The organism is Burkholderia sp. MSMB1498 (assembly GCF_001526245.1).
In the GTDB taxonomy this organism is placed as follows: Bacteria; Pseudomonadota; Gammaproteobacteria; order Burkholderiales; family Burkholderiaceae; genus Burkholderia; species Burkholderia savannae.
Genome location: NZ_LOYJ01000033.1, coordinates 115,344 through 155,913, shown reverse-complemented (window position 1 = coordinate 155,913; position 40,570 = coordinate 115,344). Strand labels below are relative to the sequence as shown.

The 40,570-nt window shown below is 66.7% G+C and carries 41 protein-coding genes and 1 pseudogene (1 of these 42 running past the window's edge); 26 read left to right on the top strand and 16 right to left on the bottom strand.

All coding sequences use genetic code 11. The features are described 5' to 3' along the window. Positions 1–148: 148 nt before the first annotated feature. The 3 genes from WS91_RS06875 to WS91_RS06865 all read right to left on the bottom strand — a co-directional run bounded on the left by WS91_RS06875 (position 149) and on the right by WS91_RS06865 (position 2,375). Positions 149–1,210, bottom strand: coding sequence for an alkene reductase (locus WS91_RS06875; RefSeq protein ID WP_038744052.1), 1,062 nt, complete (start codon positions 1,208–1,210; stop codon positions 149–151). A 49-nt stretch (positions 1,211–1,259) separates the two neighbouring features. After that, a complete protein-coding gene (locus tag WS91_RS06870; RefSeq protein WP_038744054.1) occupies positions 1,260–1,565 on the bottom strand; it encodes an ArsR/SmtB family transcription factor in 306 nt (101 codons plus the stop codon). A gap of 393 nt (positions 1,566–1,958) precedes the next feature. After that, positions 1,959–2,375: a YXWGXW repeat-containing protein gene (locus WS91_RS06865; RefSeq protein WP_059582533.1), complete on the bottom strand. Its 417-nt coding sequence runs from the start codon at positions 2,373–2,375 to the stop codon at positions 1,959–1,961. A gap of 587 nt (positions 2,376–2,962) precedes the next feature. On the opposite strand from WS91_RS06865, the gene omp38 reads away from it, so the two are divergent. After that, entirely contained in the window at positions 2,963–4,087 is a 1,125-nt protein-coding gene (gene omp38, locus WS91_RS06860) for a porin Omp38 (protein ID WP_038744058.1), read from the top strand. Positions 4,088–4,331: 244 nt separating this feature from the next. Here omp38 and WS91_RS06855 read toward each other — a convergent pair whose 3' ends face one another. After that, positions 4,332–4,730: a GreA/GreB family elongation factor gene (locus WS91_RS06855; protein ID WP_038744060.1), complete on the bottom strand. Its 399-nt coding sequence runs from the start codon at positions 4,728–4,730 to the stop codon at positions 4,332–4,334. Between the two features lie 521 nt (positions 4,731–5,251). Here WS91_RS06855 and WS91_RS06850 point away from each other — a divergent pair. Then, positions 5,252–5,593, top strand: a complete 342-nt coding sequence (locus WS91_RS06850; protein ID WP_038744062.1) for a DUF4148 domain-containing protein — start codon at positions 5,252–5,254, stop codon at positions 5,591–5,593. 201 nt (positions 5,594–5,794) lie between these two features. Here WS91_RS06850 and WS91_RS06845 read toward each other — a convergent pair whose 3' ends face one another. Then, positions 5,795–6,259, bottom strand: a complete 465-nt coding sequence (locus WS91_RS06845; RefSeq protein ID WP_038744064.1) for a CBS domain-containing protein — start codon at positions 6,257–6,259, stop codon at positions 5,795–5,797. Positions 6,260–6,435: 176 nt separating this feature from the next. On the opposite strand from WS91_RS06845, the gene ribA reads away from it, so the two are divergent. Continuing rightward, positions 6,436–7,089 carry a GTP cyclohydrolase II gene (gene ribA / locus WS91_RS06840; RefSeq protein WP_038744066.1) on the top strand — a complete coding sequence of 218 codons (654 nt, stop codon included), beginning with the start codon at positions 6,436–6,438 and terminating at the stop codon, positions 7,087–7,089. Here the strand turns inward: ribA and WS91_RS06835 are convergent. The 3 genes from WS91_RS06835 to WS91_RS06825 all read right to left on the bottom strand — a co-directional run bounded on the left by WS91_RS06835 (position 7,052) and on the right by WS91_RS06825 (position 9,223). After that, entirely contained in the window at positions 7,052–7,864 is an 813-nt protein-coding gene (locus WS91_RS06835; protein WP_059669973.1) for a hydroxymethylglutaryl-coenzyme A reductase, read from the bottom strand. The genes ribA and WS91_RS06835 overlap by 38 nt on opposite strands. A gap of 86 nt (positions 7,865–7,950) precedes the next feature. After that, the gene (gene bspI1, locus WS91_RS06830) at positions 7,951–8,562 is read right to left on the bottom strand and encodes an N-acylhomoserine lactone synthase BspI1 (RefSeq protein ID WP_059582528.1); all 612 of its coding nucleotides are present in this window, start codon (positions 8,560–8,562) and stop codon (positions 7,951–7,953) included. 217 nt (positions 8,563–8,779) lie between these two features. Beyond that, a complete protein-coding gene (locus WS91_RS06825; RefSeq protein ID WP_038744070.1) occupies positions 8,780–9,223 on the bottom strand; it encodes a DUF4902 domain-containing protein in 444 nt (147 codons plus the stop codon). 73 nt (positions 9,224–9,296) lie between these two features. Here WS91_RS06825 and bpsR point away from each other — a divergent pair, with 73 nt between their 5' ends. Then, on the top strand, positions 9,297–10,016 hold the full coding sequence (bpsR, locus tag WS91_RS06820) for an autoinducer-binding transcriptional regulator BpsR (RefSeq protein ID WP_038744072.1): 720 nt from the start codon (positions 9,297–9,299) through the stop codon (positions 10,014–10,016). Between the two features lie 20 nt (positions 10,017–10,036). Here the strand turns inward: bpsR and WS91_RS06815 are convergent, their stop codons facing one another. The 3 genes from WS91_RS06815 to WS91_RS06800 form a co-directional block, all read right to left on the bottom strand. Next, positions 10,037–10,753: an MgtC/SapB family protein gene (locus WS91_RS06815; protein ID WP_038744074.1), complete on the bottom strand. Its 717-nt coding sequence runs from the start codon at positions 10,751–10,753 to the stop codon at positions 10,037–10,039. 612 nt (positions 10,754–11,365) lie between these two features. Continuing rightward, complete coding sequence (locus tag WS91_RS06805; protein ID WP_059646727.1) at positions 11,366–12,529, bottom strand: metallophosphoesterase; 1,164 nt, start codon at positions 12,527–12,529, stop codon at positions 11,366–11,368. Positions 12,530–12,589: 60 nt separating this feature from the next. Further along, a complete protein-coding gene (locus WS91_RS06800) occupies positions 12,590–13,174 on the bottom strand; it encodes a malonic semialdehyde reductase (protein ID WP_038744198.1) in 585 nt (194 codons plus the stop codon). A 132-nt stretch (positions 13,175–13,306) separates the two neighbouring features. Between WS91_RS06800 and WS91_RS06795 the strand changes: the two genes are divergently transcribed. Together WS91_RS06795 and WS91_RS06790 are read left to right on the top strand one after the other, a co-directional pair. Then, positions 13,307–13,933 carry an alpha-ketoglutarate-dependent dioxygenase AlkB family protein gene (locus tag WS91_RS06795; RefSeq protein ID WP_038744079.1) on the top strand — a complete coding sequence of 209 codons (627 nt, stop codon included), beginning with the start codon at positions 13,307–13,309 and terminating at the stop codon, positions 13,931–13,933. Positions 13,934–14,011: 78 nt separating this feature from the next. After that, positions 14,012–14,962 carry an IclR family transcriptional regulator gene (locus tag WS91_RS06790; RefSeq protein ID WP_038744080.1) on the top strand — a complete coding sequence of 317 codons (951 nt, stop codon included), beginning with the start codon at positions 14,012–14,014 and terminating at the stop codon, positions 14,960–14,962. A 309-nt stretch (positions 14,963–15,271) separates the two neighbouring features. On the opposite strand, the gene WS91_RS06785 is transcribed toward WS91_RS06790, so the two are convergent. Then, the gene (locus WS91_RS06785; protein WP_038744082.1) at positions 15,272–16,360 is read right to left on the bottom strand and encodes a porin; all 1,089 of its coding nucleotides are present in this window, start codon (positions 16,358–16,360) and stop codon (positions 15,272–15,274) included. Positions 16,361–16,794: 434 nt separating this feature from the next. Between WS91_RS06785 and WS91_RS06780 the strand changes: the two genes are divergently transcribed. The 16 genes from WS91_RS06780 (at position 16,795) to WS91_RS06705 (ending at position 33,991) form a co-directional block, all read left to right on the top strand. Beyond that, a complete protein-coding gene (locus WS91_RS06780; RefSeq protein ID WP_038744084.1) occupies positions 16,795–17,112 on the top strand; it encodes a non-heme iron oxygenase ferredoxin subunit in 318 nt (105 codons plus the stop codon). Between the two features lies 1 nt (position 17,113). Then, complete coding sequence (locus WS91_RS06775; RefSeq protein ID WP_038744087.1) at positions 17,114–17,425, top strand: recombinase-like helix-turn-helix domain-containing protein; 312 nt, start codon at positions 17,114–17,116, stop codon at positions 17,423–17,425. 34 nt (positions 17,426–17,459) lie between these two features. After that, entirely contained in the window at positions 17,460–18,527 is a 1,068-nt protein-coding gene (locus WS91_RS06770; RefSeq protein ID WP_038744090.1) for an aromatic ring-hydroxylating dioxygenase subunit alpha, read from the top strand. Next, complete coding sequence (locus tag WS91_RS06765) at positions 18,524–19,294, top strand: SDR family oxidoreductase (protein ID WP_038744092.1); 771 nt, start codon at positions 18,524–18,526, stop codon at positions 19,292–19,294. The genes WS91_RS06770 and WS91_RS06765 overlap by 4 nt, the downstream gene beginning before the upstream one ends. 31 nt (positions 19,295–19,325) lie before the next feature. After that, positions 19,326–19,853, top strand: coding sequence for a cupin domain-containing protein (locus tag WS91_RS06760; protein WP_038744200.1), 528 nt, complete (start codon positions 19,326–19,328; stop codon positions 19,851–19,853). 16 nt (positions 19,854–19,869) lie between these two features. Next, on the top strand, positions 19,870–20,766 hold the full coding sequence (locus WS91_RS06755; RefSeq protein WP_059646723.1) for an alpha/beta fold hydrolase: 897 nt from the start codon (positions 19,870–19,872) through the stop codon (positions 20,764–20,766). After that, positions 20,763–21,617, top strand: a complete 855-nt coding sequence (locus tag WS91_RS06750; protein ID WP_038744096.1) for an IclR family transcriptional regulator — start codon at positions 20,763–20,765, stop codon at positions 21,615–21,617. Before WS91_RS06755 ends, WS91_RS06750 begins: the two co-directional genes overlap by 4 nt. Then, positions 21,614–22,411 (top strand): SDR family oxidoreductase, encoded by a 798-nt coding sequence (locus WS91_RS06745; RefSeq protein WP_059646721.1) that lies wholly within the window; start codon positions 21,614–21,616, stop codon positions 22,409–22,411. Before WS91_RS06750 ends, WS91_RS06745 begins: the two co-directional genes overlap by 4 nt. Next, entirely contained in the window at positions 22,404–24,077 is a 1,674-nt protein-coding gene (locus WS91_RS06740) for a thiamine pyrophosphate-binding protein (RefSeq protein ID WP_059582509.1), read from the top strand. Before WS91_RS06745 ends, WS91_RS06740 begins: the two co-directional genes overlap by 8 nt. Beyond that, a complete protein-coding gene (locus WS91_RS06735) occupies positions 24,070–24,885 on the top strand; it encodes an aspartate dehydrogenase (RefSeq protein ID WP_038744102.1) in 816 nt (271 codons plus the stop codon). The genes WS91_RS06740 and WS91_RS06735 overlap by 8 nt, the downstream gene beginning before the upstream one ends. 21 nt (positions 24,886–24,906) lie before the next feature. Continuing rightward, a complete protein-coding gene (locus WS91_RS06730; RefSeq protein ID WP_059582508.1) occupies positions 24,907–26,397 on the top strand; it encodes an aldehyde dehydrogenase in 1,491 nt (496 codons plus the stop codon). Positions 26,398–26,413: 16 nt separating this feature from the next. Beyond that, the gene (locus WS91_RS06725) at positions 26,414–27,379 is read left to right on the top strand and encodes a VOC family protein (RefSeq protein WP_038744106.1); all 966 of its coding nucleotides are present in this window, start codon (positions 26,414–26,416) and stop codon (positions 27,377–27,379) included. Beyond that, positions 27,372–28,619, top strand: a complete 1,248-nt coding sequence (locus WS91_RS06720) for an NAD(P)/FAD-dependent oxidoreductase (RefSeq protein ID WP_038744108.1) — start codon at positions 27,372–27,374, stop codon at positions 28,617–28,619. The genes WS91_RS06725 and WS91_RS06720 overlap by 8 nt, the downstream gene beginning before the upstream one ends. A 35-nt stretch (positions 28,620–28,654) precedes the next feature. Continuing rightward, positions 28,655–30,058, top strand: coding sequence for an MFS transporter (locus tag WS91_RS06715; RefSeq protein WP_038744203.1), 1,404 nt, complete (start codon positions 28,655–28,657; stop codon positions 30,056–30,058). Between the two features lie 569 nt (positions 30,059–30,627). Continuing rightward, the gene (locus WS91_RS06710) at positions 30,628–33,093 is read left to right on the top strand and encodes a YadA family autotransporter adhesin (protein WP_059669971.1); all 2,466 of its coding nucleotides are present in this window, start codon (positions 30,628–30,630) and stop codon (positions 33,091–33,093) included. 67 nt (positions 33,094–33,160) lie between these two features. Continuing rightward, positions 33,161–33,991: an OmpA family protein gene (locus tag WS91_RS06705; RefSeq protein ID WP_059669970.1), complete on the top strand. Its 831-nt coding sequence runs from the start codon at positions 33,161–33,163 to the stop codon at positions 33,989–33,991. Between the two features lie 198 nt (positions 33,992–34,189). Here WS91_RS06705 and WS91_RS06700 read toward each other — a convergent pair whose 3' ends face one another. Further along, the gene (locus WS91_RS06700) at positions 34,190–34,624 is read right to left on the bottom strand and encodes a universal stress protein (RefSeq protein ID WP_038744113.1); all 435 of its coding nucleotides are present in this window, start codon (positions 34,622–34,624) and stop codon (positions 34,190–34,192) included. Positions 34,625–35,124: 500 nt separating this feature from the next. Between WS91_RS06700 and WS91_RS06695 the strand changes: the two genes are divergently transcribed. Further along, positions 35,125–36,609 carry an amidase gene (locus tag WS91_RS06695; RefSeq protein ID WP_038744115.1) on the top strand — a complete coding sequence of 495 codons (1,485 nt, stop codon included), beginning with the start codon at positions 35,125–35,127 and terminating at the stop codon, positions 36,607–36,609. Between the two features lie 210 nt (positions 36,610–36,819). Here WS91_RS06695 and WS91_RS06690 read toward each other — a convergent pair whose 3' ends face one another. Together WS91_RS06690 and WS91_RS37880 are read right to left on the bottom strand one after the other, a co-directional pair. Beyond that, positions 36,820–37,299 carry an Lrp/AsnC family transcriptional regulator gene (locus tag WS91_RS06690; RefSeq protein ID WP_038744207.1) on the bottom strand — a complete coding sequence of 160 codons (480 nt, stop codon included), beginning with the start codon at positions 37,297–37,299 and terminating at the stop codon, positions 36,820–36,822. Between the two features lie 16 nt (positions 37,300–37,315). Beyond that, positions 37,316–37,512: pseudogene (locus tag WS91_RS37880) on the bottom strand (hypothetical protein). On the opposite strand from WS91_RS37880, the gene WS91_RS06685 reads away from it, so the two are divergent. Further along, positions 37,492–38,793 (top strand): cystathionine gamma-synthase family protein, encoded by a 1,302-nt coding sequence (locus tag WS91_RS06685; RefSeq protein ID WP_059669969.1) that lies wholly within the window; start codon positions 37,492–37,494, stop codon positions 38,791–38,793. The pseudogene WS91_RS37880 and the gene WS91_RS06685 overlap by 21 nt on opposite strands. A 197-nt stretch (positions 38,794–38,990) precedes the next feature. Here the strand turns inward: WS91_RS06685 and WS91_RS06680 are convergent, their stop codons facing one another. Further along, positions 38,991–39,215, bottom strand: coding sequence for a hypothetical protein (locus WS91_RS06680; RefSeq protein ID WP_038744118.1), 225 nt, complete (start codon positions 39,213–39,215; stop codon positions 38,991–38,993). Positions 39,216–39,696: 481 nt separating this feature from the next. Here WS91_RS06680 and WS91_RS06675 point away from each other — a divergent pair, with 481 nt between their 5' ends. Together WS91_RS06675 and WS91_RS06670 are read left to right on the top strand one after the other, a co-directional pair. Continuing rightward, a complete protein-coding gene (locus tag WS91_RS06675; protein ID WP_038744120.1) occupies positions 39,697–40,410 on the top strand; it encodes a hypothetical protein in 714 nt (237 codons plus the stop codon). A gap of 116 nt (positions 40,411–40,526) precedes the next feature. Then, on the top strand, positions 40,527–40,570 hold the 5' end (the start) of the coding sequence (locus tag WS91_RS06670) for an arylamine N-acetyltransferase family protein (RefSeq protein WP_059646713.1). 811 nt of this gene lie beyond the right edge of the window; the window shows 44 of its 855 coding nt (coding positions 1–44); it begins with the start codon at positions 40,527–40,529; its stop codon lies off the right edge, out of view.

Below are 40,570 nucleotides of genomic sequence, written 5' to 3'. Positions count from 1 at the left end.
CACCGACCACCGACCACCGACCACCGACCACCGACCACCGACCACCGACCACCGACCACCGGCCGCCGGCCGCCACGCCGAATTCCGAAAACCGGAAGAGCCGACGCTCAACCACCCGCGATCGGCCCGCCCCGGTCCACAAACGTCCTCACGCCGCGCTTTCGAGCGTCGGGTAATCCGTATACCCCGTTTCGCCTTCCGAATAGAACGTCGCGGAATTCGGCTGATTGAGCGGCGCATTCAGCTCGAATCGACGCGGCAGGTCCGGATTCGCGATGAAGAGCTGGCCCCACGCGACCGCGTCCGCCTGCCCGGCTTCGAGCGCCGCTTGCGCGCTTTCGAGCGTGAATTTCTCGTTCGAGATGAACGGGCCGCCGAACGCTTCCTTCAATTGCGGGCCGATGGCGTCGCCGCCGAGCGATTCGCGCGCGAACAGGAATGCGATGTTGCGTCGGCCGAGTTCGCGCGCGACGTAGCCGAACGTCGCGGCCGGGTTCGAATCGCCCATCGTGTGCGAATCGCCGCGCGGCGCGAGGTGCACGCCGACGCGCGCCGCGCCCCAGACGTCGATCGCCGCGTCGACCACCTCGAGCAAGAGGCGCGCGCGATTCTCGATCGAGCCGCCGTACGCGTCGGTGCGGCGGTTCGAGCCGTCCTGCAGGAACTGATCGAGCAGATAGCCGTTCGCGCCGTGCACCTCGACGCCGTCGAAGCCGGCCGCGCGCGCGTTCTCCGCGCCGCGGCGGAATGCGGCGACGACGCCCGGGATCTCGTCGAGCTCGATCGCGCGAGGCGTCACATAGGGCCGCTGCGGGCGCACGAGGCTCACGTGGCCGCCGGGCGCGATCGCGCTCGGCGCGACGGGCAGCGCGCCGTCGAGAAAGACCGGGTCGGATACGCGGCCGACGTGCCAGAGCTGCAGGAAGATACGGCCGCCGGCCGCATGAACGGCGTCCGTCACTTGCCGCCAGCCCTCGACCTGCTCGGGTGACCAGATGCCGGGCGTGTTCGCGTAGCCGACGCCCTGCGGCGTGACCGATGTCGCCTCGCTGATGATGAGCCCCGCGGACGCGCGCTCGGCGTAGTACCGCGCCATCAGCGCGTTGGGAACGCGCGAATCGCCGGCGCGGGCGCGAGTCAGCGGCGCCATGATGATGCGGTTCGGCAGCGTCAGGTCGCCGATGGTCAGCGGATCGAACAGAGAAGGCATGAGGGACCTCATCGAGTGTGGCTAAGCCCTTGCGGCGAACGGGCGGGTGTCAAAGGCCGCGATGCAGCGAATCGAGAAACGCTTGAATCACCGCGTCGTTGCGCTTGAAGAACGCCCATTGGCCGACGCGGGTCGACGTGACGAGCCCGGCGCGCTCGAGCGCGGCGAGATGCGCGGACACGGTCGATTGCGACAGTCCGCACAGCGCATCGATCTGGCCTGCGCAGACCCCGTGCGGAAACGGTCCTGCGTGCGAGGCCGGGAAGTGCTTGTCCGGCTCCTTGAGCCACGCGAGGATCGCGCGGCGCACGGGGCTCGCGAGCGCTTTGTGAATGGCGTCGGCGTCGAGATTCATCGGCAGGGCGGTGCAATCGTGCGGATCGTCGGTCCCCGAAGCTTAGATCGGTCAATGACGATATAAACAGCAACACTCTATTGACTAGGGGCGATTGATGTCCGCAATCGGCGCGATAGCGTCCGTGGTGCCCGCCTCGGCGGGAGGCGGGCGGACGATTGCCTGCGTTGCGCTTCCTGCAATCGCGCCCGCACCATCGCACGGCGATCCGCATCGCCGTATCGGTCGACGAACCGCTCCGACGAACCGCTCCGACGAACTGCTCCGACGAACCGCTCCGACGAACCGCTGCGCCGGCCGCGAGTTCGCTTGCCGTTCATCGAACGCGCCGAATAGCCGCGCTCCTCGAGCGATCCGCGTCGCGGCCGGCATTCGCGCGCCCGCGAGACGCGCTCAATTCCATCGCCCTTCGATGTAGATCCAGGCGCCCGAGCGTTGCTGCCAATGGCCGGGCACCCAGCGGTGGCCGGGGCGCGCCGCGATCCAGCGGCCCGGAATCCATACATACCGGCCGCCGCGCCAGCCCCAATAGCCGGTCGTCCATACATAACCGCGCGGGCGCGGCGGCGCGGGGCGGCGCTCGTGCCGAAGCGGCGGCGGCGGACGGTCCGGGCGACCATGGTACGGCGGCCTGGCGGGCTGAGGCTGCATCGGCGGGCGGTAGTCGGGCGGCCGATAGCCGGGCGGCGACTGTGGCGATTGCGGCGGCCCGGGCGGCTGCTGGGCGGTTGCGGCGGTGCCGAATCCGAGGCCGCCGGCAAGTGCGATGCCGCCGAGCGAAAGCGTGTGGAGAAATTGACGTCGATTCATGGTTGCTCCATGGAGTGAACCGGAAGCGGCGCAAGCCGAAGCGCCGCCGCAGGTTCGACCCTAACGCGTTGCAAGCAGGCTATCGTTACGAACCCTGTAACGGCTGTTACGGCGCCCAACCGTGGTGCGGACTGGTGGAGCGAACGAGATCTATCGAAAGTATGCTGGCGATAGTCTTTCGTTTTGGCGACGCCGAGTGCGCTTAAATGAGTAAAAAATACCGAATCCGCCGGTTTTACTGGAAGGCGTTTGTTGTTTATACGCAACCGTCAAGACGCTGACACAGAGGAATGATCTTGGCGAGACCGCCAAAAAGGAGGTGTCAAGAGGTCAAAAACTTGCGACAAAACAAATACTTATAAGAGGTCGGCATTTCTATTATTTCTAGTTCTGGAAAAGCTTATTTCTTTATTCGCGAATGGCGCCCCTAGGGTACACCCCTAAACTCACGGTTCCCAGAACGGGCAACCATCCGGGCGCGGCCATGCAGGAAGTTTCGCAAGCCGATATGGCGCTTCCGGGCGGTTGCAGACCGTTTATCGAAACGAGGTCGCAAGGCCTACCTTTTTTAAAAGGGAGCTCCACGCATGAACAAGACTCTGATTGTTGCAGCAGTTGCTGCATCGTTCGCCACCGTCGCACACGCGCAAAGCAGCGTCACGCTGTACGGCGTGCTCGACGCAGGCATCACGTACCAAAGCAACGTCGCGACGCCGTCGGGCTCGGGCAAGTCGCTGTGGTCGGTCGGCTCGGGCGTCGATCAAAGCCGTTTCGGTCTGCGCGGCTCGGAAGACCTGGGTGGCGGCCTGAAGGCAATCTTCACGTTGGAAAGCGGCTTCAACATCGGTAACGGCCGCTTCAACAACGGTGGCGGCATGTTCAACCGTCAAGCGTTCGTCGGCCTGTCGAGCAACTACGGCACCGTCACGCTGGGCCGTCAGTACGACGCAACCCAAGACTACCTGTCGCCGCTGTCGGCAACGGGCACCTGGGGCGGCACGTACTTCGCTCACCCGCTCAACAACGACCGCCTGAACACGAACGGCGACGTCGCGGTGAACAACACGGTCAAGTTCACGAGCGCGAACTACGCCGGCCTGCAATTCGGCGGCACGTACTCGTTCTCGAACAACTCGCAATTCGCGAACAACCGTGCATACAGCGCGGGCGCTTCGTACCAGTTCCAAGGCCTGAAGGTCGGTGCTGCGTACTCGCAAGCTAACAACGCTGGCGCGAACACCACGGGCGCAACGGATCCGTTGACCGGCTTCAACATCGGCGGCACGAACGCGGCGAACATCCAAGGCCGTTCGCGCGTGTACGGCGCTGGCGCAAGCTACGCGTACGGCCCGCTGCAAGGCGGCGTGCTGTGGACGCAATCGCGCCTCGACAACCTGGCAAACGGCACGCCGACCATCCGTGCCGACAACTACGAAGCCAACGTGAAGTACAACCTGACGCCGGCACTGGGTCTGGGCGTTGCTTACACGTACACGAACGCGAAGGCAAACGGCGAAAGCCAGCACTGGAACCAAGTTGGCGTCCAGGCCGACTACGCTCTGTCGAAGCGCACCGACGTGTATGCACAAGCTGTGTACCAACGTTCGTCGAAGAACGCGAACGCGTCGATCTACAACGGCGACCTCAGCACGCCGTTCAGCACGTCGATCAACCAAACCGCGGCAACGGTTGGTCTGCGTCACCGCTTCTAAGCTTGACGGCTGGCTTGTCCAGTCTCGAAAAGGCGCCTTCGGGCGCCTTTTTTTATGCGCGACGCCGATGCGATGCGCGTCGAGGTGAAAGAAAAAAGCGAGGGTTGCACATGCATCCTCGCTTTTCTCTTGGTGGGTCGACGTCGACGGGCGGCGCGCCCGTTCTTCGGCATTCGTGCTGTGCGGCTGGCTAGCCGGCCGTGCTTGCCCGGCTACCGTGCCGCATCCGGCGATTCGCCGCCGTTCAGTAGGTGTAATCGCCGCTCGCTTCCGGCTGGTACACGATCTCGGCGATTTTCAGCGTCGCGTCCGCGCCGCCCGGCAGCGTGACTTTCACTTTTTCGCCGCAGCGTGCGCCGAGCAGCGCCATGCCGACCGGAGAAAACACGTTCAGCCGGCCCTGTTCGAAGTTGACCGCATCCGGATAGACGATGGTCCAGGTCATGTCCTGGCCGGCCGTTTCGTCGATCAGCTTGATCTGCGAGTTCATCGTGACGACGTTTGCCCGAATCTTGTCGGGCTCGACGATATCCGCACGCTCTAGCAGCGTGTCGAGCATTTCCTGGTAGCGAGGGTTGCGTTCCGCGTGCTTTTCGAGGCGCGCGACGTCGAGTTCGGTGAGCTGATAAATCCTGTTCTTCATGACAGTCTCCAAATGATCGGCTTGGGTGGCGTGGCCAACCTGCGGGATCGCCCGGAGCCTGGCTGACGCGGCTCCGGGATGGAGGCTGCTGTCAGGTCAAGCGCCGGGCCGCGGCGAGCGGCGCTGCAAGCGTGCTTCGAAGGAGGGGAGGCGTCGCGACGGCGACCACGGCCGCGCGCGCACCGCGCGGGCGGTGCGCAAAAGTGGCGTGGAAGGTCTGCGTGCGCATGATCGAGGCAATGAAACGAAAGACGAAAGACGGGACAAACTTTACAAATATACAACAAAACGACGAACCGGACAGCAGGCGAGCGAGCCTGTGGCGTCGCTTCCCATTGTTGCCGTCGTGATGCTTTTGACTGGCTTTCGGCTGCAATACAGCCTGAAATTATTGCTATTGATGCAACGCTGTATGTTTAAACTAGGGGTTTCCCCTTGTAATGCCGGTGACTAGACTGGAATCAATCGCTTCGGACAACGGTGCCTGGAGCGACGCCAATACAACATTCCGGAGGTCCATCATGAAATCGTTCGTCTATGCAGCCGTTGCCGCGTCGATGCTCGTCGCGCCGCTCGCTTCTTTCGCGCAAGCCGACCAGCAGCAGCCGCTGACCCGCGAGCAAGTGAAGTCCGAGCTCGTCCAGCTCGAGCAGAACGGCTACAAGCCCGAATCCGGCGAGACCCAGTATCCGGCGAATGTCCAGGCTGCTTCGCAACGCATGCGCCCCGCGCAGCAAACGCTCACGCACGCCGACACGAGCGGCTATGGCGTGCAGCCGGCCGGCGCATCGGAATCCGGTAGCCGCGCGAGCATGTCGCCGACTTCGCCTTCGTTTGGCCATTCGGTCTACTTCGGCAACTGACTGGATCGGCACGTCGTACTGAATGCACCCGGCAGCGCCGAGCGCCGCCGGCAACCCTGAAGAGGTCGATTCCATAAACCGCGAGCCCGTGCGATGCGCGAGGCTCGCGAGTGCAGAGCCGAACCTCCGTCGCCGCACTTCGGCGGCTTTGCCCAGACGCGATGCGTTTGGGCATTTTTTGATAGGCGCCGTGGCGCGTGTCTACTGCGGGTGCACGGCAGCCGGAATTCCGTGGATGTAATGCTCCAGCTGATCGATCGTAAACTGCTGATCGGCGATCACGTTTTTCACAAGGTCGCCGATCGACACGAGCCCGATGAGCCTGCCGTCGTCGAGCACGGGCAAGTGGCGCATCCGGTGTTCCGTCATCAGCGCCATGCACTCGTCGCTCGTCTGCGTCGGTTCGACGTAGCGCACCTTCGACGTCATGATTTCCTCGACGCGCGTCGCCTTCGACGAACGGTCGAGGAGCACCACCTTGCGCGCGTAGTCGCGCTCCGTCACGATGCCGGCAATGTCCGCGCCGTCCATCACGAGCAGCGCGCCGATGCTCTTTTCGGCCATCAGCTTGATCGCGTTGTAGACGGAATCGGACTTCTCGATCGTGTGAATCGTGCGTCCCGAATCAGGCTTGGACCTGAGAATCTGTGCGACGGTGAGGCTCATACGCTGTCTCCCTTGGCTGGGCGATTCACGGAAGGCGGCGCGCGGCCGCCGCGTCGGGTGAAGAATCCAGTATAGATCGGCGTCCGCGGGCGGGTGCGTCCAGTTCGCAGATTAGCGGTAAACTCCGTCCACTCGCCATCCAGAACATTCCTTAATTCTTTCGTTTGATGCATTCCATGAAGTCTTCGCATCCTGAATCGCCGCAGCCCGACGACGGCGCCGTGCCCGAGTGCGTGACGCTCGTCGCCACGGCAACGCTTCCCACCCGCTACGGCACCTTCACGTCGTATGCGTTTCGCGTCGCGGGCGGCGATGCCGAGCACCTCGCGCTGGTGATGGGCGATGTCGCCGAGCAGCCGTCGGTGCTGACGCGGCTTCATTCCGAATGCCTGACGGGCGACGTGTTCGGCTCGTATCGATGCGATTGCGGCGAGCAACTCGATCTCGCCTTGCGCTACATCGCGGCCGAGGGGCGCGGCGTGCTGCTGTATCTACGCGGACACGAAGGCCGCGGGATCGGCCTGAGCAACAAGATCCGCGCGTATGCGCTGCAGGAGCAGGGGCGCGACACCGTCGAGGCGAACCTCGACCTCGGCCTGCCGGACGATGCGCGCGAGTATGATTCCGCCGCCGCGATCTTGCGGATACTGAAGGTCACGTCGGTCCGACTGATGAGCAACAACCCGAAGAAGTTCGACACGCTCGTGCGGCACGGCATCCCGGTCTGCGAGCGTGTCGCGCTCGCGGTGCCGGTGCGCGAGGAGAACGAGCGCTATATCCGGACGAAGCAGCTCAAGTTCGGCCACTATTATTTCGACGAAAACGAGTAGAGTGCGTTGCGCGGCGCGGCTTGCGCGCGCCGAAGCGCTGCTCGGCAATCGGTAGATCGAAGCGGCGGCGCATCTCGGCCGCGATCCACTCGCATGCCTGCCGCGCGCAATCGGTGAGCATTCTACGGTCCGCGTGGCCGTCGATGTCGTAGACGAAGCGCACGTCGACCTCGTCGCCCGTCAGGTGCCGCTCGAGCTCGTTCAGGTGCAGCCGCGGCGACAGGCCTTGCGCGAGCGCGCGTAATTCGTCGAAGTGGTATTCGAGCCAATCGGCGAAAAAGAGGGCGTCGCCGCGGTCCGCGAGCCGGAACGCCGCGCTGCGCGTCACGCGCATGCCGGCCCCGGCCGCTTGCGAGCCGCACGGTTCGTCGCGCGTCGACGCGTCGCGCTGGCGCGACGCCGCCGGCGCGTTGGCCGCCGACGGCGCTTGGCCGCCCGGTGCGCGTTGCGCGAGCGGCGCCCGCGCATGCCGGCAACGCGTGCGCAGCGCATGCCAGAGGAGCGCGTCGCCGTTCGCGGCCGACGGCTGCATCGTCAGGTCGTGCGCGCCGTCGTCGCACGAGTCGACTTCGCGGATCACGAGGCGCAGCGTGCAGAGCGGCTCGTCGTCGAGATACAGCGTCGCGGAGCGGGGCAGTCCGCAGACGGGCGGCATCGCGCCGCGCGCGCGAAAGACGAGCCCCTGCCTGCCGAGCCGCACGAGCGGCAGGCGCCCGGCGAACGACGGGAAGGCGACGGCGATGCGGGTTTCGCCGGCATCGAACGTGGGCAGCATCGCGCGAAATACCGATGAATGGTCCACGGTGTATATATCTCCTTGAATGGCGAACGGCACGGTTCCGAGGGCCGACAATCGCGCGCTCAGGCCGCTTCGGCGCGCGGCGCGCACAGCAGCGGATCGAGGCCGAGTGCGGCGAGCGTCTGTGCATCGAGATCGATCCAGCACGCGACCACCATGCGCCCGTCGATCTGTTGCGCGGGCCCGGCCCGGTGCGCGTGCACGCCGATCCGGCGAAACAGCCGCTCCATGCTGAGGAAGGTCACGCCGATCAACTGCTTCGCGCCGCGCCGCACCGCGCACTCGACGACGGCGGCGAGCATCGGCCGCACTGCCCACGCCGGATTGCCGCTTCCGGCCGGATCTTCCGCGTTCGCGGCGAAGCGCGACAGCTCCCAGACGGCCGCGGCCTGCGGCAGCGGCATGTCGTTCGCGACGAGGCTCGGGAACAGTTCCTGCAGAAGATACGGGCGGGTGGTCGGCAGCAGCCGCGCGCAACCGCAAATTTCGCCGTCGTCGTCGCGGGCGAACACGTAGACGGTGTCGTCACGGTCGTACTGGTCCCGCTCGAACCCTTCGCTTGCCGACGGTAGCTTCCAGCCGAGCTGCTCGACGAAAACGCGGTGCCGATAAAGGCCCAGATCAGCCGCCAAGTCGCTCGGCAGGCGCCCGTCGCCATGAACGAAAGTTCGCATGGTGTCGTCCTCGTGCGTGTACTTTGGAATGGGCGCATTACATCGCGCGCTCCGAGGACAAGTAACTGTTAACCCTTACAGGGTCGGGATGGCGAGGCGGGTGGGGGAGCTTTGGCGGATTTCGTCAGTGCCGGGTTGCAAAGATTGGATAATTTGCTTGTCAATCCGCAACGTTCGAGGAAAATTGGACAATATGCACTAATTGCACCAATGCGCATCATTGCAGAGTGGGGCCCGCGTGCGAAAAATCGCCGCGACGAAACATCGCGGCGGCGACTGCGGACGGCCAGTTCAACTGGGCGAGCCGGCGTGACAGCGCGGCCGACGTCGGGTCCATCCCGATGTCGAGACCGTTGCCGTCCACGCCCATCACGTTGCTGCGCACGTCGCCCCATGCTATGACGAATGCGCCCGTGGAGCCGTCGACGTACCAGTCCCAGCCGACGGTGACGTGCGCGGCGCACGTGCTCGACGGCCGCTCCCATTCGGTGTAGCCGGCGAGACGGGCGTCGATTTCGCTCGCGCGCAGCTCGACGAGCAATCCGGAATCGATTCCGGACGACACGTGCACGAGCTGCAGCTCCGCGAGCGCGTGCACGGGAAGGCGCACGTAGCCGTCGGTGGATGGGCCGCAAAAGCGGTGGAGCAATGGTGAATTCATGCCGCGGAATGTATCAGTCCGCGCGCGTGCTGAAACCTAGCAAGTATGACAGCGTGAAGCTGCTGGAGAACGAATGGAACTGCGCTGGCAAGATGCCTATCTTCAATTTAGCGCCGCGGAAAACGAGCAGCAGCTCTTTCAACAGATCGCCGCGTACTCGAAGCGGCTCGGCTTCGAATATTGCTGCTATGGCATACGCGTGCCGCTGCCGATCTCGAAGCCGGCGGTGGCGATCTTCGACACCTATCCGAACGGCTGGATGGAGCGCTATCAGGAGATGAACTACCTGGAGGTCGATCCGACCGTGCGCGACGGCGCGCTCTGCTCGAACATGATCGTCTGGCCCGAGGCGAGCAGCGTCGACGAGACGACGCTATGGCGCGACGCGCGCGATCACGGGCTGGCCGTCGGCGTCGCGCAGTCGAGCTGGGCGCCGCGCGGGGTGTTCGGGCTCCTGACGATCGCGCGGCACACGGATCGCTTGACGCCCGCCGAGATCAATCAGTTGACGCTGCAGGCGAACTGGCTCGCGAACATGTCGCACTCGCTGATGAGCCGCTTCCTCGTGCCGAAGCTCGCGCCCGAATCGGGCGTGTCGCTCACGCATCGCGAGCGCGAAGTGCTGTGCTGGACGGGCGAGGGCAAGACGGCGTGCGAGATCGGCCAGATCCTCAACATCTCCGAGCGCACCGTGAACTTCCACGTGAACAACATCCTCGACAAGCTCGGCGCGACGAACAAGGTGCAGGCCGTCGTGAAGGCGATCGCGATGGGGCTCATCGAGGCGCCGTGAGCGGCGCGGGCGCGCCCGCGTCACTCCATCATCGGCTCGGCCTCCTTCGCCGTCCAGCTCACGCTCGAGATGCTCTTTTCCATGCTCATGCGGCTCGCGATCTGCTCGAGCTTCTGCTGATCCTTCGGGTGCAGCTTGAGCGTCGCCGTCACCTTGATGCGCTCGGGCGCGTCGGGCTCGCGCGGCACGTCCTCGCTCGTCAGGCTCTGGAACGACAGCGGCTTCGCATACATCGAATTCGACAGCAGCGTCCGGATGTGCACTTCGTCCGACGCGAGGCAGATCACGATGATCTGATATTCGCGCACGAGATCGGCGTTCGAGACGGGCGTCGCGTTGATCGCCTGGCTCACGCCGCGCAGCAGCGTGTTCGTCAGCAGTACGACGCCCGTGCCCGCGAGCGCGGGCATGTAGTGGCCGGCGCCGGACAGCACGCCGACCGCGGCCGAGCACCAGAGGGTCGCCGCGGTGTTGATGCCCTGGATCGAGCCTTTGTCGCGCATGATGACGCCGCCGCCGAGAAAGCCGACGCCGGACACGACGTAAGCGGCGATCTGCGTGACGCCGGGAATCCCGTTGCCCGTCAGCACGCCGAGCGTGACGAAGAGGCACGCGCCGCTCGCGACGAGCGTGATCGTGCGCAGGCCGGCCGTGCGCTGGCGGATTTGCCGCTCGAGGCCGATGGCGACCCCGCAGGCGAATGCGGTGAAGAGGCGAAGTGCGAATTCGAAAGTCATTGGTGTTCTGCCATGCCGAGTGCGCGGCGCGCGACGGAGCGCGGCGGCGCGAGCGTCCCGAGCGGGCGCGCATGCATCGTGCGCCGCACGCCACTTTAGCGCGCGAATCGATGCGTTTGTGTGAATCGGGAAATCGCACGCGTTCCGATGAACGCGCGCGGCGGCGACTGGGCCGGCAGGCGGGCGTTCAGGCGAAGCGGCGTGCGGACGTTGCGCTGCTACTGTCCACGACGGTTCCTGAAAGGATGGATGGCCGGCATTCTAGGCGGGACCCGTCGCGCGAGTCAACCCGCAAGAGCGGCTGCGCGGGCGCTCGGGTGGGCGACGTCCGGCGACATTCCGTGACGGCCGCGGCGATGCGCGAACGCGGGCGGGGCGCAGACGTTGCGGAGTGGATATCGTCGGGATTCCGCATGAATCGATCCGGCAGGCGACGGCGAGCGTGGGCGTTTGCCTCGACATTCGTCTCTTCTATGGTCCGTCGAATCGCGTTCTGCCTTCGGCATTCGGCCTTCGGCCTTCGGCCTTCGGCATTCGGCATTCGGCATTCGGCATTCGGCATTCGGCATTCGGCATTCGGCATTCGGCATTCGGCATCGACGGCGCGCACGCTTAGTTCCCGTCGTCGCGCACGAGACGCAATCGCGTGATTTCCGACGGCGCGCCGAGCCGCTTCGGCGGCCCCCAGTAGCCGGTGCCGCGGCTCGTATAGACCCACAGCCCGCCGAGCCGCGCGAGCCCCGCGGTAAACGGCTGCTGGAGGCGCACGAAGAAATTCCACGGGAAGAACTGGCCGCCGTGCGTGTGGCCCGACAATTGCAGCGTGAAGCCCGCATCGGCCGCCGCGGTCGCGCTGCGCGGCTGGTGCGCGAGCAGCACGCGGATGCGCACGTCGACGGGCGCGCCCGCGAGCGCCGCGTCCGGATCGCTGCGATGCGCGGGATCGAAGTGGCCCGCCGAGTAGTCGGTGACGCCCGCGATCACGAGCCTGCCGTCGCCGTGGTCGAGCGTGCGGTGCTCGTTGAGGAGCACGTCGAGGCCGATGCGACGGAACTCGGCGATCCATTCGTCGGCGCCCGAGTAGTACTCGTGATTGCCCGTCACGACGTACGCGCCGTGCCGCGCGCGCAGCCCGCCGAGCGGCGCCGCGTGGCCCGCGAGCTGCGCGACCGTGCCGTCGACGACGTCGCCCGTCACCGCGACGAGGTCCGGCTCGAGCCGGTTGACCGCGTCGACGATCGCCTCGACGTAGCCGCGCTTGATCGTCGGGCCGACGTGGATGTCGGTGATCTGCACGATCGTGAAGCCGTCGAGCGCGGCGGGCAGGTCGTCGATCGGCACGTCGACGTCGACGACGCGCGCGCGGCGTCGCGCATTGACGAAGCCGACGACGCTGACCGCGAGCGCCGCGAGCGGCACGCCTGCCGCCGTCTGCGTGCGCCAGTGCGCGAGCGACACCGCGCCGGGCGCGAGCGCGTCGATGGTGACGAGCGACGCGAGCAGCACGTCTCGCGCAAGCGTGAGCACGAGCAGCGACGAGAAGAAGCCCATCGCGACGAGCCCGACCCATGCGATGCGATCGCCGAGCGGCTGCCGCTCGAACACGCGCGAGAGCATCCCGAGCGGAATCAGGAAGCACGACGCGACGAGCCACAGCGCGCCCGCGTAGCGGGCGGCGGGCGACGCGAGGTCGGGAAGGAGGCGAAAGCCGACGTACACGTGCAGCAGCACGCCGATGATCGTGAGGCGCAGCAGAAACGATGAAACGCGTCGCATGGGCGGGAACGGGAGGAACTGGGGAGAAGGCGGCGCGCGCACGCGCCGCCCGTTGCACGATTATGCGATGCGCGCGATTTCGTCGAACGAGAAGCGGGGGCTGCGCGGGAACAGGCCGGCGGGGTCGCCGTAGCCGAGGTTCACGAGGAAGTTCGATTTGATCGACGTGCCGGCGAAGAACGCGGCGTCGACGGCCGCCTGATCGAAGCCGGACATCGGGCCCGCGTCGAGGCCGAGCGCGCGCGCGGCGACGATCAGGTACGCGCCTTGCAACGACGAATTGCGGAACGCCGTGGCTTCGATCAGCGCGTCGTTGCCCGCGAACCAGCTGCGCGCGTCCGCGTGCGGAAAGAGTTTCGGCAGATGATCGTAGAACGCGAGATCCATCCCGACGATCACCGTGACGGGCGCGGCCATCGTCTTCGCGCGATTGCCCTCGGACAGCGCGGGCTCGAGCTTCGCCTTCGCTTGCGGCGACTTCACGAACACGAAGCGCGCGGGGCTCGAGTTCGCCGACGTCGGGCCGTATTTGACGAGGTCGATCAACTGGTGGAGCAGCGCGTCGTCGACGGGCCTCGGCTGCCACGCGTTGTGCGTGCGCGCGGTGCGGAAAATTTGATCGAGGGCGGAATCGGAAAGAGTCATGTCGAGATCCGGATGAGCGCGCAAACGGCTTTGCGTTTGCGCGGCTAGAATTTGAACAGGGCGGCGCGGCGCCGCACGATGCGATGCGCGCCATTCCGCGATGATAGCCGGATGCGGAGATTTTGACCGACGATGTTCGATTTGTTCGACGACCTGCCGAAACCCGATGTGGACTGGCATCCGGACTGGCTCGCGCCCGCCGACGCAGACCGTTTCCATGCGCGCCTCGTCGACGAGGTCGCGTGGCGGCAGGACACGATGCGCACGCCGCGCGGCCTGCTGCCGCTGCCGCGCCTGACCGCGTGGCAGGGCGAACCGCAGGCGATCTACGTGTACTCGGGCATCCGCAACGAACCGGCGCCCTGGACGCCCGCCGTGCTCGAGCTGAAGCGGATGGTCGAGGCGGCGAGCCGCGCGCGCTTCAACAGCGTGCTTTTGAACCGCTATCGCAACGGTTTCGACAGCATGGGCTGGCACGCGGACGACGAACCGGAGCTCGGCGCCGAGCCGGTGATCGCGTCGCTGAGCCTCGGCGCGACGCGCATTTTCGATTTGCGGCACAACGGGACGGGCGTCGCGCATGCATATCGTCTGACGAACGGCAGCCTGCTCGTGATGCGCGGGCGTACCCAGCAGGAATGGCGGCACCGCGTGCCGAAGGAGCCCGCCGTGCAGGGCGAGCGGATCAACCTGACGTTTCGCTGGGTGAGCGCGCCGCCCGCCGCCGCGCGGCGCGTCCGGCCGCTGGCGGGCGGATGACGGCGGGCGCTGCCCGCGCGTCAAAACCGGGCAGCCTTCGCGTTATGATTCGGTTTCTTTCCGTCCACTGCAGCCGACATGGCCAAAACCACCACGACAGCCGCGGCGAAGCGTGCCGCCGACGCCGCAACGGGCAATCCGCGCCATGCCACGGCCGCTGCGGCCGCAGCGCCTGACGCGGCCGACGACGAAGCCGCGGGCGGCGCGTCGTCCTATCTCGTTCCGGGGCTCGAACGCGGGCTGCGCATCCTGGCCGAGTTTTCCGCGCGCGAGCCGGTGCTGAGCGCGCCGGAGCTGTCGAAGCGAATCGGCATTCCGCGCACGACGACGTTCCGTCTGCTGCAGACGCTCGAGGCGCTCGGCTTCATCGAGCGCGCGAACGGCGACCGTCATTTTCGGCTCGGCGTCGGCGTGCTGCGACTCGGCTTCGAATATCTGAACTCGCTCGAACTGACCGACCTCGGCACGCCGGTGCTCGAGCGCCTGCGCGATGCGACCGGCCTGTCGGCGCATCTGCTGATCCGCGACCGGCGCGACGTCGTGTTCGTCGCGAAGGCGCAGAGCAACGCGCCGATGTTCGGCTCGGTGAAGGTGCACGTCGGCACGCGGCTGCCCGCGCACGCGACCGTGCACGGCCATGTGCTGATGGGCGACCTGACGCGCGACGCGATGCGCCAGCTCTATCCGGAAAAGCGGCTCGAAGCGTTCACAGAGCATACGCCCGCGACCGTCGACGAGCTTTACGAGCGCGTGCGCCATTACGCGCGCCTCGGTTATGCGGTAAGCGAGGGCGCGTTCGAGAGCGGAATCTCGGCGGTGACGGCGCCCGTGCGCGATCACTCGGGCTCGATCGTCGCCGCGATCACGGCGACGGTGCCGCGCTCGGAGATCGGCTCGGCCGATGAAAAGGAGCGGCTCGTCGAAGTGGTGTGCGGCGCGGCCGTCGATCTGTCGCAGCGCCTGAACTATCGGCCGCTCGACAGCGATCCGACCGTCGCGCACGCGCGGCACAAGGTCGCGTTGTTCTGATCGCTTCGTTCGTCTCGGGCGGCGCGGGGCGCGTGGGATGTGCGGGCAGCGCGGGCGGCGCACGATGCGGCGCGAGGCGAATCGGGCTGCGGCGGTGGCGGTTCGAACTGGCTGATCGGTCTTTGAGGTTCTTCTCGACGACGCTTCAAAAGACAAAGCCCTCGCACGAAGCGAGGGCTTTTTTGCATCCGCGCGCTGCCGCTGCGGCGTGCTGGGCCGCCGCGGCGAAGCCGCGTTGCGCGCCGCCCGCCCGTCACGCGACGGGTGCTCGGCGCGCCCGCGCGGCGTCACGCCGCGATCGGAGCAACGTCAGAACGAGTGATGAATCCCCGCCAGAAGGATCACCTGGTTCGCCGTGCTCGACACGCCCGCCGTGAAGAACGCCGCCTTCGCATTGCCGCTCGCGTGCTCGTAGAGCACGTTCGCATAGAGCTGGGTGCGCTTGGACAGCGAATACGTATCGCCGAGCTCGAACTGCGTCCAGCGGCGGCCGGCGAGCGTCGATGTCGCCGCGCCGCCCGCAATCACGTTGAACGGCGACGTCTGATAGTTCGCGCCGGTGTCGTAGCTCTGGAACGTGTCCGAGTGGCCGTTCGCCTGCAGCTTCACGCGCGTGTAGAGGCCGTGCACGAGCAGCGGCCCGAACTGGTACGACAGCCCCGCGCCCATGTTCTCGGCCTTCTTTGCGACGTAATTCGCGACGGGCATGCCCTGGAACGTGCCGCCCGGCCCGGCGATGCCGCCGACGGTCGCCATCGAGAACGCCTGGTCGTGCTCGTTCGAATAGACTGCGGCCGCCTTGAACGGGCCGTTCGCGTAGTTGACGCCGAAGCTCATTGTCCGGCCGGTCGAGAAGTTCGTCGTGTTGCCGAAGCCGAGCATCGCGCCCGCGGTGAAGCCCGCGTAGGTGGGCGACCGGTACTTGACCGAGTTGTTGAACGGCACCGTGCTCGTGTCCGCGAGCTGGTCGAGGTTGCCCGGATGGAACGCGTACCAGCTCTGCGCGAGGAACGCGGTCGACAGCGGGTCGAGCCAGTCGAAGTTGAACGGCGTCTGATGGCCGAGCGTCAGCGTGCCGAGCTTGTCCGAATTCAGGCCGACGAACGCCTGGCGGTTCCACATCGTGCCCGCCGCCGCCATCTGGCCGCTGTTCGTATAGAAGCCGTTTTCGAGCTGGAAAATCGCCTTCAGGCCGCCGCCCAGATCCTCGACGCCTTTCAGGCCCCATCGGTCGGGCTGCGTGTTGCCCTGAATCATCGACCACTTCGCGCCGCCGCCGGCGTTGTTCACGTACGCGACGCCGGCGTCGAGGCTGCCATACAGCGTGACGCTGCTCTGCGCCCACGCGCCGGCGGCGACGCCCGCCCCGAGTAATGCTGCTACCGCATGCTTGACCATCTGATCTCCTGACCTTCGCTTCGAATGACGCGGGCGGTGGCCGCGCGCGAAAGAGTCGGCCACGCGCGTTCCCACGGCTGAGTATTTGGCCTTCTTGTGTTCCATATATGGAACTTTGTGCCTTTGGTGGAATGGAGTATAGGGGCGGAAATTGACAGGAACAAAATAAATTTTCGAATCGGAACGGCGCGCGCGATTCGTCCGACGACTCGCCCGTAACATCATGAAAAATCGAGGGAAAACCCGAAATTCCCATCTCGTGCCCGGCTGGCCTGGGTTGCGGCGCATCGCACGGAATCCACACCTCGGTGTTTTCCCTAGGAGCCGCAGCTTTTTATTTTGATCTTCGAGACGCACTCCTATAATCACCATCCATAAACTGATGTTCCGCATGTGGAACAAACGGACAGGCCGACTTGAAGGAAGGGTGTGAGATGTCTGAACAATGGGTTTGCGCCGGACACGCCGGCGCGTTGTCCGAGGATTCGCCGATCGAGTTCAAGCGCACCGACGGCGTCGAGATCGGGATCTATCGCGTCGGCGACGAGGTGTACGCGCTCGAGAACGTCTGCCCGCACGCGTATGCGCTTCTTACGCAAGGCTTCGTCGACGAAGGCACGGTCGAGTGCCCGCTGCACGAGGCCGTGTTCGACATCAAGTCCGGCCAGTGCCTGAAGGGGCCGGGCGGCCGCGCGCTGAAGACATACGCGGTGCGGCTCGCCGGCGAAGAAATCCAGATCAAGGTGGAATGACATGAACGAGACGACCGTGAACTTCAACCCGTTCCTCATGCCGTGGCGCGCGCCGCAGCCGAACAACGTCGCGGGCAAGGGGCAGATCGAGACCCCCGGGCAAATGCCGAATCTCGTGTGGCAGACGCGCAAGGCCGAGCCGACGCAGTACGAGAACGATCTGGGCGACGCGCTCGAGCGCGTGTTCGAAGGCGGCGCGACCGAGCTGGCGGACGTCGTCGCGGGCCTGAACCGCATCGGCTTTCGCGCGCCCGACGGCGCCGAGTGGACCGCCGAGCGCTTCTGCGCGGAACTCGCCGCGCTCGCCGAATGACGCAGCCGCCCTCAAACGCTTCCGGAGCAAACAGATGACGTCTTCCGCCCAAACGAACGCCGGCGCCGATCCGATCCGCGAGTATCTCGACCGCGGCATCCGTAACTACTGGTACCCCGTCGCGCCGAGCTGGCAAGTGTCGAGCGCGCCCGTCGGCATTACTCGGTTATCCGAACAGATCGTGCTGTGGCGCGATCAGCAGGGCAAGGTGCAGGCGCTCGAGGATCGTTGCCCGCACCGCGGCGCGAGGCTGTCGCTCGGCTGGAACCTCGGCGATCGCGTCGCGTGCTGGTATCACGGCGTCGAAGTGAACGGCGGCGGCACCGTGACGAAGGTGCCGGCCGTGTCGAACTGTCCGCTCGAAGGGCAGGCATGCGTGAAATCGTATCCGGTCGAGGAGCGCGCGGGCGCGATCTTCCTGTGGTTTGGCGACGACGCGCATCGCGAGCCCGCGCCGCTCGTGCTGCCCGACGAGCTCGTCGGGCCCGAGTATGCGCAGTTCGTGTGCGTGTCGAACTGGACCTGCAATTACCAGTACGCGATCGACAACGTGATGGACCCGATGCACGGCGCGTACTTGCACGCGACGTCGCATTCGATGGCTGAAGGCGACAAGCAGGCCGACATGCGCGTGCGCAAGACCGAGACCGGCCTGATGTTCGAGAAGGTCAACCAGCGTGACGTGAACTTCGACTGGGTCGAGCTCGGCGAGACGGGCTGCATCTGGCTGCGCCTCGCGATTCCGTACCAGCGCAAGTTCGGCCCGGGCGGCAGCTTCGGGATCGTCGGCTTCGCGACGCCGATCGACGACGACCACTGCCAGGTCTATTTCTGGCGCACCCGCAAGGTCGATGGCTGGCAGCGCGACGTGTGGCGCTTCCTGTATCGCAATCGCCTCGAAGGGCTGCACTGGGCGGTGCTTGAACAGGACCGCTACGTGCTCGAGAGCATGGCGCCGAACGCGCGCGATCACGAATACCTGTATCAGCACGACGTCGGCATCACGCGCGCGCGGCGGATGCTGCGCCAGCGCGCGCAGGAGCATCTCGCGGCGCTCGACGCGCATCGCGCGGCCCAGGCCGAAGCGGCGGAGCGCGCATGAGCGCGCCCGTGCAAGCGGTCGCGCTCGCCGGCCGCCGCGTGCTCGTCACGGGCGGCGCGCGCGGGCTCGGCGCGGCGTTCGTCGAGGCGCTCGTCGCGGCGGGCGCGAAGGTCGCATTCGGTGACGTGCTCGACGTGGAAGGGCGCGCGCTCGAGCAGCGTTTGCGCGGCGCGGGCCACGACGCGCGCTTCATTGCGCTCGATCTGGCGGACCCGGCGAGCGTCGCCGCGTTCGTCGACGAAGGCGCGCACGTGCTCGGCGGCGTCGACGGCCTCGTCAACAACGCGGCGATCACGAACTCGGGCGGCAAGCTCGCGGCCGAGCTTTCGATCGACACGTGGGACGCGGTGATGAATGTCAACGCGCGCGGTGTCTGGCTCGCGTGCAACGCGGTGCTGCCGCATCTCGCGCGCTCGGGGCGCGGCGCGATCGTGAATCTCGCGTCCGATACCGCGTTGTGGGGCGCGCCGAAACTGCTTGCGTACGTCGCGAGCAAGGGCGCGGTGATCGCGATGACGCATGCGCTCGCACGGGAGTTCGGCGAGCACGGCGTGACGGTCAACGCGATCGCGCCGGGCCTGACCGAAGTCGAGGCGACGGCCTACGTACCCGCCGAGCGCCACCAGTATTACCTGCAGGGCCGCGCGCTGCCGCGCGCGCAGGCGCCGGCCGACGTGACGGGGCCGGTGCTGTTCCTTCTGTCCGACGCCGCGCGCTTCGTGACGGGCCAGCTGCTGCCCGTGAACGGCGGCTTTGTGATGCATTGACCGATTGTTAGAACTCTTGAAGGAGATGACGATGGCGGACGCCGATATCGAGCGTAAATCGTGGGACCAGCCGGCGAGCGCGAGCTTCGCCGAGTGGATGGACGGGCGCGTCGCGCGCTTCGCGACGCGCCGCTACGACTGGGACGCGCTGAAGTTCCAGGCCGATTTCGATCCGAAGTACCGCCGCGCGCAGATGCGTTACGTGGGCACGGGCGGCACGGGCGTCGCGAAGGATACGAACACGGTGCCGGCGGGCGGCTTCACGTTTTCGACGATGGTGATTCCGGCCGGCAACGTCGGCCCGAGCCACATCCACGTCGACGTCGAGGAAATTTTCTTCGTGCTGCGCGGCAAGATGAAGGTGATCTGCGAGCGCGACGGCGAGATCTGGGAAGCCGTGCTCGGCGAGCGCGATCTGATCTCGGTGCCGCCGGGCGTCTATCGGACCGAAATCAACGTCGGCGAGGAGGACGCGCTGATGTGCGTGATGCTCGGCTCGCCGAAGCCGATCACGCCGACGTATCCGCCGGATTCGCCGCTTGCGAAGATCAAGCGCTGAGGCACGGACGACGACGATGAGCGCAATTTCCAGGCCGGCTGGCGACGCCAGCGCGAAACCGTTCGCGGAGCTGCTCGGCTGCTTTGCCGAGCGCCGCGCGGACGCGGGCGCCGCGGGCACGATCGGCTACCGCGAGGCGGGCGACGCGCACGGCGAGCGCTGTCCCGTCGTGTTGCTGCACGGGATCGGATCGGGCGCGGCGTCGTGGGTGCGTCAACTCGATGCGCTCGGCGCGACGCGCCGCGTGCTCGCGTGGGATGCGCCCGGCTATGGTGCTTCGTCGCGCGTCGCGGCCGATTCGCCCGTCGCGGCCGATTACGCGGCGGCGCTCGGCGCATGGCTCGATGCGTTGCGGATCGGGCGCTGCGTGCTTGTCGGCCATTCGCTCGGCGCGATCGTCGCGGGCGCGTTCGCGCGGCGCGCGGGCGAGCGTCTGTCAGGATTGCTGCTGATTTCACCCGCGGGCGGCTACGGCAGCGCGCCCGCCGACGTGCGCGCCGAGCGGCGCGACAGCCGGCTCGCGCTGCTCGCGGCGCTCGGCCCGCAAGGGCTCGCCGACGAGCGCAGCGCGAACATGCTGTCCGCGTACGCGAGCGACGCGGCGCGCGCGTGGGTGCGCTGGAACATGGCGCGCATCGTGCCCGCGGGCTATGCGCAGGCGACGCACCTGCTCGCGAACGCGGACCTCGCGTCCGATCTTTCGCATTATCACGGCCGCATCGCGGTCGCGGCCGGCGCGAACGACGCGATCACGCCGCCCGCCGCATGCGAGCGGATCGCACAGGCGGCGGGCGTCGGGTTGCAGGTGATTCCGCGCGTGGGCCACGCGGGCTATGTCGAAGCGCCCGATGCGTACAGCGCGTTGATCGACGCATTTTGCCGTCAATGCGACGGATCGCGAGGTGCGCCATGAGCGAGCCGCTGCTGAAAGACGCCGACGACGCGAAGAATGATTCGAACTACGTAGTACCTGGGCTCGAGCGCGGGCTGCGGATTCTCGCCGAATTCTCGCCGCGCGAGCCGGTGCTCGGTGCGCCCGAGCTGTCGAAGCGGCTCGGCATCCCGCGCACGACGGTGTTCCGCTTGCTGCAGACGCTCGAATCGCTCGGCTTTCTCGAGCGCGCGGACAAGGATCGCAACTATCGCCTCGGGGTTGCGGTGCTGCGCCTCGGCTTCGAGTATCTGAGCTCGCTCGAGCTGACCGATCTCGGCTTGCCGGTGATCGAAGGGCTGCGCGACGCGACGGGCTTCACGACGCACATCGTGATCCGCGACGGCCGCGACGTCGTGTTCGTCGCGAAGGCGCAGAACGCGGGGCATGCGTTCGGCTCGGTGCGGGTGAACGTCGGCACGCGCCTGCCCGCGCATGCGACGACGCACGGTCACGTGCTGATGGGCGACCTGTCGCTCGCCGAGTTGCGCGCGCTGTACCCCGAACGGGAGCTCGAGCGCGTGACGAAGGCGACGCCGGAAACCCTCGACGCGCTCTTCGACGTGATTCGCGACGACGCGCGCCGCGGCTACGGGATCGGCAATTCGGCGTTCGAGCGCGACATCTCGGTCGTCACCGCGCCCGTGCGCAACGACGCGAGGAAGATCGTCGCGGTCGTCACGGTGACGGTGCCGAGGCCCGAGATCGACGCATCGCTCGTCGCCGACGGGCTGATCGACAAGGTGCTGCGCGCGGCGGCGGAGTTGTCGCGGCGGCTCAACTACCGTTCCGACGACGAAAACACCTATTTGAAGGCTTTGGGATTGCGATGATCCAGATCGATTTGAGCGGGCAGGTGGCGGTGGTGACGGGCGGCTCGTCCGGCATCGGCTACGCGAGCGCCGAGCTGTTTCTGCGCGCGGGCGCGTCGGTCGCGATATGCGGCCGCAGCGACGAGCGGCTCGCGAGCGCGCATGCGCGGCTCGTGCAGCAATTCCCGCGCGAGCGCGTGCTCGCCGCGCGCTGCGACGTGCTCGACGAGGCCGACGTGAACGCATTCGAGCAGGCCGTCGCCGAGCGCTTCGGCGGCGCCGACATGCTCGTCAACAACGCGGGCCAGGGCCGCGTGTCGACGTTCGCGGACACGACGGACGACGCATGGCGCGACGAGCTCGAACTGAAGTACTTCAGCATCATCCGCCCGACGCGCGCGTTCCTGCCGCTGCTGCGCGCATCGGCCGCGCCGACGATCACCTGCGTGAATTCGCTGCTCGCGCTGCAGCCGGAGCCGCATATGGTCGCGACGTCGTCGGCGCGCGCGGGCGTGCTGAGCCTCGTGAAGTCGCTCGCGACCGAACTCGCGCCCGAGCGCATCCGCGTCAACTCGATCCTGATCGGCATCGTCGAATCGGGGCAGTGGCGGCGGCGCCACGAGGCGCAGGCGCGGCCGGGCGAATCGTGGGAAGCGTGGACGGCCGCGCTCGCCGCGAAGAAGAACATTCCGCTTGCGCGTTTCGGCCGGCCCGACGAGGCCGCCTGGGCGCTCTTTTATCTCGCAACGAATCTGTCGTCGTACACGACGGGCAGCCATATCGACGTATCAGGAGGCTTTGCACGCCATGTCTAACAAAACCACGACCACGGTGGGCGAGCTGATCGCCGCCTTCCTCGAACAATGCGGCGTGAAGACCGCCTTCGGCGTGATCTCGATTCACAACATGCCGATCCTCGACGCGATCCATACGCGCGGCAAGATCCGCTACGTCGGCGCGCGCGGCGAAGCCGGCGCCGTCAACATGGCGGACGGCCTCGCGCGCGTGTCGGGCGGCCTCGGCGTCGCGTTCACGAGCACGGGCACCGCCGCCGGCAACGCGGCGGGCGCGATGGTCGAAGCGCTGACGGCGGGCACCGCGCTCTTGCATATCACCGGGCAGATCGAGACGCCTTACCTCGATCAGGATCTCGCGTACATCCACGAAGCGCCGGATCAATTGTCGATGCTCAACGCGATCTCGAAGGCCGCGTATCGCGTGCGCACGGTCGAGACCGTGCTGCCGACGATCCGCGAAGCCGTGCGCGTCGCGATGACCGCGCCGAGCGGCCCCGTGTCGGTCGAGATTCCGATCGACATTCAGGCGGCCGAGATCGAATGGCCGGACGATCTCGCGCCGCCGCACGTCGCGGTGCGCGAGCACGACAGCGCGCGCGTCGCGAAGCTCGCCGACGCGCTTGCGAACAAGCGCCGGCCGCTTCTGTGGCTCGGCGGCGGCGCGCGGCATGCGCGCGCGGAGGTCGAGCGGCTCGTCGCGCTCGGCTTCGGCGTCGTCACGAGCGTGCAGGGGCGCGGCGTGCTGCCCGAAGACCATCCGGCGACGCTCGGCGCGTTCAACGTGCACGCGGCCGTCGAGAGCTTCTACAGGACCTGCGACGCGATCGTCGTCGTCGGCTCGCGGCTGCGCGGCAACGAGACGCTAAAGTACAAGCTCGCGCTGCCGCGTCCGCTCTTCCGCGTGGATGCCGATGCGCTCGCCGACAACCGCGGCTATCGCAACGATCTGTTCGTGCACGGCGACGCGAAGCGCGTGCTCGCCGAGCTCGCCGACCGGCTCGAAGGCAAGCTCGCCGTCGATCCGCGCTTCGTCGACGATCTCGCGGCCGCGCGCGAGGCGGCGGCGGCCGACGTGGGCAAGGGGCTCGGCCCGTACAAGCGTCTCGTCGACACGCTGCAGCAGGCGGTCGGCCGCGACTACAACTGGGTGCGCGACGTGACGATCTCGAACAGCACGTGGGGCAACCGCCTGTTGCAGATCTTCGAGCCGCGCGCGGGCGTGCACGCGTTGGGCGGCGGCATCGGCCAGGGCATGCAGATGGCGATCGGCGCGGCGCTCTCGGGCGCGGCGGCGAAGACCGTGTGCCTCGTCGGCGACGGCGGCTTGATGGTGAACGTCGGCGAGCTCGCGACCGCCGTGCAGGAAAACGCGAACGTGATGATCGTGTTGATGAACGACCAGTGCTACGGCGTGATCCGCAACATCCAGGACGCGCAGTACGGCGGCCGCCGCTGCTACGTCGATCTGCATCAGCCGGATTTCGCGCAGTTCTGCGCGAGCCTGAACCTCGCGCATCACCGGATCACGTCGCTCGACGACGCGGAGCGCATCGTTCGCGAAGGGCTCGCGCACGAAGGCCCGGTGCTCGTCGAAGTCGACATGCTGTCGATCGGCTCGTTCGCGACCGCGTTCGCGGGCCCGCCCGTGAAGAAGGACACGCCCGCGGAGCGCCAATATGCGTAACGCGCACGCTCCCGTCGACGTCGCGATGATCGGCTTCGGCGCGATCGGCGCGGCCGTCTATCGCGCGGTGGAGCACGACGCCGGGCTGCGCGTCGCGCACGTGATCGTGCCCGAGCATCAATGCGACGCGGTGCGCGGCGCGCTCGGCGAGCGCGTCGACGTCGTGTCGTCGGTCGAAGCCCTCGCGTACCGTCCGCAGTTCGCGCTCGAATGCGCGGGGCACGGCGCGCTCGTCGACCACGTCGTGCCGCTCTTGAAGGCGGGCACCGATTGCGCGGTCGCGTCGATCGGCGCGCTGTCCGATCTCGCGCTGCTCGACGCGCTGTCGGAGGCGGCCGATGAAGGCGGCGCGACGCTCACGCTGCTGTCGGGCGCGATCGGCGGCGTCGACGCGCTCGCGTCCGCGAAGCAGGGCGGCCTCGACGAAGTGCTGTACATCGGCCGCAAGCCGCCGCTCGGCTGGCTCGGCACGCCGGCCGAGGCGCTCTGCGACCTGCGCGCGATGACGTCCGAGCAGACGATCTTCGAAGGCAGCGCACGCGACGCGGCGCGGCTCTATCCGAAAAACGCGAACGTCGCGGCGACGGTCGCGCTCGCGGGCGTCGGGCTAGACGCGACGAAGGTGCGCCTGATCGCCGATCCGGCGCTCACGCGCAACGTGCACAGGATCGTCGCGCGCGGCGCGTTCGGCGAGATGTCGATCGAGATGAGCGGCAAGCCGCTGCCGGACAACCCGAAGACGTCCGCGCTGACGGCGTTCAGCGCGATTCGCGCGCTGCGCAACCGCGCGTCGCACTGCGTGATCTGAACGGTTAGGACACCCATCATCATGACTGCATTCGACTCTTCCCTCGTGCCGACGGGCGAGATCCTGATCGGCGGCGAATGGCGCCGAGGCCGCGGCGCGACGACGCCGAATTTCTATCCGGCCGACGGCTCGCTCAACACCGAGATCCACATGGCCGGCGCGGCCGACGCGCACGAAGCGGTCGAGGCCGCCGACGCCGCATGGCGCCGCGCGAACTGGTCGGGCCTGAAGCCGCATCAGCGCGCCGGCGTGCTGTACCGGATCGCCGATCTGATCCACGCGAATCACGAGGCGCTCGCGCAACTGCAGCGGCGCGACAACGGCAAGCCGATCAGCGAGACGCGCGCGCTCGTCGCGAGCGCGGCGAACACGTTTCGCTACTTCGCCGCATCCGCCGAGACGCTCGACGAGGCGCTCACGCCGTCGCGCGGTGACTATCTGTCGATGAGCGTGCACGAGCCGCTCGGCGTCGTCGCGGCGATCACGCCGTGGAATTCGCCGATCGCCTCCGACGCGCAGAAGCTCGGCCCGGCACTCGCGGCGGGCAACGCGGTCGTGCTGAAGCCGGCCGAGGTGACGCCGCTTGCGTCGCTCGCGCTCGCGCGTCTCTGCGGGCAGGCGGGCGTGCCGCCCGGCGTGATCTCGGTGCTGCCTGGCAAGGGCTCGGTGATCGGCGACGCGCTCGTGCGCCATCCGCTCGTGAAGAAGGTGTCGTTTACGGGCGGCACCGAAGTCGGCCGAGGGATCGCACGGCTCGCGGCCGAGAAGCTGATGCCGCTGTCGCTCGAGCTGGGCGGCAAGTCGCCGACGATCGTGTTCGACGACGCCGATCTCGATCACGCGGTGAACGGCGTGCTGTTCGGGATCTTCAGCTCGTCGGGCGAATCGTGCATCGCGGGCTCGCGCCTGTTCGTGCAGCGCGCGATCTACGACGCGTTCGTCGCACGGCTCGTCGACGCGGCGCGCAAGCTGCGCGTCGGCGATCCGGCGAGCGAGCGCACGCAGATGGGGCCGCTCGTCACCGCGCAGCATCGCGACACGATCGAGCGTTACGTCGCGCTCGGCCGCGACGAAGGCGGCCGCGTGCTGTGCGGCGGCGAGCGGCCGACGGGCGAAGGCCGCGACGCGGGCTTCTTCTATCTGCCGACGATCCTCGACGGCTTGTCGAACCACGCGCGAATCTGCCAGGAAGAGATTTTCGGGCCGGTGCTCGTCGCACTGCCGTTCGACGACGAGGCGTCGCTCGTCGCCGAAGCGAACGACAGCGTGTTCGGCCTCGCGGCCGGCATCTGGACGCGCGACTACAAGCGCGCATGGCGCATCGCGCGCGCGCTCGACGCGGGCACCGTGTGGATCAACACGTACAAGCAGTTCTCGATCTCGACGCCGTTTTCCGGCTGGAAGGAAAGCGGAATGGGCCGCGAGAAGGGCAGCCTCGGGATTCGCGAGTACATGCAGCAAAAGAGCCTCTACTGGGGCTTGAACGAATCGCCGCTGCCGTGGGCGAACTGACGCAAAGGATCATCGAATGAGCATTCTCGGCATCGAACAGATTACCTACGGCGTGACCGATCTCGCGACGTGCCGCCGCTTCTTCGCGGACTGGGGGTTGAAGGAGATTGCGTGCGACGACGCGCACGCGCGCTTCGAAACGATGAACGGCTGCACGGTGCTCGCCGTCGACGCGCGGGAGCCGTCGCTGCCGCCCGCGTTCGAAGCCGGCCCGACGCTGCGCGAGGTGACGTGGGGCGTCGGCACGCGGGCGGAGCTCGACGCATTGCGCGGCAGGCTCGCGGGCCAGCCGGGCCACTACGAGACCGACGACGCGATCGGCTGCATCGATCCGAACGGCATGGCGATCCGCATCGAGGTGACGCGCAAGCGCGCGATCGACGTGAAGGGCTCGCTGCCGAACGTGTGGGGCGAGACGCTGCGCGTCGATCAGCCGGCCGCGATCTACGAGCGTGCGGAGCCGATCGAAGTCGGGCACGTCGTGTTCTTCACGAACCGGCTCGCGGAGCAGGAGGCGTTCTATCACGAGCTGCTCGGCTTCGAGACGTCGGACCGCTATCCGGGCCGCGGCGCGTTCATGCGCTGCGCGCCGCACGGCGGCCACCACGACCTGTTCCTGCTTGCGCTGCCTACGGCCAAGCGCGGCCTGAATCACGTCGCGTTCACGGTGCGCGACATTCACGAAGTGTTCGGCGGCGGCATGCACGTGAGCCGCTGCGGCTGGGAGACGCAGCTCGGGCCGGGGCGGCATCCGGTGTCGTCCGCGTATTTCTGGTACTTCCGCAATCCGGCGGGCGGTCTCATCGAATACTACGCGGACGAGGACATGCTGACGCCCGCGTGGCAGCCGCGCGAGTTCGAGCCGGGCCCGACCGTGTTCGCAGAGTGGGCGATCGACGGCGGCCTCGACGGCAACACGCGCCGGCAGAAGAACGCGAAGGCGCCGGAGGGCAAGTTCATGACGGAGCGTAAGGATGACTGAGCAAGCGAATGCCGAAGCGCTCGCCGCGCCGCGTACCGTCGTCGTGATCGGCGGCGGGCAGGCGGCGGGCTGGGTGGTGAAGACGCTGCGCGGCGAAGGTTTCGCCGGCCGCATCGTGATGATCGCCGACGAAACGCATCTGCCTTACGAGCGGCCGCCGCTGTCGAAGGCGGTGCTGGCGGGCGATGCGGACCTCTCGACCGTGCGCGTCGTGCAGCCCGACGAATTCGGCGCGCTCGGCGTCGAAGCATGGCAGCCTGAGCGCGCGGCGTCGATCGATCGCGTGCGGCGCGTCGTGCGCGCGGCGTCGGGCCGCGAGGTCGAATACGATCGGCTCGTGATCGCGACGGGCGGCGCGCCGCGCCGTCTGCCGGAATCGATTGTCAAGACGCCTAACCTTCATTATCTACGCACGCTCGACGAGGCCGTGGCGCTCGGCGAGAAGCTGCGCGCGAGCCGTCGCGTGCTCGTGATCGGGGGCGGCTGGATCGGGCTCGAGGTCGCGGCGACCGCGCGCAAGCTAGGCGTCGACGCGGTCGTCGTCGAAGGCGCGCCGCGCCTTTGCGCGCGCTCCGTGCCGGACGCCGTGTCCGACTTTCTCCTCGAATTGCATCGTGCGAACGGCGCCGACGTGCGGTTGAACGCGTCGCTCGCGTCGCTCGGCGCGCATCCGGACGACGCCGGCCGCGTGCGCGCGGCGCTCGCCGACGGCACGACCGTTGATGCGGATTTCGCGGTCGCGGGAATCGGCCTCGCGCTCAACACGTCGCTCGCGGCCGAGGCGGGCCTGCACGTCGAAGACGGCATCGTCGTCGACGAATACGGAACGACGAGCGATCCGGCGATCTTCGCGTGCGGCGACGTCGCGAATCATCCGAACGCGTGGCTCAAGCGCCGCGTGCGGCTCGAATCGTGGGCGAACGCGCAGAACCAGGCGATCGCGGCCGCGAAGGCGGTGCTTGGCGTGCGCGCGCCGTATGCGGAGATTCCGTGGTTCTGGTCCGATCAATATGACGTGAACCTGCAGATTCTCGGCGACCTGCCGGCCGATGCGCAGCTCGTCGTGCGCGGCGACGTCGCCGCAAAGCGCGCGACGCTGTTCTTCCTGACGGACGGCGCGCTGCGCGGCGTGATCGCGATCAACTCGGCGCGCGAGCTGAAGCTCGCGCGCAAATGGATGAACCAGGGGCGCGCGATCGACGTCGCCGCGCTGGCGGACACGACAAAGGCGCTTGCCTGACCGACGAGAACGACGACATGGAGGAGAACACACGCATGAGCACACTGGAAAGCGTCGTCGCGGGCGGGGCCGCGGCGCAGGCGGCGACCGCCGCGACCCCGGGCGCGATCATCGCCCGCCTCGAGCGGTTGCCCGCGAACGCGATGCAGATCCGCGCGCGCGTGTTGATCGGCACCGCCACCTTCTTCGACGGCTTCGACGTGATCACGATCGCCGCGACGCTGCCGCTGCTGATCCACAAATGGGGGCTGTCGCCGAATCAGGTCGGGATGCTGATCGCGTCCGGCGCGATCGGCCAGTTGCTCGGTGCGTTCCTGTTTCCGGCGCTCGCGGAGAAGCACGGCCGCGTGCGCGCGATCGCGTGGAGTTCGGCCGTGATCGGCGTGACGAGCATCGCCTGCGGATTCGCTTCGACATTCGAAGCATTCGTACTGCTGCGCATCCTGCAGGGCCTCGGCCTGGGCGGAGAGCTGCCGGTCGCCGCGACCTACATCAACGAGATCACGCGCGCGCACGGCCGCGGCCGCTTCGTGCTGCTGTACGAGATCGTGTTTCCGATCGGCCTGCTCGCGTCGATGGCGCTCGGCGCGTGGCTCGTGCCGCGCTTCGGCTGGGAAGTGATGTATTTCATCGGAGGAATGCCGCTTGCGCTCGCGTTCGTGCTGACGCGGCTCGTGCCGGAGTCGCCGCGCTGGCTCGCGTCGCGGGGGCGGCTCGACGAGGCGGGGCGCGCGCTGCACGTGTTCGAATCGGCGGTGAAAGGGCCGCTGCCGCCCGTCGCGCATGCGAGCGAGTTCGACGCGCTCGTGCGCAGTCATCCGAAGCGCCGGATGGTCGATCTGTTCGGGCCGGCCTACCTGAAGCGCACGCTCGCGATCGCGACGCTGTGGGCGACGTGCGGCTTCATCCAATACGGGCTGTCGACGTGGCTGCCGACGATCTACAAGAACTTCTACCACGCGCCGCTGCAGCTCGCGCTGAACCTGGCGGTGATCGGCTCGGTGATGGGCGTGGTCGGCTCGCTCGTGTCGGCGCTCGCCGTCGACGTGGTCGGCCGCAAGCCGGTGATCGTCTGGTCGTTCGTGCTGTGCGCGCTGTCGCTCGCGTTCGCGGGGATCTATCACGCGTCGTCGGTGTACGTCGTCGCGACGTTCTGCTCGCTCGCGCTCGGGCTGATGGCATCGGGCTTCATCACGTCCTACGTATACACGCCCGAGCAGTATCCGACGAGCATCCGAGCGGCCGGTTGCGGGCTCGGCAGCGCGTGGCTGAAGATTGCGTCGTTCGTCGCGCCGATGGTGGTGCCGCGCGCCATCGTCGGAGGCGATCTGAGCCCGGCGTTCTACCTGCTCGCGGCGGTGCCGCTCGTCGCCGCGCTGACCGTGCATTTCGTCGGCATCGAAACGAAAGGGCAGGTGCTCGAGAAACTCGAGGCATAGCGCGGCATTTTCGCGACGTTTGGCAATGCAACATAAACGGCCCGGACATTCCGGGCCGTTTTTCTTTGGCGCGCATCGGCTCGAAAGCGGCAAAAGGGATGCATCGATTGCGGCGATCGGCGCATCCGGCGATTCCGCGCGGACCGGCCAAGGGCGGACCGCTGCGCGCATTCGATAAGTGACATTCCAGGGATTTATTAATGGCGAGTTTAAAACATTTATTAGTGAATATAAATTTGACGACGTGGGATTTATGGAAATGTTAGGTGGATTACATTTCTCACATTCTTTCGCTAGTGTTCGATGGATTACTGTTTTTGATTATTTGAAGTTTGGTCGGGTGGAAAGTTATTAATATCCCTGCCTGCGAGGCGTGATCGGGGTTCGCGATTGATATGCGGGAAATCATATATATGGTTTTTACATTTTAATCGCAATGCGTGATTTCGTATTCGGCGGCAACGTCGTGCGAACCGCGCGCTCGGAATTCAACCCTGCTGACGACCCGTGCGAATTAAATTCACAGGGGATATTGAGTGAACAAAATCTACAATGTTGTCTGGAGTCGGGTGCGAGGCCAGTTGATTGCGGTTTCTGAATTTGCCGGGTCGAATGGAAGCAAGGGATCGACGACGCGCGTCGTCACGGCGGCGCCTCGCATCGGCGCAAGTGCCGCGGCCTCGCGGGCGTCGCGTCTGTCGTGGGCGAAGCTCGGGCTGATGTCGCTGTCGGTGAGCGCGGCGATGGGTTGGATGGCCGCTGACGCCGCCGCGCAGGTCAGCTATGCGGCGGGCTATAACGCCTACGCCGGCCCCGGCAGCAATACGGGCCCGTGGGCGTTCTACAACCCGGCCTTCAGCCCGGGCGCGCTGCTGTACGGCACGGCGGTCGGCAATTACGCGCACGCGAACGGCGAAGGCAGCTCGGCCTACGGCGATCACGCGACGGCGACGGGGCGCATCGGCACCGCGATCGGCGTCTATTCGGAAGCGGCCGGCGACGGCGGCACCGCGATCGGCGCCAGCGCACGGGCGCTGCCGGACTTCAGCCTCGCGATCGGCGCGAACGCGCAGGCGCTGAAGGACACGGGGCAATCGATTCCGGGCCGCGAAGACATCGGCACCATCGCGATCGGCGCGGGCGCGCTCGCGCAGGGCGACAACAGCGATCCGCTGCACGTCGCCGCGCCGAATGCGTTCGGCGGCTACACCACTGCGACGGCGAGCGGCGCGGTGGCGCTCGGCGAGGGCGCCGCGTCGACCGCCTATTACGCGAACGCGCTCGGCTCGTATTCGAAGGCGTCGGGCGCCGGCGCGGTCGCGGTCGGCGGCGGCGCGCAAGCGACGGCTCAAGGCGCGGTCGCGATCGGCGGCGCGACCGGCGTCAACAACGCGACCGCACTGTCCGGCTTTGCTAGCGCGAGCGGCGTCAATGCGATCGCGATCGGTTCCGGCGCGCAGGCGACGGGCAGCCAGTCGATCAGCATCGGCACGGGCAACGTCGTGTCGGGGGCGAACGCCGGCGCGTTCGGCGATCCGTCGACGGTCACGGGCACGGGCTCGTACTCGTTCGGCAACAACAACACGATCAACTCGAACAACGCGTTCGTGCTCGGCAACAACGTGACGATCGGCTCGGGGCTCGACGGCTCCGTCGCGCTCGGCAACGGCACGACGGTGGCGGCGGCCAACCCGACCAGCAGCGCGACGATCACGACGACGTCCGGCGGCCAGCTGACGCTATCCGGTTTCGCCGGCGCGAATCCGACGAGCGTCGTGAGCGTCGGCGCGCCCGGCGCCGAGCGCCAGATCACGAACGTCGCGGCGGGACGCATCACGGCGACGTCGACGGACGCCGTCAACGGCAGCCAGCTGTATGCGGTCGCGAGCACCATCGACAACGCGGTGAACGGCGGCGGGATCAAGTATTTCCACGCGAATTCGACCGCGCCGGATTCGACGGCGGCGGGCACGGACAGCGTCGCGATCGGGCCTGCTGCCGTCGCGTACGGCCAGGACTCGATCGCCGAGGGCAACAACGCGACGGCGGGCGTGAGCGGCAATCCCGCGATTGCGGGCGACGTCGCGTTCGGCAGCGGCGCACAGGCCACGGGCGGACGCTCGCTCGCGCTCGGCGCGAACGCGACCGTCAACACGGCGGGCGGCGTCGCGCTCGGCGCGGGTTCGGTCGCGAATCGCGCGGCCGGCACGTACACCGATCCGATCACGGGCAGCAGCTTCACGACGGCGTTCGGCGCGGTGTCGGTCGGCCTCGAAGGTTCGCTGCGGCAGATCACCAACGTCGCGGCAGGCACGCAGGCGACGGACGCGGTGAACGTCGGGCAGCTGCAAGGCGCGATTGCGCAGCTCAATCAAACGATCCAGAACATCACGAACGGGTCGAACTCGGGCAACAACGGGAACAACGGCAATAACACCGGGCAGACCGTGTCGGGCCAGTGGATCACCGGCAATCCGTCGACCTATACGCCGCCGGTGGCGAGCGGTGTCGGCTCGACAGCCGCGGGCAGCAGCAGCGTCGCATCCGGCGCGAACAGCGTGGCGATCGGCGACGGCGCGACGGCTTCCGGCAACAACTCGGTCGCGCTCGGCGCGCATTCGGTCGCGACTGCGCCGAACACGGTGTCGGTCGGCTCGGCCGGCAACGAGCGGACGATCTCGAATCTCGCGCCGGGCGTCAACGGCACCGATGCGGTGAACGTGAACCAGTTGAACAGCGGCATCGGCAATGCAGTGGGGCAGGCCAATCAGTACACGGATCAGAAGGTCGACCACCTGCGGCGCGAGATGAACGGCGGCGTGGCGGCGGCGATGGCCGTGGCCGGATTGCCGCAGCCGACCGCGCCGGGCAAGAGCATGGTGGCGGTCGCGGGCTCGACGTGGCAGGGCCAGCAAGGTTTCGCGCTCGGCGTGTCGACGATTTCCGAGAACGGCAAGTGGTTGTACAAGGGGTCGCTCACGACCAGCACGCGCGGCGGCACGGGCGCGGTGCTCGGGGCAGGCTATCAGTGGTGATGGGGTGAGGTGAGTCGCGCATGACGGCCGGTTTCGCGCCGGCTGTCCAAACGATAAGGAATCCAATATGAAAATGAACAGGATATCGAAATATGTGGCGGCTGCCGGGTTTTGCGGGGCGCTGCTGGCGGGATGCGGAATGGCGCCGACCACCGCGCCGGACGGCTCGGTCGGGTTCCCGGCGCGCAACAGCGCGTGGCTGAAGGAAGGTACGTTCGTGAACGCCGAGAATCTGCGGCAGATCGGGCCCGGCCTCGACAAGAACCAGGTTTATGCGCTGATCGGCGAGCCGCATTTCAGCGAAGGCATCGTCGGCGTGCACGTGTGGAACTACGTGTTCAATTTCCGCACGGGTCAAGGGCCGGGGGACGTCGTGACCTGTCAGTACCAGATCCAGTATGACGATCACTATCGCGTGAAAGCGACGTACTGGAAGGACCCGGCATGCAAGGCGCTGGCCGACGGCCCGAAGCCGCCGCCGGTGGCGCAGACGGCGCCGAGCGATGAAGTGAAGCAATTCACGCTCGATTACCACCTGCTGTTTCCGTTCGACAAATCGGCGCTGCGCGATCTGCTGCCGAGCGGGCGCGCGGAACTGGACCGGATCGCGACCACGCTGCAGCAGCAATACCAGCACATCCGTTCGGTACGGGTCACGGGCTATACCGATCGGCTCGGCACGGACGAATACAACCGCCAGTTGTCGCATGCGCGGGCCGAAACGATTCGCTCGTACCTGACGACGCGCGGGCTGCCGGGCGATCTGATCGTCGCGCAAGGTTTCGGCAAGGCCGATCCGGTGAGCGCCGGCTGTCCTGCCGGACGTTCGGCCGAGGCGATCGCCTGTCTCGCGCCGGATCGGCGCGTGAGGATCGACGTCGCCGGAGAGCTGCGCTAGTTTCGCGGCGAATCGCTTGCGTCGGCATGCATCGGCGGCCATGACGGCGCCGGCGCATGCCGCGTTTGCGCGTCTATGCGATGGTGCGGTGGTTCGATGGTGCGGTGGTTCGGCCGTGCGCAGGCGCGACGTCCGGCAGTCGCTGAAGGCGGATCAAGCGCGAATTATCGCAAGCATCGCCTCGACCCGGCGCGCGACTCAGCGCACGGCGGTGACGGGCACGCTCGCGATGCGCACGAGGCGGTCGAGGATGCTTTGGTGGAAGAAGTGGGTGATCGCGTGGAGCGGATCGCGGCGCGGGGCGACGACGACGATTTCGTCACAGCCGTTTTCCGTTGCGCACGCGGCGATCGTGTCGGCGATCGGGCCGACTTTCATCGCAACCGAATATTTGACGTTGGCGTCCTTGAGGATGCCGATGGCTTGGGCGAGTTCGCCCTCGGAGAAATCATGCTCGATCTGGCGGAGCTTCGCGAGCGAGTGGAAGGCTTCGAGGCGGGTGGATTCGAGAGGGGGCTGCACGTTGACCAGCACGACTTCGGACGCACATCGCTCGTGATACAGAAACGCGGCGTGCCGTACGGCCTGCAGCGAACGCTGCGAGTGACCGACGGGAACCAGGAGTTTGAGCATGAGAAAACCTGTTCGGTGATGCGATGACGATAGGCTAGTCCTGTCCTCGTCGGCATGGCCTAAAGAATTTTGGGGACGGCGTAAAAATGTCGTAAACGCCCGGTGCGCATTCGCTTAATAAAAAATATAAGAAAAATAAGTTTATGCGCATAAAGGGGCGGGTTCAGCCGGTGACGGATTCGGATCTTCTGCGCCCGGCGCGCATCGAGGCGCGCCGTTGCGCGGTGAGTGCGGCAACGTTAGCGCGTGACCATGGGCAACGCGCTTGTGCGCCGCCGCAAGGCGCTGCGGGTTCGATGCGTCGATTGGATCGTAATCCGAATCGTCTGTCGGACGTCTCAGGGGATGTTGCGGTGCAGCGGGCTATGCGCGGTTCACGGCCGTAGCGCAGTGCGATCCCATGCGTTTATATAATCGTCTGCAATCGTTCGACGCGACGCCGCCGAGCATGGTCGCCCGCGTTGCCGCCGATCGCCCCATCGACCCGCACGGAGTTCCGCATGTCAGCAGGCATTCCCCCGTCTCCCGCCGCATCTCCCGCGCCGTTCGATCCGCTCGTCGAAATGCCCGCTCATGCGCTTGCCGCAGCGATCCGGCGCAAGGACGTTTCGTGCGTCGAGACGATGCGCGCGTATCTCGCCCACATCGAGCGCGTGAACGGCGACGTCAATGCGATCGTCGCGCTGCGCGAGCCCGACGTGCTGCTTGCCGAGGCCGCGCAAAAAGATGCGGCGCTTGCGCGCGGCGAATACGCGGGCTGGTTGCACGGCATGCCGCAGGCGCCGAAAGATCTCGCGATGACGAAGGACATCGTGACGACGCTCGGCTCGCCGATCTTCCGCGCGATGAAGCCGTCGGCCGACGCGATCGTCGTCGAGCGGATGCGCGCGGCGGGCGCCGTGTTCATCGGCAAGACGAACACGCCGGAGTTCGGGCTGGGCTCGCACACGTTCAACGAGGTTTATGGTGCGACGCGCAATCCGTACGATCTGTCGAAGAGCGCGGGCGGCAGCAGCGGCGGCGCGGCGGCCGCGCTCGCCGCGCGGATGCTGCCCGTCGCCGACGGCAGCGACTTCGGCGGCTCGCTGCGCAATCCGGCCGCGTTCTGCAACGTGTACGGCTTTCGCCCGTCGCAAGGGCGCGTGCCGCGCTGGCCGAGCGTCGACGTATTCATCCAGCAGCTCGGCACGGAAGGGCCGATGGGGCGCACGGTCGTCGACGTCGCGCAGCTGCTTGCGATCCAGGCGGGTTACGATCGGCGCGATCCGCTGTCGCTCGCCGAGGAGCCGCGGCGCTTCGCGCAAGCGCTCGATGCCGACTTGCGCGGCAAGCGGATCGCATGGGTCGGCGACTGGAACGGCTATCTCGCAACGGAGCCGGGCGTGCTCGAACTGTGCGAGGCGAGCTTCGACGCGCTGCGCGCGATCGGCTGCGACGTCGACGCGGCGCTGCCGTCGTTCTCGCCGCAGCGGATCTGGCAGACGTGGCTCGTGCACAGGCATCTGCTGTCGGGCGGGAATCTGCTGACGCATTACCGCGAGCCGTCGCGGCGGGCGCTGCTGAAGCAGGAGGCGATCTACGAAGTGGAAGGCCTGTTCGAGCTTGGCGCGTCCGACGTATACGACGCGAGCGCCGCGCGCAGCGCATGGTATCAGGCGCTGATGACGTTCTTCGAACGGTATGACTACATCGCCGCGCCGACCGCGCAGGTCTTTCCGTTCGACGTGGATCTGCGCTGGCCGCGGACGATCGCCGGCCGCTCGATGGATACCTATCACCGCTGGATGGAGACGGTCGTGCCGTGGACCCTCGCAGGCTGCCCGGCGATCAGCGTGCCGGTCGGATTCAACGCGGCGGGATTGCCGATGGGCATGCAACTGATCGGCCGGCCCCGCGGCGATTTCGCGGTGCTTCAGCTCGCGCGCGCATACGAAAAGGAGCGTGATTGGGTGAATGCGCGCCGGCCCGTGTTATCCGGCGCTTGAATCAAAAGAATGCGGCGCAGCCGCTCGCCCGATGCGGTCGACGGGCGGCACGCAGAGTCGCTCAGCGCAAGTGGCGAGATCTATTCTGGCCGCAGCCGGGTGATGACTGTCCCGACTGACGGCTGTTGGTGACGGGCGCGGAACGATACCCGAAGTTATTTTGTCATGCTGAATTGTTTGGGGCGGTTAGGCCGCGCCAATTAAACCGATTCACTTCGTCATCCTCAATTCGTTCGCCGGCAGCCGGCTCGTCGATTTCAATTCGCGCATCGAAATGGTGCTGAGCAGTTCCTTGACGCCCGGCAACGACCGGAGCCGATTCAACACGAAACTCGAGAACGTATCGAAATTCTTCGCCACGATCTGCACGAGATAGTCGTGCTGGCCGGTCGTGTTGTGGCACGCGACGACTTCCGGCATCGCCATCACGCCCGCCTCGAACGCGCGGCAGGTTTTTTCGGTGTGGCTGTCGAGCGAAATGTTGACGAACGCGACGATCTCGTAGCCGAGTGCGCGCCGATCGAGGATCGCCTGATAGCCCGAGATGAAGCCGTCGGCTTCGAGCCGACGCAAGCGCTTCCAGCACGGCGCCGCCGACAGCGCGACGCGATCGGCCAGCTCCGCGTTGCTGAGGCGTCCGTTCTCCTGCAGGATCTTCAGGATCTTCAGATCTGTCTCGTCCAGCTTCATGCCGATCGCCATTTTTTTATGAGGAAAATGAAAGAAGAAAGATTCTTTTGATTATAGGGGTGAGCGGGAATGAAATGGAAAGCATATTTCCTGCTAGCTTTTTTACACTAATTCGATTGGCGATCGGCGCCGCGCGCGGCCTGCCGCCTGCCGGCAACCCGCTTCGCATTCATCGTAAAAAGGAGCCACCGCATGACGTATTCGAGCTATCACAAGAAGGACATCGACGGTCGTCCGTTGCATCCGGAAACGCAGATGATGTCGTACGGATTCGACCCGTTTTTGTCCGAAGGTGCGGTGAAGCCGCCGGTGTTTCTGACGTCGACGTTCGCGTTCCGCTCGGCGGAGGACGGCGCCGATTTCTTCGACGTCGTGTCCGGCCGCAAGCCGCTGCCGCAGGGCGAGGCGGCGGGCCTCGTCTACAGCCGCTTCAATCACCCGAACCTAGAGATCGTCGAGGATCGCCTCGCGCTGCTCGACGGCTCCGAGGCGGCCGTCGTCACGTCGAGCGGGATGTCGGCGATCAGCTCGATTTTTCTCGCGTTCCTGCGCCCGGGCGATCAACTGGTTCAGTCGGTGCCGCTGTACGGCGGCACGGAAACGCTGATCGCGAAGTACTTTCGCGAATGGGGCGTCGCTGCGCACCCGATCCAGGACGGCCTGTCGCCGCAGTCGATCGGCGCGGCGCTCGAGGCCGCCGCGCAGCAGGGCCCCGTGCGGCTTTGCTACGTCGAGACGCCGGCGAACCCGACCAACGCGCTGATCGATCTCGACGGCATGCGTCGCGAGCTCGACGCGTTCGAAGCGCGTCACGGCTATCGCCCGATTTCGGTGTGCGACAACACGTTGCTCGGGCCGATCTTCCAGAAGCCGAGCGAGCACGGCGTCGACATGTCGGTGTATTCGCTGACGAAGTACGTCGGCGGCCATAGCGATCTCGTCGCGGGCGGCGTGACGGGACGCCGGGATCTCGTCGCGAAGGTTCGAGCGGTGCGCAGCGCGTTCGGCTCGCAACTCGATCCTCACTCGTCGTGGATGCTGATCCGTTCGATGGAAACGGTCGTGCTGCGGATGAAGCAGGCGGCGCGCACGGCGTCGGCGGTTGCGAAGTGGCTCGCGACGAATCCGTATCAGAAGGTCGACGTCTATCATCCGGAGCTGATCGTCGACGATGCTTATCAGGTTGTGTACAAGCGGCAATGCGAGGGCGCCGGCTCGACGTTCGCCTTCGTGCTGAACGGCGGCCGCGCCGAAGCGTTCCGGTTCATCAACGCGCTGCATCTGTTCAAGTCGGCGGTGAGTCTCGGCGGCACCGAGTCGCTGATCTGCCATCCGGCGTCGACAACGCATTCGGGCGTTCCGGAGGTGGCGCGCAAGGCAGCGGGTGTGTCGGAAGGGTTGATTCGCGTGTCGATCGGGCTCGAGCACGAAGAGGATCTGATCGCCGATCTCGACAACGCGTTTCGCCGGTCCGGCCTCGCGGCGGGCGGCTGACGCGCCTGCGGCGAGTGTGTGGGGGATGAATCGGCGTCGTCAGTGATCCTGAGCGATCGACGCGCCGGGCTCGTTTGCGTTCGTCGATAACGTCGCGCGATATCCGAAGAATGCCGGAATTTGGCTTCGACGGATGGCGGCGCGCCATTGATCGGAGTCGATCGATTTTTATCGATCGGCTCCGGTTTCCATTCCAGTCAATTGGAATGGGACTGGTACGTCGACAGTGCCGCGATGATCGCGTTTCTCGATTCGATGAAGTCTTTTTGCACTCGCTTGATTTCCTCTCCCGTTTTGGCGAAGCCGATCTTCGGCACGAGCGTCGCTGCGTACAGATCGACGATCCATTGAGGCGGGTGTGGCGATATCTCTCTGACGAGCTTTGCAGCGATGATTTCCGCGTCGATTGTTGAGGTATCCATAATGAAGTTTTCAAGTAATCGATGTGGTTAACCTAGGTAATTTTTGGCGATTGGTCAATTCGTCGGCCGATGTTTTTTTTGAGTGCTCGATTAATCGATTTTTTAAAATGGGGCGGTGTCGAATTCAATAAGGCATTCGAAAGAAATCAGATGTTGAATTTTGCTGCGGGAGCGCGCGATGCCGTGCGCATGGAACAGTTGCCGTCACCGCAAGCACGGCATCGGTTTCGGCCGCCGACCGCCGACCGCCGACCGCGGACCGCAGGTCATCGATCACGCCACATCCGTTCAATCGCGGTTCAACTGCGCGAGCCGGCGAACGTCGATTCGCCGCGCGTGTGCCGTGCAACAGATCCGGCGGCGCCGCCGCATGCATGTCCCCGCAACATGGCCCGTCAATACGTTTCGATATGTATCCGTGATTGCATTCGCCGCATGCTCGCCTCGACAATTCTGCTGGCAGGATTCACAGGGAGATTCGATGAAATCAATCAATCGCTTCGCGAAGCGCGCGGCGCTCGTCTGCTGCGCAAGCGGCGCGTTCGCGAGCGGCGCTGCGTTCGCACAGGTCGATCTGCAAAGCCTCGGCGCATCGCTGCTCGGCGGCGGCGGTGCGACGCAGCAGGCGAGCACGTCCGGCGCATCCGGCATGTCGCAGCTGCTGCAGTCGTACGTCGGCGCAAATCAGCAGGTGCTTGCCGGCCAAGCGAGTCTCGCGTCGGCGATGGGGCTCTCGGGCGCGGCCGGGCAGGCGCAGCACGCTGCGGGCCTGTTGACCAACGGCGGCGCGAACGCGCTGACGCCAGGCGCGCTGTCGCAGGTCGGCGGCGCGCAGCAGTCGGTCGCGCAGGCGCTGACGCAAGCGTTCGCATCGGGCGGCGCGAACGGCGCCGCGCCGGGCGCGGGCGTCGACAAGGCGGCGTTCACCCGCGGCCTCACGTCGCTCGGCGAAGGCGTCACCCAGTATTCGCAGCTTCAATCCGGGCTCGGGAATCTCGGCGCGTCGAACCCGGCGTCGCTGCTGCAGGCCGGGCTGGACCCGAACAACCTGCAAGCCGCGTCGTACATCGCGCAGAATGCGCCGAACCAGTTGCAGGCGATCGGCGGCACGCTCGGCGCGGCCGTGCAGTTCGCGGCGAGCCACGGCATTTCTGTGCCGTCCGTCGCATCCGCGGCGCTCAAGCTGCTGCCGTAACGCGTGTTGTCGATGCGCGCGCCGCCGCGACGGCCGGCGCGCGCTTTTCCCCGCGTCGGATGGGGTTATCCGCGTAATGCTATGGTGACGCGATTCGTCATCCTCGGATTGCCTACATGCGCGACGCAGTCGATCTTTCCCGTTATTTCGCCCGCATCGG

Coding starts and splice junctions, on each gene's coding strand:
- bpsR (WP_038744072.1), top strand. CDS start 9,297: ATGGAACTGCGCTGGCAAGATGCCTATCTTCAATTTAGCGCCGCGGAA.
- omp38 (WP_038744058.1), top strand. CDS start 2,963: ATGAACAAGACTCTGATTGTTGCAGCAGTTGCTGCATCGTTCGCCACC.
- WS91_RS06805 (WP_059646727.1), bottom strand. CDS start 12,529: ATGCGACGCGTTTCATCGTTTCTGCTGCGCCTCACGATCATCGGCGTG.
- WS91_RS06685 (WP_059669969.1), top strand. CDS start 37,492: ATGACGTATTCGAGCTATCACAAGAAGGACATCGACGGTCGTCCGTTG.
- WS91_RS06725 (WP_038744106.1), top strand. CDS start 26,414: ATGAGCATTCTCGGCATCGAACAGATTACCTACGGCGTGACCGATCTC.
- WS91_RS06835 (WP_059669973.1), bottom strand. CDS start 7,864: ATGCTGCCCACGTTCGATGCCGGCGAAACCCGCATCGCCGTCGCCTTC.
- WS91_RS06720 (WP_038744108.1), top strand. CDS start 27,372: ATGACTGAGCAAGCGAATGCCGAAGCGCTCGCCGCGCCGCGTACCGTC.
- WS91_RS06825 (WP_038744070.1), bottom strand. CDS start 9,223: ATGAATTCACCATTGCTCCACCGCTTTTGCGGCCCATCCACCGACGGC.
- WS91_RS06845 (WP_038744064.1), bottom strand. CDS start 6,259: ATGAGCCTCACCGTCGCACAGATTCTCAGGTCCAAGCCTGATTCGGGA.
- WS91_RS06875 (WP_038744052.1), bottom strand. CDS start 1,210: ATGCCTTCTCTGTTCGATCCGCTGACCATCGGCGACCTGACGCTGCCG.
- WS91_RS06695 (WP_038744115.1), top strand. CDS start 35,125: ATGTCAGCAGGCATTCCCCCGTCTCCCGCCGCATCTCCCGCGCCGTTC.
- WS91_RS06865 (WP_059582533.1), bottom strand. CDS start 2,375: ATGAATCGACGTCAATTTCTCCACACGCTTTCGCTCGGCGGCATCGCA.
- WS91_RS06870 (WP_038744054.1), bottom strand. CDS start 1,565: ATGAATCTCGACGCCGACGCCATTCACAAAGCGCTCGCGAGCCCCGTG.
- WS91_RS06680 (WP_038744118.1), bottom strand. CDS start 39,215: ATGGATACCTCAACAATCGACGCGGAAATCATCGCTGCAAAGCTCGTC.
- WS91_RS06735 (WP_038744102.1), top strand. CDS start 24,070: ATGCGTAACGCGCACGCTCCCGTCGACGTCGCGATGATCGGCTTCGGC.
- WS91_RS06730 (WP_059582508.1), top strand. CDS start 24,907: ATGACTGCATTCGACTCTTCCCTCGTGCCGACGGGCGAGATCCTGATC.
- WS91_RS06780 (WP_038744084.1), top strand. CDS start 16,795: ATGTCTGAACAATGGGTTTGCGCCGGACACGCCGGCGCGTTGTCCGAG.
- WS91_RS06850 (WP_038744062.1), top strand. CDS start 5,252: ATGAAATCGTTCGTCTATGCAGCCGTTGCCGCGTCGATGCTCGTCGCG.
- WS91_RS06750 (WP_038744096.1), top strand. CDS start 20,763: ATGAGCGAGCCGCTGCTGAAAGACGCCGACGACGCGAAGAATGATTCG.
- WS91_RS06705 (WP_059669970.1), top strand. CDS start 33,161: ATGAAAATGAACAGGATATCGAAATATGTGGCGGCTGCCGGGTTTTGC.
- WS91_RS06715 (WP_038744203.1), top strand. CDS start 28,655: ATGAGCACACTGGAAAGCGTCGTCGCGGGCGGGGCCGCGGCGCAGGCG.
- WS91_RS06760 (WP_038744200.1), top strand. CDS start 19,326: ATGGCGGACGCCGATATCGAGCGTAAATCGTGGGACCAGCCGGCGAGC.
- WS91_RS06765 (WP_038744092.1), top strand. CDS start 18,524: ATGAGCGCGCCCGTGCAAGCGGTCGCGCTCGCCGGCCGCCGCGTGCTC.
- WS91_RS06790 (WP_038744080.1), top strand. CDS start 14,012: ATGGCCAAAACCACCACGACAGCCGCGGCGAAGCGTGCCGCCGACGCC.
- WS91_RS06800 (WP_038744198.1), bottom strand. CDS start 13,174: ATGACTCTTTCCGATTCCGCCCTCGATCAAATTTTCCGCACCGCGCGC.
- WS91_RS06785 (WP_038744082.1), bottom strand. CDS start 16,360: ATGGTCAAGCATGCGGTAGCAGCATTACTCGGGGCGGGCGTCGCCGCC.
- WS91_RS06690 (WP_038744207.1), bottom strand. CDS start 37,299: ATGAAGCTGGACGAGACAGATCTGAAGATCCTGAAGATCCTGCAGGAG.
- WS91_RS06815 (WP_038744074.1), bottom strand. CDS start 10,753: ATGACTTTCGAATTCGCACTTCGCCTCTTCACCGCATTCGCCTGCGGG.
- WS91_RS06855 (WP_038744060.1), bottom strand. CDS start 4,730: ATGAAGAACAGGATTTATCAGCTCACCGAACTCGACGTCGCGCGCCTC.
- WS91_RS06740 (WP_059582509.1), top strand. CDS start 22,404: ATGTCTAACAAAACCACGACCACGGTGGGCGAGCTGATCGCCGCCTTC.
- bspI1 (WP_059582528.1), bottom strand. CDS start 8,562: ATGCGAACTTTCGTTCATGGCGACGGGCGCCTGCCGAGCGACTTGGCG.
- WS91_RS06755 (WP_059646723.1), top strand. CDS start 19,870: ATGAGCGCAATTTCCAGGCCGGCTGGCGACGCCAGCGCGAAACCGTTC.
- WS91_RS06675 (WP_038744120.1), top strand. CDS start 39,697: ATGAAATCAATCAATCGCTTCGCGAAGCGCGCGGCGCTCGTCTGCTGC.
- WS91_RS06745 (WP_059646721.1), top strand. CDS start 21,614: ATGATCCAGATCGATTTGAGCGGGCAGGTGGCGGTGGTGACGGGCGGC.
- WS91_RS06700 (WP_038744113.1), bottom strand. CDS start 34,624: ATGCTCAAACTCCTGGTTCCCGTCGGTCACTCGCAGCGTTCGCTGCAG.
- WS91_RS06770 (WP_038744090.1), top strand. CDS start 17,460: ATGACGTCTTCCGCCCAAACGAACGCCGGCGCCGATCCGATCCGCGAG.
- WS91_RS06795 (WP_038744079.1), top strand. CDS start 13,307: ATGTTCGATTTGTTCGACGACCTGCCGAAACCCGATGTGGACTGGCAT.
- WS91_RS06775 (WP_038744087.1), top strand. CDS start 17,114: ATGAACGAGACGACCGTGAACTTCAACCCGTTCCTCATGCCGTGGCGC.
- ribA (WP_038744066.1), top strand. CDS start 6,436: ATGAAGTCTTCGCATCCTGAATCGCCGCAGCCCGACGACGGCGCCGTG.